This window comes from Eubacterium album, assembly GCF_025336545.1.
GTDB lineage: Bacteria > Bacillota > Clostridia > Lachnospirales > Lachnospiraceae > Eubacterium_U > Eubacterium_U album.
This window is the reverse complement of sequence record NZ_JAODBU010000002.1, coordinates 345,298-402,968: the sequence shown is the minus strand read 5'-3', so window position 1 is coordinate 402,968 and position 57,671 is coordinate 345,298. Positions and strand designations below refer to the sequence as shown.

Annotated in this window: 44 protein-coding genes (2 of these 44 only partly in view); 42 read left to right on the top strand and 2 right to left on the bottom strand. The window is 32.7% G+C overall.

Going from position 1 to position 57,671, the window contains the following annotated elements; all coding sequences use genetic code 11:
- The 35 genes from nusA to hydE form a co-directional block, all read left to right on the top strand.
- A protein-coding gene (gene nusA, locus N5B56_RS02135; protein WP_022088482.1) for a transcription termination factor NusA crosses the window boundary here: on the top strand, positions 1–166 show its end. It extends 1,046 nt beyond the left edge of the window; the window shows 166 of its 1,212 coding nt (coding positions 1,047–1,212); the start codon falls outside the window, past its left edge; it ends in the stop codon at positions 164–166.
- Between the two features lie 15 nt (positions 167–181).
- Entirely contained in the window at positions 182–457 is a 276-nt protein-coding gene (gene rnpM, locus N5B56_RS02130; RefSeq protein ID WP_022088483.1) for an RNase P modulator RnpM, read from the top strand.
- Positions 450–758, top strand: a complete 309-nt coding sequence (locus N5B56_RS02125; protein ID WP_022088484.1) for a L7Ae/L30e/S12e/Gadd45 family ribosomal protein — start codon at positions 450–452, stop codon at positions 756–758. The genes rnpM and N5B56_RS02125 overlap by 8 nt, the downstream gene beginning before the upstream one ends.
- Positions 759–772: 14 nt before the next feature.
- Positions 773–3,664, top strand: coding sequence for a translation initiation factor IF-2 (infB, locus tag N5B56_RS02120; RefSeq protein WP_022088485.1), 2,892 nt, complete (start codon positions 773–775; stop codon positions 3,662–3,664).
- 25 nt (positions 3,665–3,689) lie between these two features.
- A complete protein-coding gene (gene rbfA / locus N5B56_RS02115; RefSeq protein ID WP_022088486.1) occupies positions 3,690–4,049 on the top strand; it encodes a 30S ribosome-binding factor RbfA in 360 nt (119 codons plus the stop codon).
- Positions 4,036–5,001, top strand: coding sequence for a DHH family phosphoesterase (locus N5B56_RS02110; protein WP_313958655.1), 966 nt, complete (start codon positions 4,036–4,038; stop codon positions 4,999–5,001). Before rbfA ends, N5B56_RS02110 begins: the two co-directional genes overlap by 14 nt.
- Positions 5,002–5,037: 36 nt before the next feature.
- Positions 5,038–5,946, top strand: a complete 909-nt coding sequence (gene truB, locus N5B56_RS02105) for a tRNA pseudouridine(55) synthase TruB (RefSeq protein WP_117909818.1) — start codon at positions 5,038–5,040, stop codon at positions 5,944–5,946.
- Positions 5,947–5,969: 23 nt separating this feature from the next.
- Positions 5,970–6,881, top strand: coding sequence for a bifunctional riboflavin kinase/FAD synthetase (locus tag N5B56_RS02100; RefSeq protein WP_118565552.1), 912 nt, complete (start codon positions 5,970–5,972; stop codon positions 6,879–6,881).
- A 331-nt stretch (positions 6,882–7,212) separates the two neighbouring features.
- The gene (locus N5B56_RS02095; RefSeq protein WP_260978293.1) at positions 7,213–12,345 is read left to right on the top strand and encodes a fibro-slime domain-containing protein; all 5,133 of its coding nucleotides are present in this window, start codon (positions 7,213–7,215) and stop codon (positions 12,343–12,345) included.
- A gap of 266 nt (positions 12,346–12,611) precedes the next feature.
- The gene (gene rpsO / locus N5B56_RS02090) at positions 12,612–12,878 is read left to right on the top strand and encodes a 30S ribosomal protein S15 (protein WP_260978292.1); all 267 of its coding nucleotides are present in this window, start codon (positions 12,612–12,614) and stop codon (positions 12,876–12,878) included.
- Between the two features lie 343 nt (positions 12,879–13,221).
- Positions 13,222–15,306, top strand: coding sequence for a polyribonucleotide nucleotidyltransferase (locus N5B56_RS02085; RefSeq protein WP_022088491.1), 2,085 nt, complete (start codon positions 13,222–13,224; stop codon positions 15,304–15,306).
- 108 nt (positions 15,307–15,414) lie between these two features.
- A complete protein-coding gene (locus N5B56_RS02080) occupies positions 15,415–16,908 on the top strand; it encodes a hypothetical protein (RefSeq protein ID WP_022088492.1) in 1,494 nt (497 codons plus the stop codon).
- 21 nt (positions 16,909–16,929) lie between these two features.
- Entirely contained in the window at positions 16,930–17,133 is a 204-nt protein-coding gene (locus N5B56_RS02075; protein WP_022088493.1) for a hypothetical protein, read from the top strand.
- 202 nt (positions 17,134–17,335) lie between these two features.
- The gene (locus tag N5B56_RS02070; protein ID WP_117909821.1) at positions 17,336–18,709 is read left to right on the top strand and encodes a MurL-like N-terminal domain-containing; all 1,374 of its coding nucleotides are present in this window, start codon (positions 17,336–17,338) and stop codon (positions 18,707–18,709) included.
- A 4-nt stretch (positions 18,710–18,713) separates the two neighbouring features.
- The gene (gene murD, locus N5B56_RS02065) at positions 18,714–19,904 is read left to right on the top strand and encodes a UDP-N-acetylmuramoyl-L-alanine--D-glutamate ligase (RefSeq protein WP_022088495.1); all 1,191 of its coding nucleotides are present in this window, start codon (positions 18,714–18,716) and stop codon (positions 19,902–19,904) included.
- Between the two features lie 63 nt (positions 19,905–19,967).
- The gene (locus N5B56_RS02060; RefSeq protein WP_118565549.1) at positions 19,968–21,248 is read left to right on the top strand and encodes an O-acetylhomoserine aminocarboxypropyltransferase/cysteine synthase family protein; all 1,281 of its coding nucleotides are present in this window, start codon (positions 19,968–19,970) and stop codon (positions 21,246–21,248) included.
- Positions 21,249–21,428: 180 nt separating this feature from the next.
- The gene (locus N5B56_RS02055; protein ID WP_022088497.1) at positions 21,429–22,127 is read left to right on the top strand and encodes an ABC transporter ATP-binding protein; all 699 of its coding nucleotides are present in this window, start codon (positions 21,429–21,431) and stop codon (positions 22,125–22,127) included.
- Between the two features lie 25 nt (positions 22,128–22,152).
- The gene (locus N5B56_RS02050) at positions 22,153–25,323 is read left to right on the top strand and encodes an FtsX-like permease family protein (RefSeq protein WP_260978291.1); all 3,171 of its coding nucleotides are present in this window, start codon (positions 22,153–22,155) and stop codon (positions 25,321–25,323) included.
- Positions 25,324–25,352: 29 nt separating this feature from the next.
- Positions 25,353–26,129, top strand: a complete 777-nt coding sequence (gene hisA, locus N5B56_RS02045) for a phosphoribosylformimino-5-aminoimidazole carboxamide ribotide isomerase (protein ID WP_117909823.1) — start codon at positions 25,353–25,355, stop codon at positions 26,127–26,129.
- Positions 26,130–26,258: 129 nt separating this feature from the next.
- Positions 26,259–26,930 carry a ClpP family protease gene (locus N5B56_RS02040; protein WP_022088500.1) on the top strand — a complete coding sequence of 224 codons (672 nt, stop codon included), beginning with the start codon at positions 26,259–26,261 and terminating at the stop codon, positions 26,928–26,930.
- Positions 26,931–27,120: 190 nt separating this feature from the next.
- Positions 27,121–27,993 (top strand): undecaprenyl-diphosphate phosphatase, encoded by an 873-nt coding sequence (locus tag N5B56_RS02035; protein WP_260978290.1) that lies wholly within the window; start codon positions 27,121–27,123, stop codon positions 27,991–27,993.
- Positions 27,994–28,071: 78 nt separating this feature from the next.
- The gene (locus tag N5B56_RS02030) at positions 28,072–30,747 is read left to right on the top strand and encodes an FtsK/SpoIIIE family DNA translocase (protein WP_260978289.1); all 2,676 of its coding nucleotides are present in this window, start codon (positions 28,072–28,074) and stop codon (positions 30,745–30,747) included.
- Between the two features lie 11 nt (positions 30,748–30,758).
- Positions 30,759–32,429: a formate--tetrahydrofolate ligase gene (locus N5B56_RS02025; RefSeq protein ID WP_178515395.1), complete on the top strand. Its 1,671-nt coding sequence runs from the start codon at positions 30,759–30,761 to the stop codon at positions 32,427–32,429.
- 124 nt (positions 32,430–32,553) lie between these two features.
- Positions 32,554–33,396 (top strand): bifunctional methylenetetrahydrofolate dehydrogenase/methenyltetrahydrofolate cyclohydrolase FolD, encoded by an 843-nt coding sequence (gene folD / locus N5B56_RS02020; RefSeq protein WP_260978288.1) that lies wholly within the window; start codon positions 32,554–32,556, stop codon positions 33,394–33,396.
- A gap of 31 nt (positions 33,397–33,427) precedes the next feature.
- A complete protein-coding gene (gene priA, locus N5B56_RS02015) occupies positions 33,428–35,659 on the top strand; it encodes a replication restart helicase PriA (protein ID WP_178515393.1) in 2,232 nt (743 codons plus the stop codon).
- A 16-nt stretch (positions 35,660–35,675) separates the two neighbouring features.
- Entirely contained in the window at positions 35,676–36,149 is a 474-nt protein-coding gene (def, locus tag N5B56_RS02010; protein ID WP_022088506.1) for a peptide deformylase, read from the top strand.
- An 85-nt stretch (positions 36,150–36,234) separates the two neighbouring features.
- Positions 36,235–37,161 (top strand): methionyl-tRNA formyltransferase, encoded by a 927-nt coding sequence (gene fmt / locus N5B56_RS02005; protein ID WP_022088507.1) that lies wholly within the window; start codon positions 36,235–36,237, stop codon positions 37,159–37,161.
- A gap of 2 nt (positions 37,162–37,163) precedes the next feature.
- Positions 37,164–37,892, top strand: coding sequence for a zinc metallopeptidase (locus tag N5B56_RS02000; RefSeq protein WP_117909828.1), 729 nt, complete (start codon positions 37,164–37,166; stop codon positions 37,890–37,892).
- Positions 37,882–39,234, top strand: coding sequence for a 16S rRNA (cytosine(967)-C(5))-methyltransferase RsmB (gene rsmB, locus N5B56_RS01995; protein ID WP_178515391.1), 1,353 nt, complete (start codon positions 37,882–37,884; stop codon positions 39,232–39,234). Before N5B56_RS02000 ends, rsmB begins: the two co-directional genes overlap by 11 nt.
- An 11-nt stretch (positions 39,235–39,245) precedes the next feature.
- A complete protein-coding gene (gene rlmN / locus N5B56_RS01990; RefSeq protein ID WP_118565545.1) occupies positions 39,246–40,298 on the top strand; it encodes a dual-specificity RNA methyltransferase RlmN in 1,053 nt (350 codons plus the stop codon).
- A complete protein-coding gene (locus N5B56_RS01985) occupies positions 40,295–41,038 on the top strand; it encodes a Stp1/IreP family PP2C-type Ser/Thr phosphatase (protein ID WP_117909831.1) in 744 nt (247 codons plus the stop codon). Before rlmN ends, N5B56_RS01985 begins: the two co-directional genes overlap by 4 nt.
- Positions 41,031–43,055 carry a Stk1 family PASTA domain-containing Ser/Thr kinase gene (gene pknB / locus N5B56_RS01980; protein ID WP_118565544.1) on the top strand — a complete coding sequence of 675 codons (2,025 nt, stop codon included), beginning with the start codon at positions 41,031–41,033 and terminating at the stop codon, positions 43,053–43,055. The genes N5B56_RS01985 and pknB overlap by 8 nt, the downstream gene beginning before the upstream one ends.
- Positions 43,056–43,107: 52 nt before the next feature.
- Positions 43,108–43,992 (top strand): ribosome small subunit-dependent GTPase A, encoded by an 885-nt coding sequence (rsgA, locus tag N5B56_RS01975; RefSeq protein ID WP_022088513.1) that lies wholly within the window; start codon positions 43,108–43,110, stop codon positions 43,990–43,992.
- A 23-nt stretch (positions 43,993–44,015) separates the two neighbouring features.
- Positions 44,016–44,669, top strand: a complete 654-nt coding sequence (gene rpe / locus N5B56_RS01970; protein ID WP_117909833.1) for a ribulose-phosphate 3-epimerase — start codon at positions 44,016–44,018, stop codon at positions 44,667–44,669.
- A gap of 14 nt (positions 44,670–44,683) precedes the next feature.
- Positions 44,684–45,730: a [FeFe] hydrogenase H-cluster radical SAM maturase HydE gene (gene hydE / locus N5B56_RS01965; protein ID WP_118565543.1), complete on the top strand. Its 1,047-nt coding sequence runs from the start codon at positions 44,684–44,686 to the stop codon at positions 45,728–45,730.
- 550 nt (positions 45,731–46,280) lie between these two features.
- On the opposite strand, the gene N5B56_RS01960 is transcribed toward hydE, so the two are convergent.
- Together N5B56_RS01960 and ychF are read right to left on the bottom strand one after the other, a co-directional pair.
- Complete coding sequence (locus N5B56_RS01960; protein ID WP_178515389.1) at positions 46,281–47,015, bottom strand: phosphatase; 735 nt, start codon at positions 47,013–47,015, stop codon at positions 46,281–46,283.
- 304 nt (positions 47,016–47,319) lie between these two features.
- Positions 47,320–48,417: a redox-regulated ATPase YchF gene (ychF, locus tag N5B56_RS01955; protein ID WP_022088217.1), complete on the bottom strand. Its 1,098-nt coding sequence runs from the start codon at positions 48,415–48,417 to the stop codon at positions 47,320–47,322.
- Positions 48,418–48,644: 227 nt separating this feature from the next.
- Here ychF and lgt point away from each other — a divergent pair, with 227 nt between their 5' ends.
- The 7 genes from lgt to N5B56_RS01920 form a co-directional block, all read left to right on the top strand.
- Entirely contained in the window at positions 48,645–49,526 is an 882-nt protein-coding gene (lgt, locus tag N5B56_RS01950; protein WP_260978287.1) for a prolipoprotein diacylglyceryl transferase, read from the top strand.
- A 310-nt stretch (positions 49,527–49,836) separates the two neighbouring features.
- Complete coding sequence (locus N5B56_RS01945) at positions 49,837–51,357, top strand: Ig-like domain-containing protein (RefSeq protein WP_260978286.1); 1,521 nt, start codon at positions 49,837–49,839, stop codon at positions 51,355–51,357.
- A 166-nt stretch (positions 51,358–51,523) separates the two neighbouring features.
- Positions 51,524–51,973, top strand: coding sequence for a single-stranded DNA-binding protein (locus tag N5B56_RS01940; RefSeq protein WP_260978285.1), 450 nt, complete (start codon positions 51,524–51,526; stop codon positions 51,971–51,973).
- Positions 51,974–52,042: 69 nt separating this feature from the next.
- On the top strand, positions 52,043–52,570 hold the full coding sequence (locus tag N5B56_RS01935) for a hypothetical protein (RefSeq protein ID WP_260978284.1): 528 nt from the start codon (positions 52,043–52,045) through the stop codon (positions 52,568–52,570).
- A gap of 60 nt (positions 52,571–52,630) precedes the next feature.
- Complete coding sequence (locus tag N5B56_RS01930) at positions 52,631–54,490, top strand: AAA family ATPase (protein WP_260978283.1); 1,860 nt, start codon at positions 52,631–52,633, stop codon at positions 54,488–54,490.
- Positions 54,491–54,708: 218 nt separating this feature from the next.
- Complete coding sequence (locus N5B56_RS01925) at positions 54,709–57,600, top strand: cobaltochelatase CobT-related protein (protein WP_260978282.1); 2,892 nt, start codon at positions 54,709–54,711, stop codon at positions 57,598–57,600.
- A gap of 13 nt (positions 57,601–57,613) precedes the next feature.
- A protein-coding gene (locus N5B56_RS01920) for a hypothetical protein (RefSeq protein WP_260978281.1) crosses the window boundary here: on the top strand, positions 57,614–57,671 show its 5' portion. 263 nt of this gene lie beyond the right edge of the window; the window shows 58 of its 321 coding nt (coding positions 1–58); the start codon lies at positions 57,614–57,616; its stop codon lies beyond the right edge, outside the window.

Here is a 57,671-nt window from a genome sequence, read left to right as displayed (position 1 = left end):
GTATATATTCGATGATGACGAATATTATGATGAAGATGAGTATTATGATGACGACGAATACTATGATGAAGAAGAATATAATGAAGAAAAAAATGAAGCTGATGATACTTTAGAAGAAAACTTCGATGAAAATGAAGCTGACAGTGAGGATGATTCAGAAGAATAAGTAAGAGAGGTCAATATGAGCCAGACAAAGAAAGTTCCATTAAGAAAATGCACCGGGTGCAATGAAGTGAAAAATAAAAAAGATATGATTCGTGTTATCCGTGATAAAGAAGGAAATATTTCTATGGATGCTACGGGTAGAAAAAATGGCAGAGGGGCATACATTTGCCCGGATGTAAAATGCCTTGAAAAAGCTATGAAGAGCAAAGGTCTTGAAAGAACACTTAAGGCAAAGGTTCCGGAAGAAGTATATGAACAGCTAAAGGCTGAGTTAGGAGAAATCAATGGATAAGGTTATATCTATGATTGGTTTAGCAACTAAAGCCGGCAAGACTGTATCAGGAGAGTTCTCAGTAGAAAAAGCGATTCAGGGAAATAAAGCCCATGCAGTTATTGTTTCTGTAGAAGCATCGGATAATACAAAGAAGAAGTTTAAAAATAAATGTGAATATTACAAAATACCGTTGTTTTATTATGGAACAACACAGGACTTAGGAAAAGCTACAGGAAATAAAACCAGAATGTCATTGGCAGTAGTTGACGAAGGATTCTCAAAATCAATCATAAAAATGTTAGATAATCAAGTAAAATAATCGGAGGTTATAGAATGGCAAAAATGAGAGTACATGAATTAGCAAAAGAATTAGATATAAAAAGTGCAGATATAGTAAAAGCATTGGGAGAAAAAGGCATTGACGTAAAAGCAATGAGCTCAGTGGATGACAGTGAAGTAAAATACATAAAGGATAAATTTAGCAAGAGCAAGACATCTGAAGATAAAACAGCTGAAAAAGTGACACCTACAGAAAAAACAGAAGTCAAAGAAGAAAAGAAACATAAGAGAATTATTACAAGCAGAGGAATGGTTCGCCTTAAAGGTGATGGCGAAGAAAGACCAAGAAGACCAAGACCTGATGGTGAGAAAAAACGTCGTCCAAGACCTGAAGGTGAAAATCAGAATGCAGCCACTCAGAAAACTGAAAAAACAGAAACAGTTAAGAAAGAAAATGAACAGATAGCAAAACCTGTAGAACAGGAAAAAAATGAAAGTGCAAATAAGCCGGTAGAAAATAATGTACAGCCAAAAGAAGAAAAGGTTGAATCTGTAGTTACACCGGTTGCTAAGAATGAACCAAAGAGACCGGCTCCTACAGCAGAATCAGCAGCAAGAAAAGCAGCTGAGATAGCAGCAAAAGCAGCAGCAATTGCTGAAAGCCGTGGACAGAGCAGAAACAATGACAGAAGAAATAACAGAAATGGCCAGAATAGAAACAACAGAGATGGACAGAATAGAAATGGAAATGGAAATGGTCAGAACAGAAACAACAGGGACGGACAGAATAGAAATAACAGAGATGGTCAGAACAGAAACTTTGGAAACAGAGATGGTCAGAACAGAAACAATGATGGAAAGTCATTTAACAGAGATAATAGAAATGGCAATAACCGCAATTTCAATAATAGAAATAATGATGGTTATAATAAGGATAAAGATTTTGACAGAAATGACAACAACAGAAGAAATGACAGAAGAAGAGATGACCAGAAGCAGAGTGCACCTGCAGATATAATCCAGAGCAAAGATCGTAATAAGAGAGAAAACAAGTTACGCCAGGATAAGCAGGAAAGAGGAAGAAAGAATTACGAAGATGGTAATGGCGGAAGAAAAGGCAAGAATGGGCGTAGAGTTGATTTGAGCAAGCCGGTATTACAGAAACCTCAGAAGAAGGAAGAAAAGAAAGAAGAAATCAAAGTTATTTCAATCCCTGAAGCACTTACAATTGGTGAATTAGCAGAAAAGATGAAAATGCAGCCATCAACAATTATTAAGAAACTTTTCTTAGAAGGTAAGATGGTTACAGTTAATACTGAAATTGATTTTGCCGGAGCAGAAGAAATAGCCCTTGAATATGAAATTATGTGTGAAAAAGAAGTTAAGGTCGATATGATTGAAGAACTTCTTAAGGAAGAAGAAGAAAATGAAGCAGACATGACAAGTCGTCCACCTGTTGTATGTGTAATGGGTCATGTAGATCATGGTAAAACATCACTTCTTGATGCAATTAGAGAAACAAATGTAATTTCAGGTGAAGCAGGTGGTATTACACAGCATATTGGTGCTTCTGTTGTTAAGATTAATGACAGAAAGATTACTTTCCTTGATACTCCGGGACATGAAGCGTTTACAGCAATGCGTATGCGTGGCGCTCAGTCAACAGATATTGCAATCTTGGTAGTAGCTGCAGATGATGGTGTAATGCCTCAGACAGTTGAAGCTATCAATCATGCAAAAGCAGCCGGAATTGAAATAATTGTAGCTATTAATAAGATTGACAAACCGGGTGCAAATATCGAAAGAGTAAAACAGGAATTAGCTGAATATGAATTATTAGCAGCTGATTGGGGTGGAAATACAGAAATGGTTCCTGTATCTGCACATACAAGAGAAGGAATTGAAGAATTATTAGAAATGGTTCTTTTACAGGCAGATGTACTTGAACTTAAGGCAAATCCTGACCGTATGGCAAGAGGTATCGTAATTGAAGCAAAACTTGATAAAGGTAAAGGACCTGTTTCAACTGTACTTGTACAGAAAGGTACACTTCATATTGGTGATCATATTGCAGCAGGAGCAAATTACGGTAAAGTAAGAGCTATGACAGATGACAGAGGAAATAGAATTACAGAAGCAGGACCTTCAACTCCAGTAGAAATTTTAGGATTGAGCGGAGTACCAAACGCAGGTGAAGTATTTGTTGCTAAGGAAACAGCAAATGAAGCAAAAGCATTTGCGGAAACATTTATTGCAGATAGCAAGGAAAAACTTCTTGAAGGAACTAAGTACAGAATTTCTCTTGATGATATTAACAGTCAGATTAAGGCAGGTAACCTTAAGGAATTAAATATCATCATAAAGGCAGACGTACAGGGTTCTGTAGAAGCTGTAAAACAGAGTATGTTAAAACTTTCAAATGAAGAAGTAGAAGTTAAAGTTATTCATGGTGGTGTAGGTGCAATTAATGAATCTGATGTTATTTTGGCTTCTGCATCAAATGCAATTATTATTGGTTTTAATGTAAAACCTGATGCTCAGGCAGAAGAAATTGCTACAAGAGAAAAGGTTGATTTAAGATTATATAGCGTTATTTACAATGCAATCGAAGATATTGAAAGAGCTATGAAGGGAATGCTTGAACCAATTTACGAAGAAAAAGTTATTGGTCATGCGGAAATCCGTCAGATTTTCAAGGCTTCAGGTGTTGGAAATATCGCAGGTTCATATGTATTAGATGGTTCATTCAAGAGAGGATGCTCAGCTAGAATTACACGTGATGGAGAGCAGATATTTGACGGACCACTTGCATCACTTAAGAGATTTAAAGATGATGTTAAGGAAGTTAAAGCAGGATATGAATGCGGTCTTGTATTTGAAAAATTCAATGATATTGCTGAAGGAGATGCTGTAGAAGCGTACATGATGGTTGAGGTACCTAGATAAGACTAGTTAACCGGAAAGGAATTATATGAGAAAGAACAGCATAAAAAATACAAGAATTAATGGAGAAGTTCAAAGAGAATTATGTAATATAATCAGAGAACTCAAGGACCCAAGAGTAGGAATAATGACAAGTGTTACCCATGTAGAGGTAACACCTGATCTTAAATATTGCAAGGCGTATGTAAGTGTGTTAGGCGATGAAGAGACAAAGGCTGATACATTAGCAGGACTTAAGAGTGCAGTTGGATTTATCAGACATCAGCTTGCAAAAACCGTAAATTTAAGAAATACTCCACAGATTACATTTATTTTAGATGATTCTATAGAGTATGGCGTAAGAATGTCAAAAATGATTGATGAGGTGACGTCAGATGACAATGAATAATCCTATACCTATAAAGGAACTGATTGGCGATGCAAAAACTATTGGAATAGCAGGACATATCAGACCGGATGGCGATTGCATCGGTTCATGCATGACACTCTATAATTACATTGAGAAAAATTTTCCGGATATACAGGTAAAAGTATATCTGGAAAAAATTAAAGATAAATTCTTATTTATAAAGAACTCTGAGAAAATAGATTCAAATGGGTACGACGGAACAGAGTACGATTTATTCTTTTCACTTGATTGTGCTGATTTAGAAAGATTAGGTTTAAATAAAGAATTTTTTGAACATGCAAAGCGAACAGCATGTATTGATCATCACATCAGTAATGGAGGATATGCAGATTATAATTATATTCTTCCAAATGCAAGTTCGGCATGTGAAGTTTTATATGATTTGTTAGATGTAAGTTTATTTGATAAATCTATTGCAGAACCAATGTATACAGGAATTGCCCATGATTCAGGAGTGTTTAGATTCCAGAGCACAACTTCTAAAACAATGAATGTTGCAGGAAAAATGTTGGATTTTGGAATTAATGCAAATAAGATTCTTGAAGAAACATATTATAAAAAAACTTATGCACAGTCTCAGGTTGCAGGAAGACTTCAGCTTGAAAGTGTAAGGTTTATGGATAATAGATGCATATTTGCATACGCAACAACAAAACTTATGGATTTTTATGGTGTAACGACAAAGGATTTAGATTCAGTAGTTGCACAGCTTAGAAATATTGAAGGAATAGAGGTTGCAATATTTATGTATCAGATAGGGGAAATGAAATACAAGGTAAGTATGAGATCTCAGGATTTAGTAGATGTAAGTGTCATAGCATCATATTTTGGTGGAGGCGGTCATGTAAGAGCTGCCGGATTTGATACTGTAGGAGATGTACACGATATCATCAATAACATTTCAGAACAGATTGAAAAGCAAATGTCATAAATATAGTAATGTGACTTACCATTACAGGAGGAATGAATGATAAGTGGTGTAATAAATGTCTATAAGGAGCCGGGATATACGTCTCATGACGTAGTGGCAAAATTAAGAGGCATTTTGAAACAGAAAAAGATAGGACATATGGGAACTCTAGATCCATATGCCGTTGGAGTATTGCCGGTGTGTCTTGGAAAGGGAACAAAATTATGCGATATTTTATCAGAAAAAGATAAAACGTATAAAGCTGTTTTGTTACTAGGACAGGAAACAGATACACAGGACAGTACAGGTAATATAATAAATAAAGCTGAAGAAGATAAATTGAATGCTTTAGACCAGACAGAAGTCTTTACAACAATTAAAAGTTTTATAGGTGATTATGCACAGATTCCACCAATGTTTTCGGCAATAAAAATAAATGGTCAGAAACTTTATAATTTAGCAAGAAGAGGCGAAGAAGTTGAAAGACCGGCAAGACAATGTAAGATAGTTGATATAACTATAACTGATGTTGACCTTCCCAGAGTCGAAATGATTGTTACATGTTCAAAAGGTACTTATATCAGAACTTTATGTCATGACATAGGAAATAAACTTGGTGTTTATGGATGCATGGATAAACTGGAAAGAACAAGAGTCGAAAGATTTAAAGTTGAAGAAAGTATTACTCTTGAACAGATAGAAAAGGCAAGAGATGATGGAAGATTAAAAGATTATATCGTTCCCGTGGATCAAATGCTTGATAAATATTCTAAATGTATTGTGTCAGAAAAATTTGACAAATTAATATATAATGGAAACAAGTTTACAGCCGGAAATACATTGTTAAGAATGAATTTTGAGGATAAACAAAAAGTAAGAGTTTATGCACAAAATGGAGATTTTATCGGTATATATGAATTTGATGCACATAAGCAGATATATAAACCAGTTAAGATATTTTTGTAAATACATACAGGAGTCGTAGGATTATGATAAACATGTCAGCAACAGACAAGATAAAATTAAGCAATACAATAGTAACTGTTGGAAAATTTGACGGGTTACATAAGGGTCATGAAAAGTTATTAAGTGAATTGACTAAAAAGGCAAATGGAAGACGTAAAGTTGTCCTGACATTTGCTGCGGAACCTAAAGATGTATTGAATAATCAGACAGTAAAAACAATTGTAACAGATGAAGAAAAAAGACTTCTATGTGAGAAACAGGGAATTGATGTTTATTGCAGTATGCCAATGACAAAAGAATTTTTGGCATTAGAACCTGATGAATTTATAAATGAATTTTTGAAAAAAAAATTAGGGGCTACAGCGATTGTGTGCGGACCGGATTTCTCTTTTGGAAATAAGGGTGCAGGAAATGTTGATTACCTGAAGAAAAACACAGAAAAATACGGATATGAGTTGTATGTAATTGAAAAAGAAAAATATCATGACAAAGATATAAGCAGTACAGGAATACGCAGTAGTATTATAGAAGGCAGGATAGAAGAAACAAATGAAATGCTTGACCATCCATACAGTGTTATTGGAAAGGTTGAGGAAGGAAAGAAAATCGGAAGAACGATAAATTTTCCTACGGCTAATATTTTGCCGGCAGCAACAAAACTATTGCCACCAAATGGTGTATATGCAACAAGAACCAACATAAATGGAAAAAGTTATCGTTCAATAACTAATGTAGGTATTAATCCAACGATTTCGGAAAATAATCCTACAAAGGTTGAAACATATGTTGCAAATTTTCATGGCAATTTATATGGAGAAGTTATTGAAGTTTCATTTTACGAATTTATGCGTGGTGAAAGAAAATTTGATGATATAGAACAACTTAAAAAACAAATAACTATGGATATAAATGACAGAATAAAAATGAAAATATAATTTAATAAAACGAATTTATTATAAAATAATATTTAATAAAAATATTAAATATTATTTTATAATTGCAAAAATTCTATTTAAGAATAATGATTAAATAGACTGATAATTATTAACAGATAAGGTTTTTGGTTATCAGTCTTATTTTTATTGCTATAAAAAACTATTTTATAAAAAGTTTAAAATGTTAATAAAATTGATAAATTTTTGATAATAAATAACAAGAAAAAATAACGCTTTTATACAAAAATCGTATTTTAACATACAAAAAAAGGGTATATAATAAACTTGTCTCAAATAAAAATTTGTATACACAAAATATGGAGGAAAGCATATGAGAAAATTTCTATCAACATTTTTAGCAGTAACGTTAACTGCAACGAGTGTATTTTGCAATGGATTTTCATTAGCTAAATCTACGGTTAGTGCAGATGAAATGCCACAGACTATGAAGATGCCGATTGTAATATACGATCATTTGAATGACGACATGTTATTTGAATATGTATTGGGTACAAAATTAAGTATGTACGACGAAAGTGATACTAGTGGTAATGCAGGAAAAGGTCTTGTCGAAACCCAGTTGGGTGAAGATGGAACTCCTGTATATAAGAAGGAAACAGTAATTCAGCTTGCTAAAGATTTAAAAGAATATCTTGAAACACAGAATCCGGGAAACCAGACTGAATTATACAAGAGACTAAGAAACCAGATAGTTGAAGAAGGTGATTCTGAAAAATTAATTGGTAAAACTCTCACAATTCAGGAAAGAGGATGGAATTTCGGAGACCTTACATACAAAACTCAAGACGGATATGGTTATTGGTATTCAGGAGATGAACTTGTATGGAAAAAGCAGGGAGATTGGTTAATTGCTTTAAAAGATGGAGCTACAGCTACATTTGATTTTGGGAAATTAGAAGCAGGTAATTATACATTTACTCCTTATCCGGGAATTACTAAAGATGTAGAGTTAAAAATCATTACTGAAAATGGGAATGAATATACTGTTAGTGGTTCATGTGATTTCGTATTAGATAGTGCACAGAATGTAAAACTTACAGTTAAGGCGACAGCTGTAGAGGGAGCATTAGTTAACCCAACTCTTTATAAAGATGGAACAGCTATAGGAAAATTCACAAATATTACGAATGAATATAATGTTCCATTTACAGAGTTGGGATGGAAAGCAGAAGATGGAAGTACATGGAAAGTATCAGGATATGGTGGAATTACATGTGATGCAGGAGAAAATACAGAAGCATATCTTGAATATGCGGTTACACCTGGAAGAACTTATAAAATATCAAGTGTATTTAATGAAAATAATAGCTTTGATTTGAAAATAAGAAATAATGGTACAGATGAAGTAATGGCAGATAATTTAAAACAGGGAGATACTTTTGATATACCTGAGGGCGTTAATAAAGTTAAAATCTGTATTGCTTCAAATAAAACTGATGCAGAACAGAATGATTATAGATTCAATGATTTGAATGTTGAAAAGAAGCCGGGTGCTAAACTTGCATCAGATAGTGATTTAGATGCAGCTTATGAAGTAAGTAAAAACAAATTTACAAGAGTTACCGGACAAAAAGCTGCAACATCACAAGATATAGAAAACTGTATGGATTATGCATATTATGTATTAAATACTTTCTGGACAGATACTAATGGAGATATTACTAAAAAGACAGATGCGTATAAGAGCATACAGTTAAATTACGTTAATGAAAAATATAGTTTTAACAATAGCAACGTTGTATATGATATAGCGAATAAAAATATATATAGAGATGAGACTAATGCTCCGGAAGGAGATGGTTTCTTCCCATTAGATGATGATGTGTTAGGTGAAGCATCTGATTTGACAGCTCCGTTTGGTAAGACAGATGAATTAGAAGGACATAACTTCCATTATGCAATGAAAGCACATTGTGAATTTATATATTCTAAAGCTAAGAATCTTTCATTTAAGTTTGAAGGTGATGATGATGTGTATTTATTCATTAATGGAAAATTAGCAATGGATATTGGTGGTGCGCATGGTAGACTTTCAGGTAATATTGATTTGAATGACGAAGATACACAGACAAAATTAGGTTTGGAAGAAGGAGAAACATATACATTTGATTTCTTCTATATGGAACGTCATACAACAGCAAGTAATATTTTGATTGAAACAAATATGTATCTTGAACAGGCAAGTGCAAAGCCATCTGTTAAATATACAGATAAAGAAGGAAATGAATTAAAGGATGGAGACAAAGTCCTTGTTGGAGAAGAAGTTGGAATTAACTATTCTGTAGTATCAGGCAGTGATGACATGAAAGATATCACATTTAAAGATACAGACCAGGGCGTTACAGTAGGAAAAGACGGAATTGATTTTGGAGACAAAGGTGTTTATGTAAAAGATAATCTTATTGTAGAAGTCCTTGATAGAGACGGAAAAGTAAAGAAGACTTATACAATTAGTAAAGAAGATTTAAAAGATGATGTTAAGAAGAGAGAGTTCCAGAATGAAATTGGAAATATTTCTCTGGATAAGAATGAAACCGTAGTAGTAAAAGGCTTAACTAAGAAAGCTGATTATGAAGGAAAACTTACTTCAACTTTAGATGTATCTATTTCAGGTCATGATAAAGGATATGATAACAATGGAAATGTTACTGATAAGTTAATCAAAGTTCCAACAGCAACAGTTGAAGTGGCAATTATTCCTAAGGCAGATATTAAAGCCGAAATGCAGGTTACATTCAAGAATCCGACAACAGGTGAGACTATTGATAATGATACAGCTATAAGTCAGGAAAAGAAAATTGGATTAGAATATACAATTACAGCAAAATCAGGTTATATGAAGAACATTTCAGTAAAAGATGATTTTGATGGAAACGAAGCATTAAGTATCAGCAGTGCAGGAATTGAACTTGGAAATCAGGTAGAAGTAAGCGATGATGGAATAAAAGTGACTGTGACAGATAAAAATGGAACAGTAAAGGAAACATATACATTAAGTAAAGCAGACTTTGAAGCAAGGAATGCTGCATATGATAATTTTATAAAGAAATTTGGAGATGGAAATGAAGCGCTTGTAATGGATATTGATGATAAAATTACAATCAGTGGATTTAACCATACAATGACTAAGGATGGTCTTAAGTCAACTCCTGTTGGAACGATTACAGGACCAAATCCTCAGTATGATGAAGAAACAGATAAAATTAATGTTGTATATGATAAGGCAGATGTAGATGCAAATGGAACATTAAATGCAATTCCTAGAGTAGGAGTTAAATATGTAGTTGACCCTGATAAGGGTACTATAGCAACAGGTGATAAGACTGATTATTCTATTGATGAAAATACGAGTACAGGAAATCAACCAACGGTTACTAATAAGACAGGATATACATTTACAGGATGGAAGATGACTGCTAATGGAGCAGAAAAAGAGTACTTAGGAGATCCTAAGGATGTACTTATTACTGAAGATACTGTATTTACAGCACAGTTTACAACTAACAAGTATAAATATACTGTTAAATATGTAGATAAGAATGGTAACCTTATACCGGGATATGATGCAATTCAAAGAGCAGCAACAGACTACAATTCTTTAGTATCTGAAGATGCAATTGAAATTCCTGGATATCATTTGGTAGCAGGTGAGCAGAATTCAAAGAATCTTACAATTACAGAAAACGAAGATGCCAATGTAATTGAATTTGTTTATGAAATTAACAAATATGACGTTAAGTTCAATATAGAAAAAGATGAATCAGGAAATAAGCATGGTACAATTAATGATGCAAAAGACGAAATAACTGATGTTGTAGAACATGGTTCAAATATAACAACTATTCCTACAGCAAAAGCTGACACAGGATATGAATTTGTAGGCTGGGCAAATGAAATAGCACCGGATACAATTTTAACTGAAGAAGAAATTAAAGCAATGGTTATAACAGGAAATGTTGGTTTTGTTGCTAAATTTGCACCTAAGACATATTCATACACAGTTAAGTATCTTGATAAAGATACAAATGAAGAAATTGCAGATATGAAGAGTGCAAGTGCGTTATTTGATTCAGAAGTAACAGAAACAGCAGTGGATGTTCCATTTTATGCAGTAGATGGTAGTCTTACAAAGAGCATCATAATGAAAGAAAGTGGAAATGAAATAGTTTTCTTATATGAAAAGAATAAGCATAACGTTATTTTCAAAGCCGGAGACAACGGTGAAATCACAGGTGATACAAATCAGTCAGTAAAACATGACGAAAAAGTAACAAGTGTACCTACTCCAACTCCGGATAAAGGATATGAATTTGTAGGATGGGAAAAGACTGTAGAGTCAGGAACAGTAGCATCAGAGAATCCTGCAAATGAAAAGATTACAGAAAAGACAACATTTACAGCTAAATTTGCACCTTTAAAATATGATTACGTTGTAAGATATTTAGACGAAGATGGAAATGAACTCTTAACAGAAAAGAGAGTTAATGCAGTTGACTTTGGTACAAAGATTACAGAGAATGCTGAAGAAATATACGGATATACACCGGATAAGACTAAGGCAGATATTGTAATTGATGTTACAGATAATGAAAATCAGAATGTAATAACATTTGTCTACTCTAAGAAAGACTACAAAGTAACTTTCAACACAGATGGAAATGGAACAATAACAGGAAAAACAGAAGATAATGTTAAGTATAACGAAAAAGTATCAGAAGTTCCTGAAAATAATTCAAATGTAGGTTATAAATTTACAGGCTGGACAATGAAGACTGCTGATGGAAAAGAAACATTAGTAGAAAATCCTGCAAACGAAAAAATAACAGGAAATACAACATTTACAGCTCATTACGAAAAAGTAACATTAAATTATAGTGTTAAGTATGTTGATGAAAATGGTAAGGAATTATCACCATCTGAAGTTAAAAACAGTACATACGGAGAAAATGTTGAAGAAACAGCAAAACAGATTGCCGGATATACTGCAAAGGAACAGAAGAAGAGTGTTACAATGAAGTTAGAAGGAAATGAAATAGTATTTGTATATACTAAGAATCCTGAAGACAAGAATAATCAGACAGTTATAAATAATAACAACAATACGACAAAGAAAGATGACAAGAATACTAAGACAACAAAGAAGGATAACAAAAAGAATAATAAAAAGGCACAGACAACAAAGAAAAATAAATCCGGAAATGTTCTTGGTGAAGATGAGTCAAAGAATAATAAGAAGTCTGATAAAAATGTAACTGTAAATGGTGCAGATAGTAAGAGTGGTACAACAACTGAAACAGATGGAAATACAACAAATACTGCAAGTCATGTGACAAGCCCTAAGACAGGTACAGTTACAAATATCTTATTAGCAATGATGGCAATGTTTATAGTTTCTATTGTAGGAATAGGAGCATGCATTATTGGATTAAAAAAAGAAGATTAATAAGAGGTATTAGTATGTTATAGAAATATAAAAATTTTGTAACTATTAAGCCTTTAACAAAAGGTATTATAGGCACACTAACTAAAAAATAGCTGGTGTGCCTACAAAAAAATTCTTTATATTTTTGATAATTTACAAATATTTAGTTTACTTATCTTGCGATATGTGGTAACATATCAAGGTATGCGAACCTACGCTAAGTATTGGATACTCCAACCGTTACTTAAGTGTATGGCGATATTAAAATAATTAAGGAGGTTGTCGTAATGATAACAAAGGAAAAGAAAACAGCAATTATTAACGAATATGCAAGAAAACCGGGCGATACAGGTTCACCTGAAGTTCAGATTGCAATTTTAACAGCAAGAATCCAGGAGTTAACAGAACATTTAAAAGTTAACCAGAAGGATCATCATTCAAGAAGAGGTCTTCTTAAGATGGTAGGTAAGAGAAGAGGTTTACTTGACTACTTAAAGAAAACAGATCTTGAAGGATATCGTGAATTAATTGTTAAACTTGGTATTAGAAAATAATATAAGTTTTATAAAAGACTGCATTTTAACAAGGTTTATATTGTTAAAGTGCAGTTTTTTAATGTGAAAAACAAATATTATAAAATCGGTGGAATTTAGTTAAGGTTAAATGTTTGGTTGCTTTTTTGTATCGTATTGTTTATAATAAAAAAGATTGCTTATTTAATATATCTAATTGGCAAACTGAAACCCGAGACCACTGAAAAAGCGGACGAAAAGTAATTCGCCCTTTTTTCAGTAGTTTCGGTGTTTGCCGGATATATAAGACATTCAAAGGACACATTATATGTGTCGGAAAGATGTATCAGTGAGATGGTACTAAGATAGAGAAAAGGAGACGAAAATGTACAAGAGTTTTAGTATTGAAATTGGTGGTAAAACACTTACAGTAGATGTTGGACGTGTTGCTGCTCAGGCTAATGGTGCAGCATTAATGCATTATGGAGATACAACAGTATTATCTACAGCAACAGCATCAGAAAAACCAAGAGAGGGAATTGATTTCTTCCCACTTTCAGTTGAATTTGAAGAAAAAATGTATGCAGTAGGTAAAATTCCGGGTGGATTTAATAAGAGAGAAGGCAAGGCAAGTGAAAACTCAGTTTTAACTTCAAGAGTTATTGACAGACCTATGAGACCTTTATTCCCTAAGGATTATAGAAATGATGTTACATTAAATAACTTAGTATTATCAGTTGATCCTCAGTGCAGACCTGAAATTGTTGCTATGTTAGGTTCAGCTATCGCAACATGTATTTCAGATATTCCATTTGATGGCCCATGTGCAATGACACAGGTTGGTTTAGTTGATGGAGAATTTATCATTAATCCATCACAGTCACAGTGGAAAGAAGGAGATTTACAGTTAACAGTTGCTTCAACAAGCAAAAAAGTTATAATGATTGAAGCAGGTGCCAACATTATTCCTGAAGCTAAAATGATTGAAGCTATTTATATGGCTCATGATGTTAACCAGAAGATTATCGAATTTATAAATAAGATTGTTGCCGAAGTTGGTAAGCCAAAACATGAATATGAAAGTTTTACAATACCTGAAGAATTATTTGCAGCAATAAAAGAGATTGTTCCACCTGCAGAGATGGAAGAAGCTGTATTTACAGATGTTAAACAGGTAAGAGAAGAAAATATAAGCAAGATTAGAGAAAGACTTGAAGAAGCATTTGCAGAAAATGAAGAATGGCTTGCAGTACTTGGAGAAGCTCTTTACCAGTATCAGAAGAAAACAGTACGTAAAATGATTTTGAAAGATCATAAGAGACCGGATGGCAGAGCTTTAGATCAGATAAGACCACTTGCAGCAGAAGTTGATATTATTCCTAGAGTTCATGGTTCAGCTATGTTTACTAGAGGACAAACACAGATTTGTAACATTTGTACTTTAGCACCATTATCTGAATCACAGAAAATTGATGGATTAGATGAAAATGAAACAGTAAAGAGATATATGCATCACTATAACTTCCCATCATACTCAGTTGGGGAAACAAAACCATCAAGAGGACCGGGACGTAGAGAAATCGGACATGGTGCATTAGCAGAAAAAGCATTAGTACCTGTTCTTCCTTCAGAAGAAGAATTCCCATATGCAATCAGAACAGTTTCAGAAACATTTGAATCAAATGGTTCAACATCAATGGCTAGTACATGTTCATCATGTATGTCGCTTATGGCAGCAGGTGTTCCAATTAAGGCTATGGTAGCTGGTATTTCATGTGGTCTTGTTACTGGAGATACAGATGATGATTATGTATTATTAACAGATATTCAGGGACTCGAAGATTTCTTTGGCGATATGGACTTTAAGGTAACAGGAACAACAGAAGGTATTACAGCTATTCAGATGGATATTAAGATTCATGGACTTACAAGAGAAATCGTAGAAGGTGCAATCCAGAGAACAAGAGAAGCAAGACTTTTCATTATGGATAATTGTATGAAACCTGCAATTGCAGAACCTAGAAAAGAAGTAGGTGCATATGCTCCTAAGATTGTTCAGATTCATATTGATCCGGCTAAGATTGGTGATGTTGTAGGACAGAAGGGTAAAACAATTAATGCTATAATTGAAGAAACAGGCGTTAAGATTGATATAACAGATGATGGAGCTGTATCTGTATGTGGAGTTGACAAAGAACAGATTGATAAGGCAATTGAATATATCCAGATCATTACAACAGATTTCGAAGAAGGAATGATTCTTGAAGGAACAGTTGTAAGCATTAAGGAATTTGGTGCGTTTATCGAGTTCGCTCCGGGAAAAGAAGGAATGGTTCACATTTCAAAGATTTCAAAAGAAAGAGTTGAACATGTTGAAGATTATCTTACACTTGGAGATCATGTAAAATGTAAATGCTTGGGCAAGGATAAGATGGGAAGAATAAGCTTCTCAATTAAAGATGCTCAGTAAATAAAAAAATAATAATCTCCCGACAAATATTTTTCTATTGCGGATATAGATATGAGTCGGGAGATTTTGTATTAATGAATATAAATGTAAAAGGGAAAGTGAGAAGGGATGAGAGAGCAAAAAAAAGATATAACTATGCATATAGTAAATAGAATAATTGTTTTTAGTTTTGTAGCATTTGTTTTTTTACTATTGTTTTCATATGATACATCACCTTTATATAAATGGTGTCATAGTGATACAGCTAATTATATGCTAGAGGGAATATTAGTTGAAAAGGGATTAGTTCCATATATTGACTTTTTTGAACATAAGGGACCATTGATGTTTGTAATACAATGGATGGGAGCGATGTTGACCGGTAATAAAATAGGATTTCTTTTAATTGAAATACCTTTTCTTACAGTAACATTATATGGTAGTTATAAGATTATTGATCTTTTCTATAATGACCAAAGAAAATCAATAATAATTACAATAATTGCATTACTATTAAATCGAATATATTTTGCAGGAAATATGACAGAGGATTACTGTATACCATTTTTGGTATGGAGTATGTATTTTGTAGTCAAATATTTTAAATGCGACATAGATAATGATATAGAACATAATGTTAAATATGCTTTTTTTTATGGAATTACATTTATGGTTTGTGTATTGATAAGAATGACTAATTTTTTACCAATAAGTGTGATGATTATAACGGGGACGGTTTTATTAGCTGTTAATAAAAAGTGGAGCAATATACTGAAAAATATTGTGGCTTTTATAATAGGTGCAGTTTTGGTACTAGTGCCTTTTGTAATTTATTACATAAAAAAGAATGCGATATATGAAATGTTTTATGGAACGATTATACATAATATAAAATATACACTAAACACAAACGGAATTTTATTAAATGCAGGAGTGTTTACAATTTTAATTGTAAATTTAAATTTACTAATGTCATTGTTGATAGCAATTTCAAATTTTGTGACAAATAAGAAAGAGAGAATTGTTTCTCTTTCTCTTATGATATCTGCAATTGTTGGTATTGTAGTTCAATTAGGAATGAGGCCAAATTTAAATTATATGTATATATGGTTTCCTGTTTATATAGTAGCTTGTGGTATGACAGCAGATTTGGTGCAGAATAATAAGATTATTAATAAAGTGTTTGGAATATTTACATTGATTTTAATCAGTTTAAATTTATCATGTGCTTTTATTTCTACAAAATCCATGATTAGTTATGACGTAAATAAGTTAACAGGTATAGAAAAAGATGCAAAAGAAATAACGAAATTAATTCCTGAAAAATCAAGAAACAGCGTGTTGGCATATAACGTCAAATCAGAGTATTATATTGTGACGGATATAGTCCCATGCTATAAATATTTTATGCTACAGGATTGGATGTGCAGTGTAAATGACGAAATGCAGGAAGAATTCAAGGAATATATTGAATCAGGGCAGGCAAAATACATAGTCGAAAATGGAGAAAATAATATTTATAATGAAAATGATGGAACAGATAATGATTTAGATTACATAATAGACGAGAAATATGAAGAAATAGGAAGAAATGACAGCTTTGTATTGATGAAAAGAAAATAGAATACGAAAGAAGAAAATAATATGTCACAGGAAACAAAGATAAAAATAGGAAAAGTAGCAAATATAATAGCTACAATTATATTTGTGGTATTTATTGTTGTAGTATTTGCAGGAATACCAATGACTACAACACAGTTTATAGTTTTAATGGCAGTACTTTTTATATTATTTACTATATGCACAATTGTTGCTCATATAATGCTGAAGGATTATAATCCGGAATAGTATAAAAAAATATAAAAAAATATATAAAAATATATAAAAATGTAATAGTTTAGCTATTTGGTTGGACTGTTGCATTTTTTTTGTGAATTTTTTCACAAACAATTGCAATTACTATATTGATAATGGTATAATCAAATTCAATAGCAAAAAATAAGCATATGTTAATTATTATGAATAGTTGTCGGTAAGGTAGGAGAGAAATATGCAGAATCTAAAAGAACTGACAGGACAGCAAAAATATGATTTGTTAAGAAGTGAATATAAAGATTTTATTTTTGATTCCTATGAAGTTGAAAAAAATAGCAATGAGCTAGATATTAAATATAATTTTGTTGTGCCGGGACTTGCAGAGTTTCATCCAACATGGAAGATACCATTTAAGAATATTGAAGATACAAATGAAGATGCAATAAACAGACTAATTTTTAATCTGGGAATGGTAGAATTAGTCAGTTATTGGAAAATTGCATGTCCACAGAATGTTATTATTAAGTGTGGAGTATTGACTGATACACAGTTACAATGGTGGAAGAAACTATATTACAATGGCTTAGGCGAATGCTTTTATGTTAATGGCATTGAAGCGTATGAAAAAGAATTCATGCATTTAGTTTGTGATTATAGTAAAGAACAGACAGATTGTACAAAGCCAGTTAAATTGCATGGGATATATGAAGGGTGTTTAGTGCCTATTGGTGGTGGAAAAGATTCATGTGTTTCATTAGAAGTGCTTAAAAGAATTAAAGATGAGAAAATAACAACTTACAGCGTAAACAGAATTGAAGCCGTAAAGAAAGTAATAGATGTAACTGATAATAAAATTGGAGATATTCTTTGTAGGAGAACATTAGATAAAACAATGTTACAGTTAAATAGTGAGGGATATATTAATGGACATACACCATTTTCTGCTATTGTTGCATTTTCTTCAGTATTAACAGCTGCATTAAACGGACAGAAATATATAACTTTGTCAAATGAAAACAGCGCAAACGAATCAACGGTTAAAGATTCAAAAGTAAATCATCAATATTCAAAAAGTTATGAATTTGAATTAGATTTTAATGATTACATTGCAACCATAGTGGAGTCAGACATAAGATACTTTAGTTTATTAAGACCACTTACAGAAATACAGATTGCAAAAATATTTGCATCAAGTGACAAGTACCTTGAAATATTTAGAAGCTGTAATGCAGGAAGTAAAAAAGGTATTTGGTGTTGCGATTGTCCAAAATGTTTATTTGTATATATAATTCTTTCACCATTCTTAAGTCAGGAGAGATTGACAGAAGTATTTGGTGAAAATTTATTAAACAAAGAGAGCTTAGAAAAGTATTTCAGAGAACTTGTAGGAATAGATGAGAACAAACCATTTGAGTGTGTGGGAACACGAAGTGAAGTTGTGGCAAGCTTGAAATATATTATTGAAAAGGGTGAAAAACTAAAACTTACTGAAAAATATAAAGACTATATTGTGAATAATGGAGAAGATTTAAAGATACTGCTAGGTGAATGGTGCGATGAGCATCTTGTGCCGGATAATTTTGTAAAGGAAATAAGGAAAGTGGTGTAGTTATATGAAAATAGCAGATATTTTAACAGGGAAAAAGATTTTAATTTGGGGATATGGAAGAGAAGGTAAATCAACAGAACATTTCATTTTAGACCATAATATTGATTGTGAATATGATATTTTTGAAGGTAAATATGAAGATATCGATTGTGATAAATATGATATAATTGTTAAAAGTCCGGGCATAAAATGCCATGAAGATAATATTAAATTTACTTCACAGACGGAATTGATGTTAGCACAATTTGCAAAAAATATAATTGGTATTACAGGCACAAAGGGAAAGAGTACTACAGCATCTATGTTGTACACAACTTTAAGGAATTGTGGAGTAGATTGTGTATTAGTTGGTAATATAGGAAGACCATGTCTTGAGAGATATGACGAAATAAAAGATGATACTACAATAGTGTATGAAATGTCATGCCATCAGTTGGCACATGCAAAGGCATCACCTAAAATAGCAGTCCTTCTTAATTTATATGAAGAACATTTGGATTACTACGATACAATGGAAAGATATAAAAATGCTAAATTTAATATTTTCAGATATCAGAGAGTTACAGATACTTTTATTGTAAATGAGGAAATCGATTTAGATATACCGGTAAATGCAAGAAAAGTTGTTATGTCAGATAAAAATTTAGCAAAAGATTTCTTCCTTAAATTAAGAGGAATACATAACCAATACAATGCAAATGTAGTATATTATATTGCTACAAAGTGCTTTGGATTAGATGAAAAAGAAGTAACAAAATACATCGAATCTTTTGAAGGGCTTCCACATAGAATGGAACGTTTAGGGGAAATAGACGGAGTTACTTATTATGATGATTCAATTTCGACAATATGTCAGTCAGCAATTCAGGCTGTAGAAAGTATTGAAAATATTGGAACTATTATTATCGGTGGAATGGATAGAGGAATTGATTATCAGATTCTTTGTGATTATTTTGAAAAGAATACGAAGGTAAATGTTATTTGCATGTATGCTTCAGGTGAAAAAATTTATGACATGTTATCAGGCAGAGAAAATCTTTATATGTGTAATAACTTAGTAGAGGCAACAAATAAGGCAAAAGAAATTACAAAATCAGGACAAGCGTGTGTATTGTCACCGGCAGCAGCTTCATATGATCATTTTAAGAATTTTGAAGAGCGTGGTGATTTGTACAAACACACTTTAGGTTTATAAAAAACTATACGGGGATGGTAAACACAAAGTATGTGCTAATAATAAAGTTAGTGAGGTTACAAAATGGAAAAGAGAAACTTAGACACTATATGCGTACAGGGAGGATGGCAGCCTAAAAATGGAGAGCCAAGAGTACTTCCTATTTATCAAAGTACTACATATAAGTATGACAATTCGGAACAGATGGGCAGATTATTTGACTTAGAGGAAGAAGGATATTTTTACACAAGACTTCAGAATCCTACGAATGATGTTGTGGCACAGAAAATTTGCGATTTAGAGGGTGGTGTGGCAGGTATGCTTACATCTTCAGGACAGGCAGCAAATTATTATGCAGCATTTAACATTTGCGAAGCAGGTGACCATATTATATGTTCAGCACATGTTTATGGAGGAACATTTAATCTTTTTGGAGTTACAATGAAGAAACAGGGAATAGATGTAACTTTTATTAATCCTGATTGTACAGAAGAAGAATTAGAAGCTGCATTTAAACCAAATACAAAAATGGTATTTGGCGAAACAATATCAAATCCATCTTTAGTTGTATTAGATATTGAAAAGTTTGCAAAGGCAGCCCACAGACACGGAGTGCCACTTATAGTAGACAATACATTTGCAACACCAATTAACTGCAGACCATTTGAGTGGGGAGCGGATATTGTTACACATTCAACAACAAAATATATGGATGGTCATGCAATGGCAGTAGGTGGAGCGATTGTTGATAGTGGAAAATTTGATTGGAATGCCCATGCAGATAAATTCCCGGGACTTACAACTCCTGATGATTCATATCATGGAATTGTATATACTGAAAGATTTGGAAAGGGAGCTTATATTACAAAGGCAACAGCTCAGCTTATGAGAGATTTAGGCTCGATTCCGGCACCTATGAATTCATTTTTGTTAAATGTAGGACTTGAGACACTTCATTTAAGAATGCCACGTCATTGTGAAAATGCTATAAAGGTGGCAACATACCTTCAGAGCAGTGATAAAGTAGCGTGGGTTAACTGTCCGATGCTAAAAGGAAACAAATATTATGATTTGGCTAAGAAATATATGCCAAATGGTACATGTGGTGTAATTACATTTGGATTAAAGGGTGGAAGAGAAACGGCAATTAAATTTATGGACAGCCTTGAATTTATTACAATTGTTACTCATGTTGCAGACGCACGTTCATGTGTACTTCATCCTGCAAGCCATACACACAGACAGATGACAGATGAACAGTTAATTGAAGCAGGAGTTCAACCGGATTTAATTAGATTTTCAATCGGTATAGAAAATGCTGATGATATTATTAACGATTTAGAACAGGCTTTAAATAGAATTTAAATGTATTAAACAAAACAAAGGTCTTCATGGATTAAACATGAAGACCTTTAATTTTATTAAAGATAACAAAGTTACTTTGCCCTTGAATGAAAAAAAAATGTCAGTTAATATATATATAAGAGAAATTAGATTTTAGATGGTAGATGGTAGTATGAAACATGCTTTTAGGAGGTGCGATTTATGAGTTACGTTGAAATAAAAGATGTTGTAAAAGAATATAAAACAGGAGAAATAACAATAAAGGCGGCAGATGGAATGAATTTTTCATTTGAAAAAGGAGAATTTGTTGTTATTGTCGGACCTTCAGGAGCAGGAAAAACTACCGTACTTAATATTTTAGGTGGAATGGATAAATTGACTTCCGGTAACGTTATTGTTGATGGAAAAGATATAAGCAGATACAGCAATAGGGAGTTAACTACATATAGAAGACATGATATTGGTTTTGTTTTTCAGTTTTATAATCTGGTGCAAAATCTTACAGCATTGGAAAATGTAGAACTGGCAGGTCAGATTTGCAAAAATCCGTTAGATGCAAAAAAAGTTCTTGAAAGCGTTGGACTTAAGGAAAGAATGAAAAACTTCCCGGCACAGCTTTCAGGAGGAGAGCAGCAAAGGGTATCTATTGCAAGGGCAATTGCAAAAAATCCTAAATTATTATTGGCAGATGAACCGACAGGAGCATTAGATTATCAGACAGGAAAAGCTATATTAAAATTATTGCAGGATACATGTAAAAAAGGTATGACAGTTGTTGTAATTACGCACAATCAGGCAATTGCACCAATGGCAAACAGAATAATTAAAATCAAAAACGGTAAAGTCAGTGATATGACAATAAATGAAAATCCACTTCCGGTAGAAAAAATTGAATGGTAAAAATTAAGTATCAAGAGGTAGCTATATGAAGGCATTAAGAAAAGAATTTTATGTTCAAATAAAAAAGACATTTGGCAGGTTTTTATCCCTGCTTTTAATTGTTGCCCTTGGTGTGGCTTTTTATGCTGGAATACGTTCTACGGAACCTGACATGAGAAAATCCGTGGATGCAATTTATGATAAAGAAAACATTTATGATATTAGAGTTGTAAGTGAACTTGGAGTAACTAATAACGATATTAATGCATTAAAGTCTATAGATGAAATAAAAGACATCGAAGGTATATATAATGTGGATCAGGTAGTTAAGAATGGAGAAACAGAGTATACCGTGAAAATGATGTCTAGAACGGATACAATTAATAAAGTGAAAACAAATGTGAATGAACTGTCAGATGATGAGTGCCTTGTGGATAGACAGTTAGCTGAACATAATTACATTAAGGTAGGGGACAAGATAACAGTTGATAATGAATACGTAAAGGGAAAGGAATATACCGTAAAAGGAACTTTTTGTACAGGTAATTATTTATCATTTCACAAAGGAAGCAGTACAGTAGGTTCAGGAAAACTTGATGGATTAATAATTATTAATAAAAATCAGTTTGATATGGATAACTTCTCTGATATTTATATTACATTAAAAGGTGCTAAAAAGTTAGACAGCTATGGAACAAAATATGAAAAGTATGTTGATAAAGTGACAAATAAAATTAAAAAAGTTGCGCCTGCTATGGAACAAAAAAGATACGAAGAAATAGTTGACGTGGCAAATGAAGAAATTCAGTCAGCTCAGGAAAAGATAGATAAAAATTATAAAAAATACGAAAAAGGTTTGAAAAAAGCGGATGATGGACAGAAGGAAATAGAAGAAAATAGTAAAAAAATAGAAGAGGGAGAAAGTGAATTAAAAAAGCAGGAAAAAGAATATAAAAGTGGAGTTGAACAATACAATAAAGGGGAAAAGCAATATGAATCTGCCAGCATAAAATTGAAAGAAGGTGAAAAAGAGTATAAAAATGGTCAAAAACAATATGAAAGTGGATATGCTAAATATAAAACAGGAGTAAAAGAACTTGAAAGTGGGAAAAATGATTTAAATAACACTAAAAAAAGATTTGCTGCAATGGGAATGAGTGATGTGCCGCAGGTTAAGAGCCAGATTGAAAGTGCACAGTCAGAGATTTCTAAACATGAGCGACAATTAAATAAAGCAAAAATTAAACTGGATAAAAGTAAAAAGAAGCTTGATAAAGCAAAGAAAAGTTTAATTGTTGGAAAGCAGGAATTAAAAAAATCAAGAGCAGTATTAGATAATACGAAAGAAAAACTTGAAACCGGAAAGCAAAAACTAGCTGATGGAAAAAAAGAAATTACTGATGGTAAAAATGAGATTATAAAGGCACAAAAAAAGGTTGATAAGGCATATACGAAGCTTGCTAAGGCTCAGAAAAAGCTTAACAAAGCGCAAAGAAAAGTAGATAAGGCAAAAGATAAAGTATATGAGATAGAAAAGAAAGAATGGTATGTGCTGGACAGACAAACGGTTGTGTCATTTGTTGAATTTGGTCAGGACGCAGAGCGTATTGGAAATATAGGAAAAGTATTTCCACTTATATTCTTTTTGGTTGCAGCAATGGTAAGTTTGACGACTATGACAAGAATGGTTGAGGAAGAAAGAGTTCAGATTGGAACACTTAAGGCACTGGGCTATGGAAAAGGAAGCATAGCCGGAAAATATATCGCATATGGAGCAGTTGCAACAATTGCAGGTGGCATAATTGGAGGTATAGCAGGTAGCAAAACTTTACCATGGATTATAATAACTGCGTATAGATTGATGTATCAGAATTTATATATAATAGAAATTCCTATAAATGGATATTATTTTGTGACAGCATGTCTTGCAGCAGCAGTAAGTGTAATAGGTGCAACAATACTTGCGTGTTATAAAGCACTTATGGAACAACCGGCATCACTTATGCAGCAAGAAGCTCCAAAAGCCGGAAAGCGTGTGCTGCTTGAAAGAATACCTTTTATTTGGAATCATCTAAGTTTTAATATAAAATCGACTTTTAGAAATCTGTTTAGATACAAAAAAAGATTGTTCATGACTTTGTTTGGTATAGGTGGATGTATGGCTTTAATGCTTGTTGGATTTGGCGTTAAAAATTCCATAAATTCAATATTAACAATACAGTTTGACGATTTATTCCATTATGATTTGACAGTTACATACGATGATGAATGGACTAAGAAGAATGGAACGGATGAACTTAAAAAGATTCTCAACAGCAATTCGGATATAAAAGATAATTTACAGGCAGATGTATTGAATTATGATGTTGGAAAGGAAAATAGTACGGTAAGTACATACATAGTTATACCTGAAAGCACAGATGATATATCTAAATACGTTACATTTAAGAGCAGAACTAAAAATGAAAAATATAAGTTAAATGATGATGGTGTGCTTATATCTGAAAAAATGGCTAAGAAAATCGGAGCCAAAGTAGGCGATGAAATTTATTTCAAAGAAAGCGATACTGTAAGATATAATGTAAAGGTTAGTGCAATAATCGAAAATTATAGTTATCATTATATGTATATGACCGGAAAATATTATAAACAGATAACCGGGAAAGATGCAAAAATGAATACTGCTTTTTGTATCCTGAAAAAAGGCAGAGTTATAGACGATAAAATAGGAAATAAAATAATGAGTAATGATGGTGTTGCAGGAGTATCATTCTTACAGACAACATATAATAGTTTTAGTGAAATGATGAAAAGTATGGATACGGTTGTAATCGTACTTGTATTTTCGGCAGGACTACTTGCATTTATTGTACTTTATAATCTTAACAATATAAATATTGCTGAAAGACGAAGAGAATTGGCAACATTTAAAGTACTTGGCTTTTATGATATGGAAGTGTCAGGTTATATTTACAGAGAAAATGTCATTATCACAATTTTAGGAATTATAATAGGCATTGGATTTGGAATAATTTTGCACCAATTTGTAATTCAGACGGCAGAAATTGATATGGTTATGTTTGGAAGAAATATTGGAACGCGTGGTTACATTTATAGCACATTATTAACAATTTTATTTGCTGTAATAATTAATATTTCGATGCATTTTAAATTGAAAAAAGTTGATATGGCAACATCACTAAAAAGTGGAGAATAGTAAATAAAAAAGAAAGATAGGAAGAAAAAATGAAATTCAGACCATGTATAGACATTCATAATGGGAAAGTAAAACAGTTAGTAGGTGGAACGCTTAAAGATAAAGGTAATAAGGCACAGGAAAATTTTGTGTCACAAAAAGGTGGAGCATATTATGCAAATATGTATAAAAATAACAATCTTGAAGGTGGACATATTATTATTTTAAATGCAGCAGATTCCGAGTATTTTGAGGCTTCAAAAAAGCAGGCACTTGAAGCGCTTGCTGCTTATCCGGAAGGAATGCAGATAGGTGGAGGAATTAATGCAGAAAATGCAGCTGAATATATTGAAAATGGAGCAAGTCATGTTATTGTTACATCATATGTATTCAAAAATGGAGAAGTAAATTACGAAAATTTAGACAAACTTGTAAAGACAGTAGGTAAAAGTAAAATCGTATTGGACTTAAGTTGCAGAAAGAAAAACAATGATTATTATATAGTTACAGACAGATGGCAGACATTTACTAACATTAAATTAAATGAAGAAACAATGGAGCATTTTTCCAAATATTGTGATGAATTTCTAATCCATGGAGTTGATGTGGAGGGAAAAGGTTCGGGAATGGAAGAAGAGTTAGTAAAATTGCTTTCAAAGTGGGAGAAGAACCCAATTACTTATGCAGGCGGAATTGCAAGTGTAGATCAGATAGATAATTTCAAAAAAATATGTGATGCAAAATTAGATTTTACAATAGGAAGTGCATTGGATATTTTTGGTGGACATTTATCATATCAGGAAATAGTTGCTAAATATAATGAATAAAAATGATAGGTTACATTTTTATTCTTGTGCAATCGTATAGCATTTTATGATTGGCATCTTTTAAGTGGTTTATAATATTATTTTGAAAAATCTCCATACTATTTATAGAAAGTAGTATGGAGGTTTTTTATGAGTGAAAATAAAGAAAAAAATGACGATATCATAGAATATGGGCAGACTGATTTAGATAAAAATAAAGAACATAAGAAAATACATTTGCTTAATATTATAGGTGAAATAGAAGGGCATGATTGTCTTAGCAGTAATACGAAAACAACAAAGTATGAACATGTTATTCCAACGATTGCGGAAGTTGAGGATAATGATGAAATAGACGGTTTGCTTGTTATATTAAATACTGTTGGTGGAGATGTGGAGTGTGGACTTGCAATAGCAGAGATGATTGCAAGTATGAGTAAACCTACAGTTTCACTTGTCCTTGGAGGAAGTCATTCAATAGGAGTGCCATTAGCTGTTTCTACGGATTATTCATTTATTGTTCCGACCGGAACAATGGTAATACATCCTGTAAGAATGAATGGATTATTTATTGGTGTTCCACAAACATATGATTATTTTATGAGAATACAAAAAAGAATAAACCAATTTGTTGTTAATCATTGTGGGATAACTGAGCATAGATTTATAACATTGATGACAGAAACTGAAGTGCTTACAAAAGATGTTGGAAGTATTCTTGTTGGAAAGGAAACAGTGGATAAAAAAATAATAAACGAAGTTGGTGGCTTAAAGGAGGCAATGAATAAATTAAAATCCATGATAGATGATAAAAAAATATAATGATGTAAGGGGCAAAAGGTCTAAGTCCGCGTGAGTTTGTTCATAAGTGGGCTTAGACCTTTTATGGCTTTTATAGCTGCCAAGCATTAATATGTATTATAACTTGAATTAAGATTGAAAAAATAGTAAAATGAAATGTACTTATGGATTTTAGAAGGATAAAACTATTTGGAAAGTAGTAGGTGGATACATGGGATTATTTAAAGCAATAATATTAGGAATTGTGCAGGGACTGACAGAGTTTTTACCTGTAAGTAGTTCAGGACATTTGACTATATGTAAGCAATTAATTGGAATGGAAGATATCGGTTTTTCATTTGATATTATTTTACATGTTGGAACATTGCTGGCAGTATTCTTAGTTTACTGGAGAGATATAGGACGTCTTATAGTAGATGGAATAGGAATTATTGTTGATGTTTGCTTTAATATAAAAGAGTTTTTTGTCAGCAAAAAAATGCAGGATGAGCCATTTTACAGAAAAGTAGTATGTAATGGTTATAGAAAATTCGCAATGCTGGTAATAGTATCTACAATCCCAACAGGTATAATCGGTTATTTTGGAAAAGATTTAGTTGAAAAAGCAGGAACTACTCTTTTAGTTCCCGGAATATGTCTTATTATAACAGCAACACTTCTTCTTATTTCAGATAATCTTCCTGATGGAAAAAAGAAACCAAAGAAAACAAGCTATTTAAATGCACTATTTATTGGAACATGTCAGGGAATTGCAACTTTACCAGGACTTTCAAGATCTGGAACTACAATAACAGCGGGTCTGTTATGTGGATTAAAAAGAGAATTTGCAGTTAAATATTCATTTATTATGTCAATTCCGGCAATAATGGGTGCTGCAGTGCTAGACATCGCAGATTTTGGAAAAGATGGAATGACATCTTCAGATTTAGGATGTTACATTGCCGGAGCTTTAGTAGCGGCAGTTGTAGGATATATTTGTATTAAGACAATGCTTGTTATTGTAAGAAATAAGAAATTTAAATATTTTGCATACTATTGCTATTTAGTTGGCGCTATAGCTGTTATTGGTTATTTTGTAAAATAAAAAGAAAAATTAACGTAATTATTTTAATGACTGAAATAGAGTAATTGATTGAATAATAAAAATTTGATGGAGGTAATGATGGCTACTACTAAAAAAAGAACAAGTGGTACCAAATCCAAAAAAACAACAAATAAAGGACGAAACACCGGTACCCGTAAGAGCAATTCAAAAAATTCGAGAACCAGTGAACAGATAAGAATAATATCAGAAATTTACATATGGATTCTAATTGCGGTAGCATTATTACTTTTTTTAAGTAATTTTGGAGTTTGCGGGGTAGTAGGCAATATGCTCAGTTATTTTATGTTTGGAGCATTTGGAGTACCGGCATATATATTCCCTATTGTGCTGTTTTTTATAGCAGGTATATTGTTTGTAAATTTAGGCGATGTTAGAGCGGTTGCTAAAAGTGTAACTGCATTAATTCTTTATTTTGATGCATGTGTTTTTGCACATTTGATTTTGAATGTACAAAAGACTACAGTTAGTGAATATTACTCTTTTTGTGGTGAATATAAAATAGGTGGTGGAATTATAGGTGGAGCCATAGGAGATGGCCTTAAAACTTTATTTGGAATAGCAGGAACCTATGTGTTTGTAATAATAATTGCAATTATAACAATTGTTATATTAACTGAAAAATCTATTTTAGATATGCTTAAAAATCATGGAATCAGCGTTTACGAAAGCGCAAGAGATGATATGAAGGATATTCAGCAACAGCAGGAAGTTGCAAGAATAGAAAGAAAGAAGCAAAAAGAAATAAACAGACAGGAAAAGGAAATTCAGAGAGTTCATCGGGAGATTGAAGCTAAGGTAAGGGCTGAGGAAGTTGAAAAGAAAAAAATGGAAAAGGCAAAGCCTGTCAATTTTAGTGATTTAGATGCTATAAATGTCTCAGGAATAAAAGAAGAAAGTCAGAATGTACATGAAATTAATATAGAAGGATTAGAACCGGAATATAGTGGACATATTGATTTAGAAGAAGAACCGACAGGTCAGTTTATATATGGAAAACAAAGTGGTGTTACGGCGAAACTTAAAGAAGAGCCTATTAATAAAACTCCGATAGCGGATGAACATGCAAATGATGGAGAGTTTAAACCTAAGGAAAGAATATTTGTTTCAAAAGAAGCAAAAGAAGTAATGAATAGAAAGCCTTATGGCATGCATGAAATTAAACCTTCACAGGAAACGATGGATGCACAGGAAATTAATCCACAGACGAAAGTACCTGAAAAAGCATCATCAGAAGGAAAGATTATTGCACCGGTTAAGAAAAAGATGAAATATACTAAACCAACATATAGTCTTTTAAATAAAAATCCGGGAAGTAAGAATCCAACATCAAAAATGGAACTTATGGAAACAGCAAATAAATTGCAACAAATTCTTCAGAATTTTGGAGTTAATGTAACAGTAACAAATGTAAGTAAAGGCCCTTCGGTTACAAGATATGAATTACAACCGGAAATGGGAACAAAAGTTAGCAAGATAACTGCACTTACAGATGATATCAAATTAAATCTTGCCGCAGCAGATATTAGAATTGAAGCTCCGATTCCGGGAAAAGCAGCAGTTGGAATTGAAGTCCCTAACAAAGGAAGAGATACAGTTTATATAAGAGAATTATTAGAATCCAAAGAACTAAAAGAGAATTCTTCAAAGATTGCTTTTGCGGCAGGTAAGGATATTGCAGGCAGGGTTGTAGTTGCAGATATTGCAAAAATGCCACATATGCTTGTAGCCGGAACAACAGGTTCGGGAAAATCAGTATTTACAAATTCAATAATAATGAGTATTTTATATAGAGCGACACCTGATGAAGTTAAGTTGATTATAATTGATCCTAAGGTAGTTGAATTTAAGGTTTACAATGGAATACCTCATTTATTATATCCCGTTGTTACAGATCCTAAAAAGGCAGCAGGTATATTGAATTGGGCTGTGGCTGAAATGTCAGAAAGATATAAGAAATTTTCGCAAACAGGCTCAAGAGATTTGAAAGGATATAATGCAAAAATTGAAGCAGGAGATTACGAAGGAGATGAACCACCTGAAAAGATGGCTCAGATTGTAATAGTAATTGACGAGTTAGCAGACCTTATGATGGTTGCAGCAAAAGAAGTTGAAGATGCGATATGCAGACTTGCACAGCTTGCACGTGCAGCTGGAATTCATTTGATTATTGCCACTCAAAGACCTTCGGTAGATGTTATTACAGGTCTTATTAAGGCAAATATTCCATCTAGAGTTGCATTGACTGTTTCATCAGGAACAGATTCCAGAACAATTATAGATATGAACGGAGCTGAAAAACTGCTTGGTAATGGTGATATGCTGTTTTATCCATCAGGCTATGTTAAACCTGTAAGATTGCAGGGAGCATATGTATCTGATGAAGAGGTACAAAGGACAGTTCAATACCTTGTATCGCATAGCAGTGAGGTTGTTTACGAAACTTCCATTGAAGAAAAATTATCGGAACCATCTAAAGAAGATGGAGAAGAAAATGGAAGAGATGAATACTTTGAACAGGCAGCAAGATTATGCATTGAAAAAGACAAAGGTTCTACAAGTATGCTGCAAAGACAGTTCAGAGTTGGATTCAATAGAGCAGCACGTATAATGGAACAATTATACGATGCCGGTATTGTTGGACAGGAAGAACAAAATAAACCTAGAAAAATACTTATGAGCATGGAACAATTTGATGAGTATATTTCAGGTAATAATAAAAAAGAGGAGCAATAAAGGAGAAGAAAATGAAAACAGATATTCAGATTGCGCAGGAAGCTACTATGCTTCCAATTAAAGAGGTAACAGCAAAAATTGGGTTAACAGAAGATGATTTAGAATTATATGGTAAATATAAAGCAAAAATTTCAAATGAATATTGGAATAAAATAAAAGATAATGAAGATGGAAAACTTGTACTTGTAACAGCTATCAATCCAACTCCTGCAGGAGAAGGAAAGACAACAATTACTGTTGGTTTAGGACAGGCTTTAGGTCAGTTAAATAAAAAAGCAGTAATTGCACTTAGAGAGCCATCTCTTGGACCTTGTTTTGGTATTAAAGGGGGAGCAGCAGGTGGTGGATATTCACAGGTTGTTCCTATGGAAGATTTAAATCTTCATTTTACAGGAGATTTCCATGCAATTACATCAGCTAATAATTTATTAGCAGCAATGCTTGATAATCACATTCAGCAGGGAAATGTACTCGGAATTGACCCTAATCAGATTGTATGGAAGAGATGTGTGGATATCAATGACAGAGTATTAAGAAATATTATTGTAGGTCTTGGAAGAAAGGTTGATGGAACAGTAAGAGAAGACCATTTTGTAATTACAGTTGCATCAGAAATTATGGCAATTCTTTGCCTTGCAGATGATTTAGCAGATTTAAAAGAAAGACTTGGGAAAATAATTGTTGCTTATACATATGATGGTAAGCCTGTAACTGCAAAGGATATTCAGGCAGTAGGTTCAATGGCAGCACTTTTAAAGGATGCTATTAAACCTAATGTAATCCAGACATTAGAGCATACAATAGCACTTGTTCATGGTGGACCATTTGCAAATATCGCACATGGATGTAACTCAGTAAGAGCAACAAAGACAGCATTAAAGATGGCTGATATAGTAGTAACAGAAGCAGGATTTGGTGCAGACCTTGGAGCAGAAAAATTCATGGATATTAAGTGCCGTCAGGCAGGACTTAAACCTGATTGCGTTGTTTTAGTTGCAACAGTAAGAGCATTAAAATATAACGGTGGAGTTCCAAAGAGTGAATTGTCAGAAGAAAATTTAGACGCGTTGGCAAAAGGTATTGTTAACCTTGAAAAACATATTGAAAACCTTCAGAAATTTGGAGTCCCTGTAGTTGTAACATTAAATTCATTTATCACAGATACAGAAGCTGAATATGAATATATTAAGAAATTCTGTGAAGACAGAGGATGCGAATTTGCATTGGCACAAGTATGGGAAAAAGGTGGAAAAGGTGGAATTGATTTAGCTAATAAAGTTCTTGAAACATTAGAAAATAAAGAATCTAAATTCAAACCATTATATGATACCAAATTACCAATCAAAGAAAAAATCGAAACAGTTGCAAAAGAAATTTATGGAGCAGATGGAGTTAATTATTCACCTGAAGCTCAGAAGGCAATTGCTAAGATTGAAGATATGGGATATGGAAATCTTCCTGTATGTATGGCTAAAACACAGTATTCATTATCAGATGATAAAGATAAATTAGGAAGACCGGAAGGATTTGAAATCAGCATTCGTGACGTATATATATCAGCAGGAGCAGGATTTGTTGTTGTATTAACTGGAAATGTAATGACAATGCCGGGACTTCCAAAACATCCTGCAGCATACGATATTGATGTTACAGACGATGGAAAGATTACAGGATTATTCTAATAAATGATGCCGTGTATAAAATGCAATGAATTAAAATTAATTCGTAGGTATCAATAAGGAGCAAAATGCATTTTGCTCCTTAACTATAATAATTACTGCGAAGAAAGGAAGCGTTTATAAAGTAATGAAATTAATTGATGGAAAGAAGATTTCAGGTGAAATTAAAGATGAAATCAAGGAAGAAGTTGCAAAGTTAAAAGAACAGGGGATTGACATAGCACTTGCAGTCGTAAAGGTTGGAGAAGACCCTGCATCAGCTGTGTATGTTAGAAATAAAGAAAAAGCATGTGAATATGTAGGAATAAAATCAATTACATATGCATTAAAGGAAGAAACTACACAGGATGAACTTCTTGAATTAATAGATAAGTTAAATGCAGACAAAGAAATTAATGGAATTCTTGTACAACTTCCATTACCAAAACATTTAGACGAAACAGAAGTGCTAAACAGAATTGACAGCAAGAAAGATGTTGATGGTTTCCATCCAATGAATGTCGGAAAAATGATGATTGGTGAAGAAACATTTTTACCATGTACACCTGCAGGAATTGTTGAGCTTATAAAGAGAACAGGTGTCGAAATCTCAGGAAAAGAATGTGTGGTAATAGGACGTAGTAATATTGTAGGCAAGCCAATGGCGATGCTTATGCTCAAAGAAAATGCAACAGTAACAATTGCACATTCAAGAACAAAAGACTTAAAGAAAGTTACAAAAAGAGCAGATATTTTAATTGTAGCAATAGGTAAGCCAAAGTTTATTACAGCTGATTATGTTAAAGAAGGAGCGGTTGTAATTGATGTAGGAATCCATAGAAATGAAGATAACAAGCTTTGTGGAGATGTGGATTTTGATTCAGTAAGTGAAAAAACATATGCAATAACACCTGTACCGGGTGGCGTTGGACCAATGACTGTTACAATGTTATTGGCAAATTGCGTAAGAAGTGCAAAGTTATTTAGATAAAGATAAATAAGATATGAAAGGGCGGTGTCAAATGAAATTTGCGAATATTATTGTTGATATTTCACATGAAAAATTGGACCGCCCTTTTGGTTATATAATACCGAAAGAATTAGAAGATAAGATATCTATAGGTACTCAGATAGTTATTCCATTTGGAAAAGGAAACAGAGAGATAACAGGATATGTAATCGAGATAACAGACAAGCCGTCATTTGATATAAATAAGATGAAATATATTATTCGTGCAAATGAAGGCGCGGCAACGGTTGAAAAACAACTTATAGAGTTAGCCTGGTGGATAAAGAAAGAGTATAGCTGTACAATGAATCAGGCATTAAAAACAGTCATACCTGTTAAAAAGAAAATAAAAAATATACAAAAGAAGACAATAACGCTTAATATAAGTGAAGAAGAAGCAGAAGAAAAGATATTAAAATATAAAAAGTCCAATGCAAAGGCAAAGGTCAGATTGCTACAGGAACTAAAAGATATAAAACATATGTCAAAGGAGCTTGTAGTAGACAAATTAAATATATCGCCAAGTACTCTGAAGGCACTTGAATCTACAGGAGATATTTTGATAGAAATTGAAAACAGTTATAGAAATCCTGTTAATTTTAATAATCTTGAGCGTTATGATATAATATTAAATGAACAGCAAAAAGCTGTCGCAGACAGTATTAAAAAGACAATGGATTATAAAAAAAGTGAAAAAGCAAATGTTCATTTGATTTATGGGATAACCGGAAGCGGTAAAACAGAAGTTTATATGGATATTATAGACAAGACTATCCACGATGGAAAACAGGCGATTGTTTTAATTCCTGAAATCGCTTTAACATATCAGACAGTAAAGAGATTTACGAGAAGATTTAAAGATAAGGTGTCAATAATTAATTCAAAACTGTCAGCAGGAGAAAAGTATGATCAGTTTGAAAGGGCAAAAAGAGGAGAAATAAGTATAATCATAGGTCCAAGATCTGCGCTTTTTACCCCATTTGAAAATTTAGGCCTTATAGTAATTGATGAAGAGCATGAGGGAGCATATAAAAGTGAAAATGTTCCTAAATATCATGCAAGAGAGGTGGCTGCAAAATTATGCAATATTACAGGAGCAACATTAGTTTTAGGCTCAGCAACACCTTCTTTAGAATCATATTTTAATGCGCAGACAGGGAAATATAAGTTACACAGACTTACAAGCAGAGAAAAAGGCAAATTGGCACAGGTGTCAGTAGTTGATATGAGGAAAGAGCTAAAGAATGACAATAAGTCAATGTTTAGTATGGAATTAAAGCAGCTGATTAATGACAGATTAGAAAAAAAACAGCAGACTATGTTGTTTATAAATAGAAGAGGATATGCAGGATTTGTGTCGTGTCGGGAGTGTGGAGAGGCAGTCAAATGCCCACATTGTGATGTGACATTAAAAGCCCATAATAATGGAAAAATGGTGTGCCATTATTGCGGTTACGAAGAACCGATTCCAAGGTTATGCCCAAAATGTGGTTCTAAATATATAGCCGGATTTGGTATAGGAACACAAAAAGTTGAAACAATGATAAAAAAAGAATTTCCACAGGCCAAAGTATTGCGAATGGATTTTGACACAACATCAAGGAAAGGTGGTCATGAAGAAATACTGTCAGCTTTCGCAAATCATCAGGCAGATATCCTCGTTGGAACTCAGATGATTGTAAAAGGACATGACTTTCCTGATGTAACATTAGTTGGAATTTTAGCAGCGGATATGTCATTATATGCGAGTGATTATACGGCGGCTGAAAAGACGTTTCAATTACTAACGCAGGCAGCAGGAAGAGCAGGAAGAGGAAAAGAAAAAGGACAGGTCGTAATTCAGACATACTCACCGGATAATTATAGTATTGAATCAGCAGCAAAGCAGGATTATGAAGAATTCTATCAGGAAGAATTAGCATATAGACAATTAATGCAATATCCACCTGTAGCGGCAATGACTGAAATCTTAATTCAATCTGAAGATGAGGAGTTGTTAGACAGATTTACAGATGCCCTTACTAAATATATAAACAAATTAAAAGAAGCAAAATTTAAACAGTTAATGATAATTGGACCGGCGAAACCTCCGGTGGCAAAGATAAATGATGTATATAGAAGAATGATATATTTAAAAAGTCTTGATAAAGAAAAACTTATTAGAATGTCAGACTATATACAAGAATTAATAAATACTTCACAAAAAGTTAAAGGTATAACCTTACAATTTAATGTGAGAGAGTGATAAAAGGAGAAATGAGATGGCGCTTAGAAATGTTAGAGAATTAGGAGATCCATGTTTAAGAAAAGTTTGTAAAGAAGTTAAAAATATTAATGCTAGAACAAAGATTCTTATAGATGATATGCTTGATACTATGTATGAGGCAAATGGTGTCGGACTTGCAGCACCTCAGGTTGGTGTTCTTAAAAGAATTGTCGTAATAGATATAGGAGATGGTCCGATTATCATGATTAATCCTGAAATTATAGAAAAAGATGGAGAACAGACAGGGTATGAAGGATGTTTAAGCCTTCCAGGAAAATCAGGGGTAGTCACAAGAAGCAACCATGTTGTTGTAAGAGCATATGATGAAAATATGGAATTATATGAATTAGAGGGAACAGAATTACTAGCAAGAGCAATACAGCATGAATGTGATCATTTAGACGGAATAATGTATGTAGACAAGGTTGAAGGAAGAATATATGACAATGAAGAATTAGAAGATGAATAAAGAAAAATTCATTTTAATAAATCTTTCCGACGACAAGCCACCGACCTAAGGGAGGGGCAATACATATTATTAGAGGAGAAATAAGATGAAAATAGTATTTATGGGTACTCCCGATTTTTCAGTTAATGCTTTAGAAAATATTGTAAAAGCAGGTCATGATGTGGTTGGTGTAATTACACAACCTGATAAACCAAAGGGACGTGGTGGAAAAATGCAATACACACCGGTAAAAGAAAAAGCATTGGAATTAGGACTTGATGTATATCAGCCACAAAGAGTTAAAGAAACTGAATTTATTGAAAAGTTAAAAGAAATGAATCCTGATGCAATTGTGGTAATTGCATTTGGACAAATTTTACCAAAAGCAATTTTAGATATGCCTAAGTATGGATGCATAAACGTACATGCATCATTACTTCCTAAATACAGAGGAGCGGCACCTATTCAGTGGTCAGTTATTGACGGCGAAAAAGAAACAGGTGTTACAACAATGTATATGAATGAAGGATTAGATACAGGGGATATTATAGACAAAGTAGTTGTCCCGATTGATAAGAAAGAAACCGGCGGAAGCTTATTTGATAAATTAGCAATAGAGGGTGGGAAATTAATCTTAAAAACATTAATTGAACTTGAAAATGGAACAGCAGTAAGAACTCCGCAGGATGACAGTAAGTCAAATTATGCAGGTATGATTAATAAACAGTTAGGAAAAATTGACTTTAATAAATCTGCAAATGAAATTGAGAGACTTATAAGAGGGTTGAATCCATGGCCAAGTGCATATACAAAAATGGATGGTAAGACTTTAAAAATATGGGATGCAGATGTGGACGATTCTGAAAATGATTCTGCACCAGGAACAATTACTGAAGTAGGTAAAGACTTTATCCGTGTTGCAACGGGAAAGGGAAGCCTTAAAATTTTAGAACTACAGTTAGAGGGCAAAAAGAGAATGAAAACAAGAGATTTCCTAAATGGAGCTAAAATTCCTGATAGAATGGAGGGATAAATATGATTTTAGCATATTATGGATATGGATATTATTATTTTGATCCAACTTATATTTTCTTAATTATTGGTGCAGCTATATGTATGATAGCTTCAGCAAGAGTAAATTCAACATATAATAAATACTCCAATTATAGAAGTATGTCAGGACTTACAGGAGCTCAGGCTGCAGAAAGAATATTAAGATCTCAGGGAATTACAGATGTTCAGATTCGTCATATAAGAGGCAATCTGACAGATAATTATAATCCGGCAAATAAAGTTTTAAGTTTGTCAGATGCAACCTATGCAAGTGACAGCGTTGCAGCAGTCGGAGTAGCAGCACATGAATGTGGACATGCAATACAGCATGCAAAAGGATATGCACCTATTTCAATTAGAAGCGCATTAGTCCCATTTGCAAATTGGGGCTCAAGACTTTCATGGATATTAATAATCGCAGGATTGTTTATAGGCGGCAATTCATCGCAGATGATTATTGATTTAGGAATATGGGCATTTTCATTAGCCGTATTATTCCAGCTCGTTACATTGCCGGTAGAATTTAATGCATCATCACGTGCAATGCAAATACTCGAATCAACAGGAATTCTTGGAACACAGGAACTACAATATACACGAAAAGTTTTATCAGCAGCGGCTATGACATATGTTGCGGCAGCAGCTTCATCTATTTTGCAGTTATTGAGACTTATTGTATTATTTGGCGGAGGAAGAAGACGTGACGACTAATAAAGCGCCGGAAGTTAATCTTAGAAATATAGTTTTAAATATGCTTTTAGAAAATAATAAAGGTAGACTTAGTCATTTAATTGTTAAAGATACATTAGATGAAAATAAAAATCTTGATAAAAATCAAAGAGCTTTTATTACACGCCTGTTTCAGGGAACTATAGAAAGAACAATTGAAGAAGATTATATAATTAACTTGTTTTCTAAAACAAAAGTTAATAAAATGAAGCCGGTAATCAGATATATATTACGAATGTCTGTTTACCAGCTTAAATATATGGACAGTGTTCCTGAATCGGCAGTTTGTAATGAAGCAGTTAAATTAGCAAAAAAAAGAAAATTTTCTAATTTAAGTGGATTTGTAAATGGTGTTGTTAGAAATATAGCCAGAAATATGGATTCCATAAAATATCCTGAAAAAGAAAATGAAAGACTTGAGATTGAATATTCAATGCCTTTATGGATTGTTGATATGTGGATTGAAAGATTTGGCATTGAAACGACAAAAAATATACTTAAAAGTGTGTATAATAAAAAAACAACAACTATTAGAGTGAATACGTCAAAAACTACAGTTGACGAAGTAGTAGTAAGACTTGAAAATGAAGGAGCAAAAGTAAAACGCTCTACATTGTATAGCAATGCATTAGAAATATCAGATTATAATCAGATTGCAGATTTTTATGATTTTAATAAAGGAAACATTGTAGTACAGAATTTAAGTTCAATGTTTGTAGGAATGGCAGCTAATCCTAAAGAAGGGTACTACATAATTGATGTGTGTGCGGCACCTGGAGGAAAAAGCCTTCATATAGCTGATTTGATTCATAATAAAGGTAAAATTAGGGCAAGAGACTTAACTGAATATAAAGTAGGCCTTATTAATGAAAATATAAAAAGAACCGGATTTAACTGTATTTTTGCTGAATGTAAAGATGCAACTAAATTAGATAAAAATGTCATAGGTAAAGCAGATATTGTTATAGCAGATTTGCCTTGCTCAGGACTTGGAGTTATAGGAAATAAAGTTGATATAAAATATAACACAAGTATTGAACAGATAAATGAGCTTGCAAAATTGCAAAAAGAAATATTAAGCGTGGTTTCCAAATATGTTAAACCGGGTGGAACATTAATATATAGTACTTGTACTGTGACAAAAGAAGAAAATGAAGATAATGTAAAATGGATAGAAGAAAATCTTCCGTTTAAATTACAGTCATTAAATAAAAAACTGCCGGAACAGATAATTGACAACAAACATGATTATGTTCAGATTCTTCCGGGAAAATATGGAATGGATGGATTTTTTATTTCGGCATTTAGAAGAATAGATAAATAGGATGAAAAGATATGACAAAATTAGACATTAAATCATATAATTTAGAACAATTAAAGAATGAATTAAGTCAGATGGGAGAGAAGCCTTTTAGAGCAGGACAGATATATAAATGGCTTCATATTGACAGAGTTTCAAGCTTTGACGAAATGACTAATTTGTCAAAAGATTTGCGACATAAATTAGATGAAAAGTATGAGATAATCACTCTTAAACCTGAAAAGGTCTTAATTTCTAAAATAGATGGAACAAGAAAATATTTATTTGGAATAAAAGGTGGAGCAGTAATTGAAAGTGTGTTAATGAGATATCATCATGGAAATTCAGTATGTATTTCAACACAGTCAGGATGTCGTATGGGATGCCGCTTTTGTGCTTCAACGCTAAATGGATTAGATAGAAATCTTACTACATCTGAACTGCTTGAACAGATTTATCAGATAGAAAAAAATATAGATGAGAGAGTATCAAATATAGTTTTAATGGGAAGTGGCGAGCCTTTAGATAATTTTGAGAATGTGACTAATTTCATTAGAATGATAACAGATGAGAATGGTGCAAATATAAGCCAGAGAAATATTACGTTATCAACATGCGGACTGATTCCAAAAATTAAGGAATTAGCAGATATGAATTTTCAAATTACATTGGCAATTTCCTTACATGCATCAGATGATGAAACCAGAAAGAAATTGCTTCCTATTGCAAATAAATATACAATAGAAGAAGTTTTAGATGCATGCAGATACTATTTCAATAAAACAGGAAGAAGAATAACATTTGAATATAGTCTTGTTGCAGGTGTAAATGATACAATAGAAGAGGCGGATAAATTAGGCAGACTTGTATCAGATTTGAATTGTCATGTTAATCTGATACCGGTAAATCCAATTAAAGAAAGAGAATACCGTCAGTCTGCAAAACAAGCTGTTTTACAATTTAAATCGAGAGTTGAAAAATATAAAATAAATGCTACTATAAGAAGAGAGATGGGCAGAGATATAAATGGAGCCTGTGGTCAACTTCGAAACGAAGCAATGAGTCAGCGAAAGGAGGATTTGGAGTGAAAGCATATGGAAAAAGCGATGTTGGATTAATGAGAACAATTAATCAGGATAGTATATTTGTATCAATGAGTTCCGTTGGAAAACTTCCAAATTTATTCATTGTAGCCGATGGCATGGGCGGACATAAGGCAGGAGATGTTGCGTCTAGGAAAAGCATAGAAGAATTTATTAAATATGTATGCACAACTAATATGACAGATCCGGCTAATATACTCGATTCGGGGATTATGGAGATAAATAAAATAATTCTTGATTTAGCAAAGTCTAATAAAGATTATTCAGGTATGGGAACAACATTTGTAGCAGCTACAATTGTTGAGAATCATGTTTATATTGCAAATGTAGGTGACAGTAGACTATACCTTGTAAATGAGGATATACAACAGATAACAAGAGATCATTCTTTAGTAGAAGAAATGGTCAGATTAGGTCAGTTGGCAAAGGAAGAAGCCAGAACTCATTTTAAAAAGAATATTATTACACGCGCGGTAGGTGCAGAAGAGGCTGTGACAGCAGATATTTTTGAGATTGAGACAAAGCCAAATGATAAGCTTTTGTTGTGCTCAGATGGATTAACTAATATGGTTGAGGATTATGAGATAAAAACAATAGTTCAATCTAGCGATGATATTGAATCAGCAGTCCATAGACTTATTGATCAGGCTAATGAGAACGGTGGAAAAGATAATATATCGGTTGTTCTTGTTGAGCCGGGAGTGATGAGGTGTAACAATGATTAAGAAGGGTATGTTTATTGGAAACAGGTATGAGGTTTTAGATAAAGTAGGTTCCGGTGGAATGTCGGATGTCTATAAAGCAAAAGACCATAAGTTAAATAGATTTGTAGCTATTAAAGTATTAAAACATGAATTTAGTAAAGATAAGAATTTTGTATCAAAATTCAGAGTGGAAGCGCAGTCTGCTGCAAGACTCGAACATACAAATATTGTAAATGTTTATGATGTAGGAGAAGATGCAGGACTTTATTATATTGTAATGGAACTTGTTGAAGGAATTACATTAAAGCAATATATAGCAAGAAAGAAAAGGCTTTCAGTAAAAGAAGCTACAAGTATTGCAATCCAGATTGCACAGGGCATAGAGTGTGCACATAACAATCAGATAGTGCATAGAGATATAAAGCCGCAGAATATTATTATTTCAAGAGAAGGAAAAGTAAAAGTAACTGATTTTGGAATAGCTAAAGCTGCTTCAGCAAATACGATAAATGGAAATGCCATGGGGTCAGTTCATTACATATCTCCTGAACAGGCAAAGGGAAGTTATGTAGATGAGAGAAGTGATATTTATTCGCTAGGCATTACAATGTATGAAATGCTTACAGGAAAAGTACCGTTTGATGGAGATAATACTGTAAATATTGCATTACAGCACATTCAGAATAATGTTCCTGACATAAGAAGCATAATTCCTGAAATGCCGGTAAGTATTTCAAAAATAGTCCTTAAATGTACACAGAATAAACCAGACAGAAGATATCCTAAAATATCATCACTTATAGCAGATTTGAAAAAGTCATTATTAAATCCTTATGATGATTTTGTAAGATTTGATTCAAATGAAGATTTAAGTGAAACAACATTAATTACTGATTCAGGAATTAAGAAAATAAATCCTGATGATGGTAAAGTAGTTGATGAAAAGATTGAAAAAATACAGGATAACAATGATATAGATGCTGTTGATCCTAAGTTAGATAAGTTAATTACAGTAGGTGGAATTATTGCAGGTATAATAATGTTTATTATAATCGTTATAATTATAACAGTAGTTGTACAAAGTAATAACGTAGAAATACCTACAACACCTCAAAAAGAATCATCTACTATTGATTCAAAGCAGACAATAGTTCCTTATGTAGTAGGAATGACAGAAGATGAAGCACAGGAAGCATTACATGATAAGGCGTTAGGATACCAATATGAAGGCTATGTTTATAATGATGAATATGAAAGCGGATACATATGTAAGCAGTCCGTTGATGCAGATAGTGTAATTGATAAGCACACAACAGTAATCTTAACGGTAAGTAAAGGTTCTGAAAAATTAGAAATACCTAAGGAACTAGTTGGAGAAAAACTAGCTGATGTAGAGTCAAAACTTGATGAAATCGGAGTAAACTGGGAAATAGAATACGAATATAATTCAGCAAGTGTTGATACTGTATTAGATATTAATCCGAGTGAAGGAGCACCGGTTTCAAAAGGAGATACGGTTCATATTAAGGCAAGCAGAGGAACTAAAATTTCAACAACAACTATTGTACCGTCTTTGATTGGAAAGAAAGAGAAAGATGCTAAAAGTTCTATTTCAGCAGCAGGATTAAAAGTTGGAGAAATACGATATGTAAATGATGAATCCGTTGCTAATGGAAAAGTAATAAGACAGACGGTTAAATCAGGTGGAACAATTCCAAAGGGTACAACAATAGGACTTGTAGTAAGTTTAGGACCGGTTGAAGTAACAACTGTACCTGAGACAACTACACAACAGGTTATAAATGAATCTAAACAGGCTGTTTTAGTAAAATCACAGTTATATTTTGAAGATGACAACACACCTGTTACAGGCGGTGTTATTACGGTAACATATAGTAATGGACAAACAGAAGCTACAGACGATGCATCAACATGGGATACTACAATAATCAATGTTCCAACAAATCAGGATGGAACAGATTGTACATACACATTAATGATAGGTAGTCGTATAGTTAAAATTAACGCAGGTGGATGATGAATAACAATAGGGGACTTTTTAGTCCCCTATTAAGTTGTATAGGTGAAGAATGACAGGAAAAATAATAAAAGGAATTGCGGGATTTTATTATGTTCACATAAAAGATTATGGAATATATGAATGCAAGGCAAAGGGAAAATTTAGAAATAATAAAATAAAACCTTTAGTAGGGGACAATGTAGAAGTTGATATATTGGATTCTTTAGAGAAAAAAGGAAATATAGTAAAAATTTTATCAAGGGAAAATGATCTTATCAGACCATTAGTTGCAAATGTAGATCAGGCAATGATAGTATTTGCAGTAAAAAAACCTGATCCTAATTTAAATCTATTGGACAGATTCTTAGTAATGATGGAATATCAGAATATTGAAACAATAATCTGTTTTAATAAAATAGACATTGGAAATGAAAAATTCATGGAAGAATTAAAGAACACATACAACAATGCAGGATATAAGGTCTTATTTGCAAGCGCTACGGAAAATGAAGGCGTGGAAGAAATAAAGAAACTACTATATGGAAAGACAACTGTTTTAGCCGGACCGTCAGGTGTAGGTAAATCTTCAATGTTAAATGCGCTTACAAATGAAGATAAAATGGAAACAGGTAAAATAAGCGAGAAAATAGGCAGAGGTAAGCATACAACAAGGCATTCAGAAATATTTAACATGGATAAAGAGTCATATATCGTAGATACTCCCGGTTTTAGTTCGATGTTTGTACCTGGAATGACTAAAGAAAAGTTGCAGGATTGTTTTCCTGAAATGGCACAGTATGAGCCGGAATGTAAATTTGGAGGGTGTGCACATATAAATGAACCTATATGTGGGGTTAAAGAAGCAGTGAATTCAGGGAAAATTTCTAAGACAAGGTATGAAAATTATATTTTACTTTATAAAGAATTAGAAGAAATGGAAAGAAATAAATATTAAATATATATGGAGAGGAAAAGAAAATGAATAAGTTATCACCATCAATTTTATCAGCAGATTTTGCAAATTTAGGAGCAGATGTAAAAAGAATAGACGAGGCAGGATGTGACTGGATACACATAGATGTCATGGATGGAATGTTTGTACCAAATATTTCATTTGGTATACCTGTTATTAAATCTATAAGAGGATGTACTGATAAATTATTTGATGTTCATTTGATGATAGAAGAACCAATAAGATATATTGAACAGTTTAAAGAGGTAGGAGCTGACCTTCTTACTATACATGTAGAAGCTTGTGAAGATGTAAAAACTACTATTGAGGCAATAAAAAAAGCAGGACTTAAAGTCGGTTTGGCCCTAAATCCGCCAACAGCAGTAGATGAAGTAATTCCATATATGGAAATGGTAGACATGATTTTGGTTATGACAGTAAATCCGGGATTTGGAGGACAGTCATATATAGATGAATGTACTGAAAAGGTTGAAGTGCTTAGAGCAGTAAAAGAAGAATATAATATGGATTTAGCTATACAGGTAGATGGTGGGGTTACATTAGATAATGTAAATGTCCCGTTAGAAGCCGGAGCAAATGTAATTGTTGCAGGCTCAGCTGTATATAAAGGAAACGTAGAAGAAAATGTAAAAAGATTTAAAGAAATATTTAATAAGTAAATCAAATAAATAATATGAAGAACACAGAATTAATAGAAAAGTTATATGAAAACCAAAATTTAGAAGATTGTGAATTGTTACAACTGATAAATACGATAAGTGAAGAGGAAAGAGAGAAGCTTTTTTACTATGCAAGAAGGGTGAGGGAGAGAGAATATGGAAATGATGTTTATATTAGGGGACTGATAGAATTTACCAATGTTTGCAAAAATGATTGTTATTATTGTGGAATACGAAAAAGTAATGATAAAGTAGAAAGATACAGACTTACCTTGGATGAAATATTAGAATGTGCTAGAGAAGGATATGTGTTAGGATTTAGGACATTTGTTTTACAAGGTGGAGAAGACAGTTATTTTACGAAGGAAAAGATTGGAAAAATAGTTAAATGCATAAAAAATGAATTTCCTGATTGTGCTATTACTTTGTCGGTAGGTGAAAGAACTTATGATGAGTACGAATATTGGTGGAATATGGGAGCAGATAGGTATTTGCTTAGACATGAGACTGCAAATGAAGTACATTATAAAAAATTACATCCATATAACATGAGTCTTGAAAATAGAAAAGAATGTTTATACAGTCTTAGAAAAATTGGATATCAGGTAGGGGCAGGATTTATGGTAGATTCGCCTTACCAGACAACTGATAATTTGGTTGAAGACTTAAGGTTTATGCAGGATTTAAGACCGCATATGATTGGAATAGGACCATATTTATCTCATGAAAATACACCATTTAATAATCAAAAAAATGGATCATTGCAACAGACGTTAGTATTACTTGCAATAATCAGATTGTTATTTCCTAAAGTTTTACTACCGGCTACAACGGCTCTTGGAACAATAGACCCAAATGGAAGAGAATTAGGATTAAAGGCAGGAGCAAATGTTGTAATGCCTAATTTGTCTCCTGTAAGAGTTAGAAAAAAATATGAGTTGTATGATAATAAGATTTGTACGGGAGAAGAATCAGCACAGTGTAGAAATTGTCTTAATTTAAGGGTGGAATCTACGGGATATCATATAGTAACTGATATTGGAAACAGCAGAATACAATAATTAACTTGTATTGCGATGGCTATAAAACTTAACGAAAGAACGCTTGCGCTGCTTGCCGCTCGTAGCGTTCCAAACCAATTAACTTACCTTGCGATGACTGTAAAACTTAACGAAAGAACGCTCGCGCTGCTTGTCGCTCGTAGCGTTCCAAACCAATTAACTTACCTTGCGATGACTGTAAAACTTAACGAAAGAACGCTCGCGCTGCTTGTCGCTCGTAGCAGTTCTAAATATTCAGTGTATATTCTGACTTTGAAAACTGCGTTTTCAGCCAGAATATGCGCTGAATATTTGAACCGACGGCGACAAATGCTCTTTCTTTTAAGTTTTATAGCCATCGCAAATTTAGTTTATTAGTTTTATAGTCATTATAAATTTTGTTATATCAATTTATATGATGTTGGGGGGCAAAAGCACCAAACATTGATGCCTATGGATTATTCCGTGCTATGCACTTCCACAATCCTACCCAATATTCGCATATCGTGGGAATTATCCCACTCTTTGCTCATATTGTGACCTTGACATCATTTGCATTATAATTTTTAAATTAATGGTATAATCTGTTTTTTGCATTTTCATTTATATATTCTTCAAATTTCTTTGAGTCATAATTGATTATAAGTTTATCAGGAAAGTTTACTTTTTTAATAATTGGTTCGATGCATGTGTAGTTTGCAATGTCATTCATGTAGTGAGCGTCGCTACCGCATATCATAGGTACATCATATTTCATTGACAATTTCATTAGAGTTTCCTGGTTTTGTGCTACATTTAAACGGGAAGAACTACGTAGGGCGTTGTTGTTAAGCTCTAATAAGGTATGGTATTCTTTAGCTGCTTTTACTACAGCTTCGTAATCTAAAGGGCAATGTCCGTCATCAGGATGACTGATTATGTCAATGTCAGGATTTTTTATTGCGTTGATTATTGCAGTAGTATTTTCGTCGATGCTTCTCGGTTTGTAACATTGAAAATGAATTCCCGCTATTCTTAAATCTAAATGTTTAATATGTTCAGGCTTTAAATCTAAGGTTCCTTTGTAGTCAAGTATATTAATCTCAGCACCAAGCATAAGTTTAACTCCATATTGCATACGTGGAACTACCTTTATGTTGAAAAAGTAGAATGGATTGCATGCACCAGGAATTCCGGGACCGTGTTCTGTTATGCCTAAAATATCCAAGTTACGATTGGATGCTTCTTTAATCATTTCGTTGATTGTACCATAAGCGTGCCCACTGGCTAATGTATGTGTGTGAACATCTAATTTAATTTCTTTCATATAATAATCTCCTGATAATATGTATTGCATAATTAATTTGTTTTTATTTGGGATGAATGTAAAACTTAAAAGAAAGAGCATTTGTCGCCGTCGGTTCAAATATTCAGTGCATATTCTGGCTGAAAACGCAGTTTTCAAAGTTAGAATATGTGCTGAATATTTAGAACTGCTACGAGCGGCAAGCAGCGCGAGCGTTCTTTCGTTAAGTTTTACATTCATCCCAAATTGAAAGGTAAATGTAAAGATTGAATTTCTATATATAAAAATAAGACCATCTGATAAACAAATGGTCTTATTGATAATGCTATACATTAAATCTGAAAAGAATTACATCTCCATCTTTTACAATATAGTCTTTTCCTTCAAGGCCTACAAGACCTTTTTCTTTTGCTTTTGAATAAGAACCGCAGTCAAGCAAATCCTGATAATTTACAACTTCGGCTTTGATAAATCCACGTTCAAAATCAGTGTGAATTTTGCCGGCAGCCTGTGGAGCTTTTGTACCTTTCTTGATTGTCCATGCTCTTGTTTCGTCTTCACCTGATGTTAAATAACTGATGAGACCAAGAAGAGAATAACTTGCTTTGATTAGTTTATCAAGACCTGATTCCTTTAATCCTAAGTCTTCAAGGAACATTTGCTTTTCGTCATCATCTAATTCAGAAATTTCCTGTTCGATTTCAGCACTGATTACAAAAACTTCGCAATTGTTCTCAGCAGCAAACTTTCTTACAGCAGCAACGTGCTCGTTAGAAGCACCGTCATCAGCTAAATCATCTTCAGAAACATTTGCAGCAAAGATAACAGGTTTGTATGTTAAAAGATTATATTCTTTAATCCATGCCTGTTCATCTTCATCATCAGTATCAAATCCGATTGCAAGATTTCCTGCTTCAAGATAAGCTTTTAATCTCTGTAAGAAATCAAGTTCTTTAGCTAAAGTCTTATCATTTCTTGCACCTCTTGTTGTCTTAGCGATACGACGTTCCAAAATTTCTGCATCAGATAAGATTAATTCAAGATTAATAGTTTCAATATCTCTTAAAGGATTAATGTTTCCGTCTACATGGATAACATTTGTGTCCTCAAAACATCTTACAACATGTACGATTGCGTCAACCTCACGGATATTGGCAAGGAACTGGTTTCCAAGACCTTCACCTTTAGAAGCACCCTTTACTAATCCTGCTATGTCAACAAATTCAATAACTGCAGGTGTTACTTTAGCTGAGTTGTATAAAGCAGCTAACTTGTTAAGTCTCTCATCAGGGACTGCAACAACACCAACGTTAGGGTCGATAGTACAGAAAGGATAATTTGCTGATTCTGCACCGGCCTTTGTTAATGAATTAAATAAAGTACTTTTGCCTACATTTGGTAAGCCTACAATACCTAACTTCATATGAAATCCTCCGTTTCTTTGGTATTACCACATCATAGTTTAGCATACTTTTATAAATTTGAAAATAAGAATAAATGCAGTTAAAACAAAGAAGGCAAAAGAGCGGTAAACATTGACATTAAATATTGTCAAAGATATAATCGGAGAAGACAAAAAAGCCTAGATTAAAAATGATATTAATAGGAAAATAGCAATAAGAATATAAAAAGAATAAGAAGGAAAGTTATATGAATAGTATTTTAGCAACCAGCATTGAATTTGCCAATTTGGGAATAAAACTTAATAATGTTGGAAAAAGTATTTCGATATTTGGAGTTGATATTGCTTATTATGGAATGATAATAGCAACAGGTATGATATTAGGAATAATTGTTACGTGTGCAGAAGCAAAGAGAACAGGACAGGATCCAAATGACTATATTGATTTCGCAATATATGCAATTATATTTAGCGTTATTGGAGCAAGACTTTATTATGTAATATTCAGTTGGGATTATTATAAGAAAAATCCGGGACAGATATTAAATATAAGAGGTGGAGGACTTGCAATATATGGTGGAATAATTGCAGCAATAATTACGTGTTTTGTATATACGAGAATTAAAAAAATGTCAATGCCAAGAGTAATGGACACGGCAGTGTTAGGATTAATACTTGGACAGATACTTGGAAGATGGGGTAATTTCTTTAACAGAGAAGCGTTCGGAGGAGTTGCATCAGGTAAAAATCCATTCGCAATGAAAATATATTTTGACAGTCATTATAGTATAACTCAGGTTCCGGATTCCGTAAGAGAAGGAATGGAGAAAATGTTTGGCAAAACATTGGAACAGATAGGATACATTCAGGTTCATCCTACATTTTTATATGAATCATGTTGGAATCTGGTACTATTAATTATATTACTTATATTTAGAGATAAGAAGAAATATAATGGAGAGGTATTTTTGTGGTATATAATCGGGTATGGAACAGGAAGATTCTTTATTGAGGGACTACGTTCTGACCAACTTATAATGCCGGTTACAGGATGGCCTGTTTCGCAGGTATTATCTTTAATACTTGTAATAGTAGGAATAGCATTTGCTATTTATATGAGAAATAGATAAAATTTTTTCATTATAAATCCTGTAAAATGCTTTGAAATAAAGGAAAAATAAGAAAAAATTACTAATAAAAATTTTAATGTTACCACAATTTTAACACAATAAAAACTATAAAAATAATATCAAAAATAAGTAATTGAATAAAAACTAAATTGTTCGTTGCAATATGTGACATTTAACAATTTAATTACATCTACATTATAATGCCTGTTTTTTGCCACTTCAAGTATATTTTTTTGCCACCACAATGGCTATTGAAACGCCGAATATAAAAGGTAATAATATAGACAGCTTTTATCAAGGAGGTAATAAAATGAAAACTATAAAAAAATTAGTGGATGCAGGTATTATTTTGTTTGCGTTATGTTTAGCAATTGGAGGATTCATTGTAACAGAAAGAGTGTCAGCAGATGAAAATATTTCCATTAACTCAGATGAAAAAAATCGTGTAGTGGGAAGTGACATATACTTCGACAGGTACTTACGATTTAATGTTAACTGTGTCGAACAGGGGACAGTGTCATTTGAAGTTGCTGATTCAGATGTAGCAACAATTGGTGATTATTCCGATTATAGCGTAGGAGGAGTTGTGCATAAATGTAAATATGCAATATTTCCAACAGGTATTGATAATAAAACAGATACAACACTTACAGTAAAGGTAACAGCAGCATCGGGCAGAGTTTACTCAAAGAAATACAATTTGCATAAATGTAATATACCTAGTGCAATTAGAGTGGAAGACAGTCAGGTTTTTGTAAATGAAAGTATCACGCCTAAAATCAAGGGAGTTAATGTAGTGCATCATTTTGACGGACTTTATGAAGTGTTAAAACTTAATCCAAATATAATAACTTATAAATCGTCTAATCCAAATATTGCAACAATTGATTCTAGCGGAAAAGTAACAGGAATTAAAGCGGGAGACACAACCATTACAGTAACTTATAAATATTCTCATAATACAATGGCTTATAACAAGCAGGGAGTATTAGAAGGCGTAAGTATAGCAAATCCAACAGCAACATACAAAGTAAATGTATATGATAAAACTACAAGTATTGTATTTAACACTAAACAGATTGCATTGAATAAAGGAGACCTATATAAGCAGAATATAGTCCATTATCCAATTAATGGAATAACAAAAAAAGAGTATGAATGGACTTCATCTAACCCTGAAGTTGCAACAGTTGATGAAAATGGAAATGTTGTTGCAAAGGAAATGGGAAGCAGTAAAATAACGGCAACAACAACTGATGGAAGTAAGAAAAGTGATTCCTTTACCGTGTATGTAAAAACTGATGCTCCAACTTATGTAAATGTACATTATTATGACGGATATATAAGATTAAGTTGGAACGAAAACTCTGAAGCATCAAGTTATGAAATATTAAGAGCAAACAGTCCAACAGAAGAATTTAAAAACGTAGGTTCAACAAAAGGAACAAGTTATGATGACAAGAGCGTAGAATATGGCAAAACATATTACTATAAAGTAGCATGTGTACCGTTAGGTGGAAATAAATGTAAGTCTGCGTATACTATGTCAACGGGAATAAAATACTCAATTGTATCTCCAAAAATAAAAAAAATCAAAGTTAAAAAGAGAAGATGTACTTTGAAAATAGGAGGTGCAAAATATGACAAATATGTAATTTATGTCAGCAAGAAGAAAAAGCCTAAAAAGGTTTACGCAGTTGTTTCCAGCAAAAGGGTTTCATTTTCTCTAAAAAAGGGAAGTTACTATATAAGAATTAAGAGTTTGGCAATAAAGAACAATAAAAAATATTATAGTGCTTATTCGAAAACAAAAAGAATTAAAATAAAATAAAAAATTTATTGACAAAAAAATAAAATAGTATATATTTTAAGCAAGATTGATTTATGCATTGCAATTAACGACAGGTATAGACCAATTTAGAAAAGATTAATAAAAATAATAAAAAAAGGATACTTCTAATTGGGAGTGTCCTTTTTGCATTCAAGGAGGAAAGAACATGAATAAAGTAATTTTAATGGGAAGATTAACAAGAGACCCAGACGTAAGATACTCACAGGGAGATAATCCAATGGCAATCGCTAGATATACATTAGCGGTTGACCGTAGATTTAAAAGAGATGGAGACCAACAGACAGCAGACTTTATAAGTTGCGTTGCCTTTGGAAAAAATGGAGAATTTGCTGAAAAATACTTACATCAGGGAACTAAGATTGCAGCAGAAGGTCGTATTCAGACAGGAAGCTACACGAATAAGGATGGAAATAAGGTTTATACAACTGAAGTTGTAATTGAATCTCAGGAATTCGCTGAAAGTAAATCATCAGCTAATGCTAATGCAGATGGTAATGCTCCACAGCAGTCCGCACCAACAGCCACACCGGATAATGATGGATTTATGAATATACCTGACGGTTTGGATGATGTTGGATTACCATTCAACTTCTAAGGTTGTAAGTGAACAATAGTATGGGAAAACTGATTTCAGTTTTCCCTTTTTTTAGAAAGGAAAAAAATTATGAACAAGAACAATAACACAAAGAATTTTAATATTGCAAAGGTAGCAAAGGTTTTAGGCATTACTAAAGTAGGAACAATGTTTTACATGGCTTTTATCACGGTATGTTTTACTTTTTTGATTATCAGCCAGTTTCATTCTTCTGAAGCGTCAGATAAAGTTGAGAAAAAATACACGCCGGGAGTTGTTGAATTAAGTAAATCATCAATAGAGGCTTATTTCAAAAAAACACCTGACGACACATTAAATAAGAAAGCAGCAAAGTTATTAAGCGACAACGAAAAGAAAGTTAAGTGTGAATACGTTGATGAATTTTCTGATTATACAGAATACACTTACGTAGGAACAATCAACACTGTAGAATCTGACTTGCAGAAAGCAATCAAGAAACAGTGCAAAGTTATTAATGAGAAAATAAATTGTGATGCTGAAAAAATTGGAATGAGTATAGAAGAAAAAAGCACAAATGCGAAAACTAAAGAAGTTACTTTAAGAATCGCAATTTCAGTATCTTACAAAAACAAATAGAAATGAAATAAACAGAACGGCATTTTTTGTGCCGTTTTGTTTTTGAGAGGAGATAATAGAATGAATATATTAAATGATTATAAAATACTATCTAAGGATTTACCTCCGTTTTTTAAGGCTTTTCCAAAAGAAATTGAGGAAAACAAAGAATATGAAATCAATGGAATTAAGTTTAAGGTAAATGAAGAATTCTTTTCAGATTTTACAAACAAAAATCAGACAAAAATTCAACTTAATCCGGCATTTCTTAAGGCGACATTATTAGCTTTATCAAAATCAAATAATGTAGCAGGTTTACAAAAGTCAGATAACGGAGAAACTAATTATGTTTTAACGGAAATTATAAATGAAGAAGACGATAAAATATATGCAACAGCATATAATCCAAAAACCGGAATGATTAAAGGCTGCAAAAAGAAAAAATTAGGAAATAAAATAGAAAACCCTAGTACTATTGGTGGCACTGGTGGAGACGGAACTGAAATATGGTTCACTTTACTTGTAGCTCTATCAATGGATAAAAAAATAGGTGGTGACTTCCATAATGATGTTGTTTTAATAGCAGATGAAATAGAAGCATGTATAGCAAATTCTATTTCTGCAATTAAGAATGGTAAGTTTACTGAATTAGACGAAATCAAAGGAATATATCGAATGATGGACTCAATAAATGCTGGCTTGTTAAATTCATACATTCCGTTTGCCATTCAAAATAACACATCAAGTCCTGGGGCGATAACTAATTCTCAGATTAAATCAGCGGTATTTTTACCAAATGCTGAAATACAGGGAGAATTCAAAGTTTTTGTAGAGCAGGAAGTTGTAAAAAAGAACTTAACAGTAAATGAATCTAAAAAGATTTATGCCATGAATCTTCAGCTCACAGAATCAGAACAAAAGTTAGTTCCGGATGATGTTGATAGCCTTAAGTTATCAACATACGCAAAACAGATTTTAGATGCTGTTAAGTATACTCCGCAAAGAAACTTCATGCTAAGAGGTCCCGCAGGTACAGGAAAATCCACAGATGCTAAAGCAATTGCAGCAGCACTGGGCATTCCTTATCGTTATTACACATGCAATGAAGGAACGGATGAAATGGATATTATCACAAAGATGATACCAAATACATCAAGATTAAATAATGATGGGTTATCAATGGATAAACTTCAGAATATTTACAATTCATTGCTATTTGACCCTGCAACAGCAGTGTCAGAGATTACAGGGGAATATCCTGATAACATTACCGCAGAGGAAGCCTTTGGAGTTATAGTAAATAAACTCACACAACAGAAACAGAATGAAGATAAGGACTTTGTAATGGTAGCAAGCCAGATTGTAGAAGGAGTAAAAAGACCTTCAGTCGTAGAAATTCAGGAAGCAATGCTCATTGGTAAACCGGGTGTATTGCCTGCGCTTAATGCATTACTTGATGATAACGAAACTGTTACTTTAATTGACGGTTCAATCATAAAGAAAGACCCAAATACCATTTTTATTTTTACAACAAATACAGATTATAAAGGATGTAAACCCATTAATGAATCTGTATTATCCCGTATGGACTTAATCATTGACCAAACAGGATTAACAGCAAGAGAAATGGTTAAAAGATTATTTGATGATGAAATCAAGAAATACATAACGAACAATGGAATGGATGAAGTTAAAGCAAAAAATGCTGCGGAAAAAATGGCTAAAGCAGTAGTTGAATTAAATAATTACTGTCAGGAATACGCTATCAGTGGAGGCGTTTGTGGATATAGAGAGTTTCGAAACTGGTTTTATCGCTACTTAGTGACAAAGAACATGAGAGAAGCTGCTACGAATACTATCATATCTCACATAACTTCAGATGAAAGTATTCAAATTGAAATTAAACAGCAGTTATTCACTAAACTTCCAGATGAAGATTAAATAATATTTTAGAAAAAAAATAAAGAGTCGGATTTCCGGCTCTTTTTTCTTGACAAATTGAGAAAATCATATATATTTTAGTCAAAGATTGATGTTGCATTTTGCGAAAATTTTATATTTTCTATTTATACAGACATTAGTCTTTTTGTACAACTGATATAACATAGCCAAAAGATACCTTTAGGGGTATCTTTTTAATTTTAAGGAGGAAAAATTAAATGAAAGATAGCGATTTAAGAAAACTTGTTCTTAAAAACAAAAAGAATTTAAAAGAAAGTGACGTGTATGAAAGTGAAAGATTTAACGATTTAGTTAGGTCATTACTTTTTTACTTGACACGTAACAAAAGAAACAATGTTCAGGTTAAAATTGCAAAGAGAGATAAAAACGGAGAAGCTGCATATACAGATGGGAAAACAATAAATATTTTCTACAAAAATTCATTTTCAGACACGTTTCCCACAATTAACCTTAAAGTAGATAGTGTTTTAGGTTTATTGTTCCACGAAGTAGGTCACTTGTTATATACAAACTTTGATGAAGGTACATTAATGATTAATAACATCATAAATAAAGGCGAATTTTTACAGTTCGCTGATATTTCAAAAAATCAAAAAAAAGCATCTGAAGAAATTCAAGTATACTTAAAGAAATATCCGATGCTCAAAATGGTATTAGTTGAATGTATTTCAAGAATATCTAACATTATAGAAGATGTATATATTGAAGCAAAATTATGTGCTGAATATGAAGGCACAGTCAAAATGGCTATCAGAATGAACACGGAGAGATTAGTAGAAAAAGCTATATCTGTAAAGAAAATGAAAGAAATTGGTCTGCCAGCATACGTTGAAGCAATGAATCTTATCTTAGAATATGTAAGTTGTGGAACTTACAATAACTGGGAAAATATTACTGACGGTGCTACAGAAAAGGTTGATTCCATAAAGGAACTCTTAGATTATGCAGTAACAGTCGAAAGCTCATATGGAAGGTTAGTAGAATCTACTAAGATTTTGTATGAAATATGGGATGTTATAAAAGAAGAGATTGATGCTAAAGAGCAGCAGATTAGTAACATGATGCAAAATCAAAGTAACGGTAGCGGAGATACGCAGCAAAACGAAGCTGGAAATTCAAGTAATTCAAGTAATTCAAGTAATTCAAGTAATTCAAGTTCATCTAACGTTGACATGATTGGAAGCGCAATTGCTAATGAAATGATGAAAGAGATGGAAAATATTCAGAGTACTTCGAATGAAAACAAAAATGCTAAGACATCTAACGAATATAGGGGCAGAGATAAAGATAAAGCATCGAAAAATAATCATTCAATTACTAATTCAAACTCTGATGGAAGCAAAACAAATAATTCCAATCAGGTCGCAAAAACTTCTACAGGAAAAAATGAATCAGATGATAAAGGTTCAAAATCTAAAGACGGTAGTGACTCTTCAGAAGATAAAACAAATTCTAATGAAGGCGGTACAAGTTCCGAAGAAAATGAAAAATCAGAAGATAGTTCAAGTTCTAAAGATGGCAACGATATTTCAGAAGATAAAACAAATTCTAATGAAGGCGGTACAAGTTCCGAAGAAAATGAAAAATCAGAAGATAGTTCAAGTTCTAAAGATGGCAACGATATTTCAGAAGACAGCGCAAATAATTCAGAAGGCGGTGCAAGTTCCGAAGATAGTGAAAAATCAGAAGATAGTTCAAGTTCTAAAGATGGCAACGATATTTCAGAAGACAGTGCAAATAGTTCAGAATGCGGTGCAAATTCCGAAGATAGTGAAAAATCAGAAGATAGTTCAAGTTCTAAAGATGGCAATGACACTTCAGAAGATGGTTTAAATTCTAATGAAGATGATACAAATTCCGAAGAAAATGAAAAATCAGAAGATAGTTCAGGTTCTAAAGATGGCAACAACAGTTCAGAAGATGGTGAAAAATCAGAAGATAATGGAAATACATCAGAAAATACATCAGAAAATACATCAGAAAATGAGAATTTAAATAATTGTGATGAAGTTAATCCAAACGTTAAATCACAATTAGACCAAATGAAAAATTCATTAAAAGAGATGTTTAAGGATGGAGAAAATGTAAAAATTGATTCGCCAAGTTCTGCAGAAAATGCAGTAGGTAATGGAGATATTAGTGAAAGTTCAGAAGAAGGTCAGCTTAATGATGAATTAACAAAATCAGTCATTGATATGGTTAATTCCATAAGCAAAGATATGGCATACGAAGAAGCTGAAAGGTCACTTGCAAGACAATTATCAGCAGAAGCAAATTCTTGCAAATTAAACGACATTCATAGAAATACAGACATAAACATTCACAGAAGAATAGAGGTTGACAGTAGAGAAATGAATGTTTATGAGACCATTAAAAGAGCAAACAAAAGAAACATAGACTCCTTGATAAAAGAAATGGAGAACATTGTTGAGAAAAAAGATGAAACATTTGAAAAAAATAGATTCATTGGAAAAAAACTCAATAAATCTCCAATACAAAGGGATGGCAGAATTTTTACAAAAAGAAATGTGCCGGATGACAGTGAGTTAGCAGTTGCTATTTTAATTGATGAGTCAGGTTCAATGTACGGAGATAGAATTAAAAATGCTTTAAATATGTCAATTATCATCTCAGAGTTTTGCGAAGCATATGGAATTGCACTTGGAATATACGGACACAATTCAAATGGATATGATGTTGACCTTGATGTATATAAGGAATTTGATTCTATAGATGGTAAGGATAAATATAGACTTACAGGAATGAACTGTGGAGGATGTAACCGTGATGGAGCAGCATTACAGTTTGTTGGAAATCATCTATATGAAAGACCGGAAGAGAAGAAAATACTTATTATTATTTCAGATGGTCAGCCAAATGCTTATTCATATGGTGGAGACGAAGCAGCCGCAGACTTAAGACAGATAAAGAATAATTTAAGAGGTAAGGAAATAATTTTAATTGCCGCAGCAATTGGTGACGATAAAGATAATATTCAGGACATTTATGGAAAATCTTATTTAAATATTACGGATTTGAAAAAGATGCCTAAGATTTTCGCAAAAATAATTGAGCAGTACATGATATAGGAGGAAAAAACAATTGATTGAACACATAGATAGAAATAAGAGAATGGTCAAAGGTAATATGGCTCAGGTTG

Excerpts from the sequence above, each read along its gene's own strand:
- rnpM (WP_022088483.1), top strand. The coding sequence starts at position 182 with ATGAGCCAGACAAAGAAAGTTCCATTAAGAAAATGCACCGGGTGCAAT.
- N5B56_RS02125 (WP_022088484.1), top strand. The coding sequence starts at position 450 with ATGGATAAGGTTATATCTATGATTGGTTTAGCAACTAAAGCCGGCAAG.
- infB (WP_022088485.1), top strand. The coding sequence starts at position 773 with ATGGCAAAAATGAGAGTACATGAATTAGCAAAAGAATTAGATATAAAA.
- rbfA (WP_022088486.1), top strand. The coding sequence starts at position 3,690 with ATGAGAAAGAACAGCATAAAAAATACAAGAATTAATGGAGAAGTTCAA.
- N5B56_RS02110 (WP_313958655.1), top strand. The coding sequence starts at position 4,036 with ATGACAATGAATAATCCTATACCTATAAAGGAACTGATTGGCGATGCA.
- truB (WP_117909818.1), top strand. The coding sequence starts at position 5,038 with ATGATAAGTGGTGTAATAAATGTCTATAAGGAGCCGGGATATACGTCT.
- N5B56_RS02100 (WP_118565552.1), top strand. The coding sequence starts at position 5,970 with ATGATAAACATGTCAGCAACAGACAAGATAAAATTAAGCAATACAATA.
- N5B56_RS02095 (WP_260978293.1), top strand. The coding sequence starts at position 7,213 with ATGAGAAAATTTCTATCAACATTTTTAGCAGTAACGTTAACTGCAACG.
- rpsO (WP_260978292.1), top strand. The coding sequence starts at position 12,612 with ATGATAACAAAGGAAAAGAAAACAGCAATTATTAACGAATATGCAAGA.
- N5B56_RS02085 (WP_022088491.1), top strand. The coding sequence starts at position 13,222 with ATGTACAAGAGTTTTAGTATTGAAATTGGTGGTAAAACACTTACAGTA.
- N5B56_RS02080 (WP_022088492.1), top strand. The coding sequence starts at position 15,415 with ATGAGAGAGCAAAAAAAAGATATAACTATGCATATAGTAAATAGAATA.
- N5B56_RS02075 (WP_022088493.1), top strand. The coding sequence starts at position 16,930 with ATGTCACAGGAAACAAAGATAAAAATAGGAAAAGTAGCAAATATAATA.
- N5B56_RS02070 (WP_117909821.1), top strand. The coding sequence starts at position 17,336 with ATGCAGAATCTAAAAGAACTGACAGGACAGCAAAAATATGATTTGTTA.
- murD (WP_022088495.1), top strand. The coding sequence starts at position 18,714 with ATGAAAATAGCAGATATTTTAACAGGGAAAAAGATTTTAATTTGGGGA.
- N5B56_RS02060 (WP_118565549.1), top strand. The coding sequence starts at position 19,968 with ATGGAAAAGAGAAACTTAGACACTATATGCGTACAGGGAGGATGGCAG.
- N5B56_RS02055 (WP_022088497.1), top strand. The coding sequence starts at position 21,429 with ATGAGTTACGTTGAAATAAAAGATGTTGTAAAAGAATATAAAACAGGA.
- N5B56_RS02050 (WP_260978291.1), top strand. The coding sequence starts at position 22,153 with ATGAAGGCATTAAGAAAAGAATTTTATGTTCAAATAAAAAAGACATTT.
- hisA (WP_117909823.1), top strand. The coding sequence starts at position 25,353 with ATGAAATTCAGACCATGTATAGACATTCATAATGGGAAAGTAAAACAG.
- N5B56_RS02040 (WP_022088500.1), top strand. The coding sequence starts at position 26,259 with ATGAGTGAAAATAAAGAAAAAAATGACGATATCATAGAATATGGGCAG.
- N5B56_RS02035 (WP_260978290.1), top strand. The coding sequence starts at position 27,121 with ATGGGATTATTTAAAGCAATAATATTAGGAATTGTGCAGGGACTGACA.
- N5B56_RS02030 (WP_260978289.1), top strand. The coding sequence starts at position 28,072 with ATGGCTACTACTAAAAAAAGAACAAGTGGTACCAAATCCAAAAAAACA.
- N5B56_RS02025 (WP_178515395.1), top strand. The coding sequence starts at position 30,759 with ATGAAAACAGATATTCAGATTGCGCAGGAAGCTACTATGCTTCCAATT.
- folD (WP_260978288.1), top strand. The coding sequence starts at position 32,554 with ATGAAATTAATTGATGGAAAGAAGATTTCAGGTGAAATTAAAGATGAA.
- priA (WP_178515393.1), top strand. The coding sequence starts at position 33,428 with ATGAAATTTGCGAATATTATTGTTGATATTTCACATGAAAAATTGGAC.
- def (WP_022088506.1), top strand. The coding sequence starts at position 35,676 with ATGGCGCTTAGAAATGTTAGAGAATTAGGAGATCCATGTTTAAGAAAA.
- fmt (WP_022088507.1), top strand. The coding sequence starts at position 36,235 with ATGAAAATAGTATTTATGGGTACTCCCGATTTTTCAGTTAATGCTTTA.
- N5B56_RS02000 (WP_117909828.1), top strand. The coding sequence starts at position 37,164 with ATGATTTTAGCATATTATGGATATGGATATTATTATTTTGATCCAACT.
- rlmN (WP_118565545.1), top strand. The coding sequence starts at position 39,246 with ATGACAAAATTAGACATTAAATCATATAATTTAGAACAATTAAAGAAT.
- pknB (WP_118565544.1), top strand. The coding sequence starts at position 41,031 with ATGATTAAGAAGGGTATGTTTATTGGAAACAGGTATGAGGTTTTAGAT.
- rsgA (WP_022088513.1), top strand. The coding sequence starts at position 43,108 with ATGACAGGAAAAATAATAAAAGGAATTGCGGGATTTTATTATGTTCAC.
- rpe (WP_117909833.1), top strand. The coding sequence starts at position 44,016 with ATGAATAAGTTATCACCATCAATTTTATCAGCAGATTTTGCAAATTTA.
- hydE (WP_118565543.1), top strand. The coding sequence starts at position 44,684 with ATGAAGAACACAGAATTAATAGAAAAGTTATATGAAAACCAAAATTTA.
- N5B56_RS01960 (WP_178515389.1), bottom strand. The coding sequence starts at position 47,015 with ATGAAAGAAATTAAATTAGATGTTCACACACATACATTAGCCAGTGGG.
- ychF (WP_022088217.1), bottom strand. The coding sequence starts at position 48,417 with ATGAAGTTAGGTATTGTAGGCTTACCAAATGTAGGCAAAAGTACTTTA.
- lgt (WP_260978287.1), top strand. The coding sequence starts at position 48,645 with ATGAATAGTATTTTAGCAACCAGCATTGAATTTGCCAATTTGGGAATA.
- N5B56_RS01945 (WP_260978286.1), top strand. The coding sequence starts at position 49,837 with ATGAAAACTATAAAAAAATTAGTGGATGCAGGTATTATTTTGTTTGCG.
- N5B56_RS01940 (WP_260978285.1), top strand. The coding sequence starts at position 51,524 with ATGAATAAAGTAATTTTAATGGGAAGATTAACAAGAGACCCAGACGTA.
- N5B56_RS01935 (WP_260978284.1), top strand. The coding sequence starts at position 52,043 with ATGAACAAGAACAATAACACAAAGAATTTTAATATTGCAAAGGTAGCA.
- N5B56_RS01930 (WP_260978283.1), top strand. The coding sequence starts at position 52,631 with ATGAATATATTAAATGATTATAAAATACTATCTAAGGATTTACCTCCG.
- N5B56_RS01925 (WP_260978282.1), top strand. The coding sequence starts at position 54,709 with ATGAAAGATAGCGATTTAAGAAAACTTGTTCTTAAAAACAAAAAGAAT.